The sequence below is a fragment of the Vreelandella nigrificans genome, assembly GCF_002374315.1.
GTDB classification, from domain to species: Bacteria; Pseudomonadota; Gammaproteobacteria; order Pseudomonadales; family Halomonadaceae; genus Vreelandella; species Vreelandella nigrificans.
On record NZ_NWUX01000001.1, the window covers coordinates 401,897 to 459,102 of the forward strand.

The following is a 57,206-nucleotide window of genomic DNA, read 5'->3' on the forward strand; positions in this document are numbered from 1 at the left end:
GCTTCTGTAGGGAATGCGCCTAATTTGCGCTCGTAAGGCCGCTGCCAATCGCTATCCATTACATCAGCCTGAGTATGAGGAGCGTTAACCAGCGGATTGTTATCCAGTGGCCATTCACCGCGTTCAACAGCGGCGATCTCCTCACGAATCGCTATCATCGCATCACAGAAGCGATCAATTTCGTACAGTGACTCAGATTCGGTAGGCTCAATCATCAGTGTTCCTGGTACAGGGAACGACATAGTGGGGGCGTGAAAACCGTAATCCATTAAACGCTTGGCGATGTCTTCTTCGCTAATGCCCGAGGTGCTCTTGAGCGGACGAATATCGATAATGCACTCGTGTGCCACGGTACCGTTCTGGCCACGATAGAGAATCGGGTATGCCGCTTCCAGCCGCTTAGCAATATAGTTAGCGTTTAGAATGGCAAGCTCAGTGGCTTCCCTGAGGCCACGAGCGCCCATCATCTTAATATAGGCCCAAGAGATCGGTAGTATCGAGGCACTCCCAAATGCCGCTGCAGAAACCGCGCCGCTTTCTGGGTTTACGCCATTAATAGGTGTCATTACATGGTTGGGCACATAGGGTGCTAAGTGTGCTTTTACACCAATAGGGCCCATGCCTGGGCCGCCGCCTCCATGGGGAATGCAGAACGTTTTGTGCAGATTGAGGTGCGATACATCGCCACCAAAATCGCCGGGCCGGGTAAGGCCTACCTGGGCGTTCATATTAGCACCGTCAACGTATACTTGGCCGCCGTGCTGGTGTACAACCTCACACACTTTACGCACGTGAGATTCAAATACCCCGTGGGTGGATGGATAAGTAATCATCACTGCTGAGAGGCGGTTGCTATACTGCTCTGCTTTGCTGGTTAGGTCTGTTAGATCAATGTTGCCGTTTTGATCGCACTCGACCACGACGACTTCCATGCTTAACATGGCCGCAGAGGCGGGATTAGTACCGTGGGCGGAGCTGGGAATCAAGCACACATCGCGATGGGCTTCACCCTGGGCGGCTTGGTAGCGGCGAATAGCTAGCAGGCCTGCATACTCACCCTGTGCGCCAGAGTTAGGCTGCATAGAGATATGGTCGTAACCGGTGACTTCCACTAGGAATGCGGCAAGCTCATCAATCATCTGATGGTAGCCCGCCACTTGTTCGCGGGGAGCGAAGGGGTGTAAGTGCGCAAACGCAGGCCAGGATATGGGAATCATCTCGCTGGTAGCGTTAAGCTTCATAGTGCATGAGCCTAGTGGAATCATCGCGTGAGCAAGCGATAGATCTTTATTCTCTAGGCGCTTTAAATAGCGCAGCATTTCGGTTTCGCTGCGATAACGCTTAAAAGTTGGATGCTCTAGGAAATTGTTTTCTCGTTGATACGCTGATGGGATGCCGCTGATACGCTCGGAAAGTACTTTCTCATCTAGCACTGCAACGGAAAGCCCGTGCTCGTCGCCGAGCAGTACGTCAAATAGCGCTGCGACATCGTGAGCGGTGGTGGTCTCATCTAAACTAATGCCTACATCACCATTAGCGAAGTAGTGTAGGTTGATGTCGTGGGTCATGGCCCTGCCATGAATTTTGCCTGCATCTACCTGGGTCAAGCGCAGTGTATCGAACCAGCTAGTATGCGCGAGGTTAATACCAGCTTGTTTTAGACCTTCTGCGAGCAGAGTGGTTAAGCGGTGTACACGCCCGGCGATTTTACGTAGCCCTTCGGCGCCATGATAGGTGGCATAGAAGCCGGCAATATTGGCCAGCAGCGCCTGGGCGGTACAAATGTTGGACGTCGCTTTTTCGCGGCGAATATGCTGCTCGCGGGTTTGCATTGCCATACGTAGAGCGGTGTTGCCCCGGCTATCTTTAGATACACCGATGATACGGCCAGGAATCGAGCGCTTAAGCTTATCTGAGGTAGCAAAGAAAGCGGCATGGGGGCCGCCAAAGCCCATGGGGACGCCAAAACGCTGCGAACTGCCTACAACAATATCTACACCCATCGCGCCCGGCTCTTTCAATAGCACAAGACTTAGCAGGTCGGTGGCGACACAGGTCATAATGCCGCGGGCTTGGGCAGCTTCCAGCATTGGCTTGAGGTCGCTGATTTCACCGCTAGCAGAGGGGTACTGCACCAGCGCTCCGAAAACATCGTGCTCTGCAAGCGAGGTGGCCGGGCCACTGATTAAATCAAAACCAAAGAATTCTGCGCGTGTTTTAACGACATCTAGTGTTTGTGGGAATATGTCATCGGCGACAAAAAAGGTGTTGGACTTACTTTTTTTATTGCCGCGTTTACAGAGCGCCATTGCTTCGGCAGCAGCAGTGGCTTCGTCCAGTAGCGAAGCATTGGCAAGCTCCATGCCGGTTAAGTCCATAACGACTTGCTGGAAATTAAGTAGCCCTTCCAGTCGGCCTTGGGAAATTTCTGGCTGGTAAGGAGTGTAAGCCGTGTACCAACCTGGGTTTTCAAGCACGTTGCGCTGAATCACCGCAGGCATATGTGTACCGTAATAGCCTTGGCCAATATAGCTTTTTGCCACGCGATTTTGACGCGCTAGCTGGCTTAGATACTCTAGTGCTTCTGCTTCACTGCGTGGGTCATCTAAGTCCAGTTCACGACCAAGGCGAATATCACTTGGCACGGTTTGCTCGATAAGGTCTTCCATGCGCTGCAGATTAAGCGCTTTTAACATGGTGGCGACATCAGCGGGGCTGGGCCCGTTATGACGTTTGATAAAAGCATCGTGGTCGGCCAGTTCGGCCAAGCGGCGTGTTTCAAATGACATGGGAGAGTTCCGAGCGTTATGAGAAAACCGTGCAGGGGCATTAAAAAAGCGCCAGCCGTTAATGGCTGGCGCTTTAGGCTAATTAATCGTCTGAATTGAGTGTCGCTTGATAAGCATCGGCGTCTAAAAGTCCGTCTAGAGCTTGATCAGCCAGGCGTACTTTCATCATCCAACCGCCTTCGTAGGGCGCTTCGTTAACGGTTTCAGGCGCATCTTCAAGAGCATCGTTAATTTCGATGACTTCGCCATTGACCGGTGAGTACAGGTCCGAGGCAGCCTTAACTGACTCAATAACGCCGAACTCTTTACCTTTGCTAAGTTCTTGCCCTACTTCTGGCAGTTCAACAAATACAACATCGCCCAGTGCTTCTTGTGCGTGATCAGTGATGCCAATAGTTACTGTTCCATCCTGGTGATCAAGTACCCATTCGTGGCTTTTTGCGTAACGAAGGTTAGCAGGAAGATTGCTCATGATGATTCCCTATACAAAACGGTTGTTCGGACAAAAGCATACTAGCGCTTGTCCTTCGCCTTGGCGACTGTCGACCTAGCTAGCGCTGGGTGAATTATCTCTATGGTACCGTGTTTCTGATCGGAAACAAATTTCTTAAACGCCTCAAAATAATGAGGCGAAACGTCGTATTTCATGGCAGCTTGACGAGAACGATACTTCATAAAAGAGTTACTTTCTCTGCTCAAAGGCGACAACACCATAGATACTACCTAGGGAAATGGTGTAAAACATGCAAATCATGCGCCTTGCTTAGCATAAGCAGCGCTGTGCAAGCGCTTGGTCACCTAGACAAATAAATTGCGAGGGCAGTACGCCTATTTCGCACCCATAATAATTGAGCAAACACACAGGGTAAGGAGAAACGCGTGGAAACATTAACTAGCCTCCTAGGGGCAATTAACGGCGTAGTTTGGGGCCCGTTAATGCTCATTTTGCTGCTCGGCGTGGGTATCTATCTTCAAATTGGCTTGAAACTAATGCCGATTCGCAAGCTAGGCACGGGTTTCAAGCTAATGTGGCAAGGGCGTGATGCTAAGCCCAAAGCAGCCCCCGGCGAAAAAGCACCTGAAAAAGCCAGCGATAGCGGCGAAATTTCCCCTTTCAATGCATTGATGACAGCACTGTCTGCGACTATCGGGACCGGCAATATTGCTGGTGTTGCCACAGCAATTGCATTGGGTGGCCCCGGTGCAGTTTTTTGGATGTGGATTACAGCCTTAGTAGGTATGGCTACCAAGTTTGCTGAAGCGGTATTGGCGGTGCGTTACCGTGAAACTGATAGCACCGGCTACCATGTTGGTGGGCCGATGTTCTATATCAAAAACGGCCTGGGTAAAAAGTGGCTTTGGCTGGGGGGGATGTTCTCATTTTTTGGTGCTATTGCAGCGTTTGGTATCGGTAATACTGTGCAGTCTAACTCCGTAGCTGATGCCATGGATGCTACTTTCGGTGTGCCTCACTGGCTCACTGGGGTGATTATCATGGTGCTTGCTGGCGCGGTTATTCTAGGTGGCATTAAGCGCATTGCTAAAGTTGCCGGTAAGCTAGTACCGATTATGGGGATTGCTTATGTGATTGCAGGCCTGCTGGTGTTGATGGTTAATGCAAGCCAGATCGGTGAAGCGTTTGGACTGATTTTCTACTATGCCTTTAACCCTATTGCAGCAGCGGGTGGCTTTGCGGGTGCTGCAGTAATGGCAGCGATTCGCTTTGGTGTGGCACGGGGGATTTTCTCTAACGAAGCAGGCCTGGGTAGTGCGCCTATTGCCCACGCCGCGGCACGAACAAAAAACCCTGTTCGCCAAGGCTTAATTGCCATGTTGGGCACATTTATTGATACGATTATTGTTTGTACCATCACAGCTTTGGTAATTTTGACTTCAACCGTGTGGATTGACGGCGAAGCAGGGGCATCGCTAACCGCGCTTTCATTTGATGCAGCGTTGCCAGGTTTTGGTAATCAGATTGTTGCGGTTGCTCTGGCCGTTTTTGCATTTACTACTATCCTTGGCTGGTCGTTCTACGGTGAAAAATGCTGCCAGTTCCTGTTTGGTACGCGTTCAATTATGCTGTATCGCATACTTTTCGTATTAGCGATTCCGCTGGGCGCTATTGCGCAACTGGGCTTTATCTGGCTCATGGCTGATACTTTCAACGCGATGATGGCTATTCCTAACTTAATTGCACTGGCCCTGTTGTCTCCGGTGGTATTTAAGCTCACCAAGGACTACTTCGCGGGCAAAGAAGTGCTGCCTGGTGAAGCCCTGGACCATGATAAATAGGCTGAAGTAGGTCTTGCGGATGTAACGAGTAGCTATGATGTGATTAATAGCTATAGAGCCGGGAAGCCAATGCATTGGCTTCCCGTTTCTTTTTTCGACAAAGGAAACCTTATGTCAAACCTAAACCATACGCCGCTGCATGCATTGCACATCAGGCTCGGAGCCAAAATGGTGCCCTTTGCTGGCTATGACATGCCGGTACAGTATCCCATGGGTGTTAAGAAAGAGCATGAGCACACTCGTCAGCAGTGTGGCTTGTTTGATGTTTCTCATATGGGGCAGATACTGGTTACTGGCACTGATGCTGCTAGTGCGCTTGAGTCACTTATACCTGCTGACTTAGTTGGCCTTAAGCAAGGCGAGCAGCGCTATGGGCTTTTTACGAGCAATGATGGCGGTATTATCGACGATTTGATGGTGGTAAATGCAGGTGACCACTTTTATTTGGTTGTGAACGCGGCCTGTAAGGATCAGGATCTGGCTCATTTGCGTACAAATTTAGGGACTACCCATAAAATTGAGGTGCTAGACCGGGGATTACTGGCCCTACAAGGTCCCATGGCCCGTGATGTAATGCAGCGTCTGTGCCCAAAAGCTTGTGAGCTGACTTTCATGCAGCATGGTCGCTTTACCATGGCTGGGCAGGAAGTATGGATCAGTCGTAGCGGTTATACCGGTGAAGATGGCTTTGAGATTTCCGTAGCCCGTGATTCTTGTGAAGCTCTGGCTGAACAGCTGCTTGCTGAACCTGAAGTTGAAGCAGTTGGTCTGGGAGCCCGTGACTCACTGCGTTTAGAAGCGGGACTGTGCCTTTATGGGCATGATATGGATCTAGACACGACGCCGGTAGAGGCGGGGCTGATTTGGGCCATAGCAAAACCGAGAAGGCATGGTGGCGAGCGTTCTGCAGGCTTTCTTGGCGCTGACTTGATTCTGCACCAAGTAGATGCAAGAGATCACCAGCGTAAGCGGGTTGGTTTAGTGGCGGAAGGACGAGCGCCGGTACGAGAAGGCACTGTGTTGTTAGACAAAGCAGGTAGTGAGATTGGCAAAGTGACCTCGGGGGGCTTTGGGCCAAGTGTAGGCAAGCCCGTAGCACTAGGTTATATAAAGCGGGAGTGGGAGGCACCTGAGACAGTGGTATATGCATTGGTACGTGGTAAACAGCTACCAATGGTAGTTACGTCGACGCCATTCATTAAGCCAGGCTATTATCGAGGCTAAAGAGAGAATTTAGCTGATCTTGTTATGCAAAAAGCCCCTGAACATAGGGGCTTTTTTGTGCCACTCAGTAAACAGTATGCCGAATGCCGTTAACGAAGCACCTGGCGCGGGTCGATTGGTTTGCCGCCCTGACGTAGGTCAAACAGCAAGTCATAGCGCTGCGTCGAGCTGCTTTGGCCAACGTTACACAGTGGCTCACCGGTGCTTACCTGCTGTCCAACACGGACTAAAATGCGTTCGCACATCGCATACACTGTTTGCAGGTTGTCTGCATGGTGGACAATCACGACTTCCCCTAGCTGGCGCATACTGTCGGCAAAGCGTACTTCGCCGGGTGCTACTGATTTGGCTTGGGCACCTGCTTGCGTTGCTAGCAGCATCGGCTGTAGCGTGCCACGGCTATCTGCACCAAAGCGACGTACTATTCGGTAATCCTCTAAGGGCCAGGGCCAACGGCGTGCAGAGGCAGGTAAGCTGGCGCTTGGTGTCGGCGTGGGAGAAGCCGCCGGACGGCTGCCGCTGCTTGTGGTGGCTGCACTTGCACTACGTGTTGGGCCGCTGCTAAGAGGTACACTGACGATTTGACCAACCCTTAATGCCGTTGGTGAGGTGCCTGGGTTGGCGCTTTGAATGCGTCCTGAGGTTGTGCCAAAGTGGCGTGCGATACTTGAATATGTATCACCCGCTCTGATCTGGTAGCGGTAAGGGCCACCTGAAGGAGCGCGCTCTTGCTGAGTGGGTATAAGTAATCGTTGCCCAGCATTTAAGCGTTGAGCATTAATATTTGGGTTAAAACGCTCCAGACGCTCCAAAGGGACATTCGCACGGGCGGCAAGTTGCCCCAGTGTGTCGCCACGCTGTACTTCAATCCATTCACCGCTAATTTGACTAGCACTGCTGGTGGCCGGGGCAGGCTCCGTCGAGGTGCTGGAACTGGCGCAGCCCACCAGCCAACCGGTGAGTAAGCAAGCTACAGCCCAGTTGGCTAGTCGTGATCGGTTTGATTGCCTAGCAAGGTGTCTTTTTCCTGCCAGAGTGAATTGATCCATGCGTGAAAGCGTTCCTTGTGCTGCGGTTCTTGGTGATAATTGGCATTGAACATCCATTCGGGGACTGCAACCTGCCTTGCCTCAAGGGTAATCGGGGCTTCTTTACCACATAGAAAGCCCCAAAAAGTTGGTGATGGATTTTCGTAACTGATCGTCACATCTAGGATACCATCCAACTGGTCGCCTAGTAGACTAATCACCTGGGCAATGCCGCCCGCTTTTGGCCTTAGTAAGTGTCGGAAAGGGCTATTTTGCGCGTTACGTTTAGCAACGGTAAAGCGTGTTCCCTCGATAAAATTGAATATTGTAATGGGGGCGCGTCGCGCTTGCCGACAAATTCGTTCTGTAGATTCTCGGTCGATAGTGGCAAGTTTAGGGTTTTGAGCGATTTGCTCGCGGCTAAAGCGACGCATAAAAGGAAATTCTAGCGCCCAGAACGCCAGCCCTACAATCGGAATCCAGATCAACTGGTGTTTTAAGAAAAAGCGCGGCATAGGAATGCGCCGATGCAGGGCCATAAAAAGAATAAAAATATCGGTCCAGCTCCGATGGTTTGAGATTACTAGCCACCACTGATTTGGACTAAGGGTCTCTGGTGTACGAATTGTCAGATTGGGCTTTAGCCAACGCCGCATCCACCAAAGGTTAAGACCAATCCAGTTCTGCGCTATCGCACATAGCCCGTCAAGCAACCGTTGTTTACGGTGACGGCCAGGCGTGACTATTTTAGCAAACGTTAATATGATGAGCGGTACACCCCAAAAAAGCGTACATATTGTCAGTAGAAAAACGCTGACGATTCCCTTAATAATAGGCATACCACCATTCCTCGATACAAATTGCTTATTCGATGTGCATGTAAAATGACACCTGTAAACTGAATGCTAAAGGATCAGGAGCATGCTGCCCAGTTTAACGGCTCTTTAATGTGCCTATGAAACGTGTACGAATCAGTTTGTTAGGTTGGGGTGACGAATGATTGTGGGGCATGCAGCCTTGGTGCTTTAACGCTTTCAATAAGTACATCCCGTAGGGCATGCGCGGCAACCGATAGCTCTTGCTGGGTGAGTATGCCCACCCGGCACACAATGTTTGGGTCCGTCAATGGAACGCAGTGGGCGCCTAACTCCTGCATCTGGCGAATGCACATCGAGGGTACGGCACTAACACCCAAGCCAGCGGCTACCATACTACCTACCGTAGATAGCTGGTGACTTTCAAATGCGACGGGCACATCAATGTGTCGCTTGCCCAGTTCCTGCTCTAATAAACGCCGAACCATTGAAGGACGCTGAAGAGTAATAAAGTCGTGCTGCAACAGCGTGGCCCAAGAATGAGTAGTAACCTGTGCCGTGGCTGAAGGGGGAACCACCGCCACGAATTGGTCTTCAAATAGCGGTGTGAAGGATAAGCTGCCTGTTCCTTCCGGTGAAAACACAATGCCTATCTCGACCTGTCGGGAGCGGACCATATCAGTGACTTCTTCATTAATCACATCATGAACAGTGACGTTGATTTTAGGGTATTGCTGGCGAAACTTGACCAGTGCACTGGGCAATAAATTGCAGGCAAAAGAAGGCATGGCGGCAACGCTCAGGCGGCCAAGCTGGAGTGTAAAGCGCTGACGCAGGCGCTCCTCGGTATTGTCCCATTGCGCTAGCAGGTGTTTTGCCAGGGGGAGCAGTGACTCACCTTCAGGAGTAAGACGGACACTGCGGGTGCTGCGTATTAGCAGTTTGCCGCCCAGTGAATCTTCAAGGCCCTTGATAGCGAGGCTCAATGCTGGCTGGGAAAGGTGTAAGCGTTCGCAGGCATGGGTAAAGCTCAGGGTTTGGGCTACTGTGAGGAAAGCCCGCAGCTGTTTAATCGTCATATTAGCCTATTTATTAATTTTTGAAATAAATTGATAAGAAAAACAAACTTAACAAATATATCATCTAGTACAACACTGGCACTATCGCGCAAGCAACATCGTCAAGATGTGTTCAACACACCACCGATAATAATGTGAGGCATAACAATGGCAGGATTTGATAAGCGTGTGGCTTCCTATGAGGAAGCAATGGAAGGTATCAAAGATGGTATGACCATTATTGCGGGCGGTTTTGGTCTCTGTGGCATACCAGAAAACCTTATCGCAGAAATCAAACGCCGGGGCGCTAAAGATCTTACTGTCGTTTCTAACAACTGTGGTGTTGATGGTTTCGGGTTGGGGGTGCTGCTTGAGGACCGTCAGATCAGCAAAATCATCGCCTCCTATGTAGGTGAAAATGCGCTGTTTGAGCAGCAAATGCTCAATGAAGAAATTGATGTTGTTTTGACTCCCCAAGGTACCCTGGCTGAGAAAATGCGCGCAGGTGGCGCTGGTATCCCAGCTTTTTACACCGCTACCGGTTACGGCACACCAATTGGAGAAGGTAAAGAGGTGCGTGAATTCAATGGCCGCCATTACATTCTTGAAGAGGCCATTACAGGGGACTTTGCAATTGTAAAAGGTTGGAAGGCGGACCGTTACGGCAATGTTATGTATCGTCATACGGCACAGAACTTTAATCCGATGGCCGCGACTGCTGGCAAAATTACCGTGGTGGAAGTTGAAGAAATTGTAGAACCGGGCGAGCTTGAGCCAAGCCAGATCCATACTCCAGGCATTTACGTGGATCGTATTATTCAGGGCTCTTTTGAGAAGCGTATCGAGAAACGGACGGTACGCAGCTAATCGCGGCGTGATTTTACGCTGTTGTCTCAACTCAGTTACTCACTGGTTATTTACTACGAGGTATACACCATGGCTTTAACACGTGAACAGATGGCGCAGCGCGTCGCTCGTGAGCTTGAAGATGGCTTCTACGTTAATCTAGGCATTGGTATTCCTACCCTGGTTGCCAATTATGTGCCTGATGGCATAGACGTCATGCTGCAATCAGAAAATGGTTTGCTGGGCATGGGCCGCTTCCCTACGGAGGAAGAAGTCGACCCGGATATGATCAATGCTGGCAAGCAAACGGTAACGGCTCGGCCCGGTGCTGCAATTTTTTCCTCAGCGGAGTCTTTTGCCATGATCCGCGGCGGTCATGTGGATCTAACGGTGCTAGGGGCTTTTGAGGTCGATCAGGAGGGTAATATTGCCTCGTGGATGGTGCCTGGGAAATTGATCAAAGGCATGGGCGGCGCTATGGATTTAGTCGCAGGCGCCGAAAACATCATTTGTACAATGACCCACGCATCCAAGCATGGAGAGTCTAAACTGCTAGAAAAGTGCACGCTTCCGTTGACTGGGGCAGGCTGCATCAATCGAGTACTAACGGATCTCGCTTATCTTGAAATTAAAGATGGAGCTTTCATCCTAAAAGAGCGAGCGCCAGGTGTCAGCGTTGAGGAAATTATTGAGAAAACCGCTGGCAAGCTTGTTGTACCCGACCACGTGCCTGAGATGACTTTTGACGTGTGACGCTGATTTGCACTTCTGATTTCCGCTATTTGGTCAACAAGGCGCGGGCATTATTTGGGTTGCCCGCGCCTTGCTACTTACGCCATTTCGCAGCGCGTATGATAGGGCAGTAACATTTCAGCAATACGTTCGTGATCATCATCCAGGCGCTTTTGTGTCAATGCTAATCCTCCTAAGCAGAGCCTATGTTCGTCGCCATTGCTAAAAGCAATTTTTTGCGACATTGAAGGATAAAACCGATGGTGTAGCAATGATGAGACGGGGAAAACGCCGTTTTGCTGGCTCTCTATTGAAGGCATGCCAGAGGTGGTAAGTTGAGTGTCGAGTGTTTCAAGTGGGCTTCCTAAGGCTGCGCAGTCAAAGCCTGCATGGTGTAGGCGAGGGCCCATTACAGATAACCATGCTGCAAGTGGATGAGCTGCTTGAAGCTGTTGGTACAGTGCCCAAGAAGGCATAGGCCAGGGTCGGCCACGACAAAGCAGATTATGCCCTTTGCAATCCTCTGGGTGGCTTTTGGAAACTAGTCCAGATAGCGCCTCCCTGGGAAGTTTTGAGAGTGTGCCCAGTTGCAGTTCTGCCAGCACCAGCCAGCTACCGTGATCACTTGGTGCGAGTAAGTAAATAAGCAATCCTTTATCCGCCATGGCGTAATGACCAGCAGACCGGTAACCCATGTGTGCGAGTTTGACCCCCAATGCATTAGCTGAGAAAGGCCCATGGTTTAGTGTTACCAGTGTCAGGTACTCCGCTGGCGCATTCAACGGCCATAGCCTGAGTGCTCCCAAGTCGGGATGGGTATGCATGTAGTCAAGCCACAGCTGTTGTATAAACTCCTCACGCTGCATGGGGTGTCCTCGCCGCCAATAATTAGCCCGTAGCTTTTTAATTAGCTCGTGGCTTTTTTATAAACACTTAGTATAGGCAAGCAGAGGTGAGATGGATTCAACGGGAGTTAACGGCATTTTTAACGCCAATGCGAGGCGTTAAAGCCATAAGGTTTTATGGCAATAGCTAAGAGGCTAGCAGCTGTTTGCTGCGCACAAACTGGTCGAACTCGGTAAAGCCACCAATATGCTGCTGATCAACAAATATTTGTGGAACTGTGCGTATAGGCTTACCAGCTGTTTTAGCAATATCCTCTTTAGTAACGCCTTCTGAGGGCATGTCAACGTAGCGATAGCCTTCAATTTTTCCTGTATTTTCTAAATGCTCAGCTAATTGCTTGGCACGTACGCAAAAGGGGCAAGACATACGACCGAAAATAACCACAAACATAGGTAGCACTCCTAAGGCTAAGGGTTTTCATAAAATAAATTGCTGCTATTGTCGCGTAGCGAAGCGTGTTTGGCCAATAGTGCTGGGCTACGCTCCTGATTGAGGCACATTATTGGCACCCATCTTTCCAAGGAGAGCTGATGCAAAGCTTAGCCCCCAGAGAGTATCAATACTTAACGGTATTGGCACAGGCGTATCGTGATACGCATTTACAGACTATGAAAACAGCCAGCCATTATAACCCCAGGCTTGGAGTAGATGCCCTTTGCTTTGAACATACAGACCTGTCAGTTAACTCTGCAGCACTCATGGTGGGCGCCTTAATCACACCCTGCGAATTATGGCTAGTAGCCGTGCCGGAACCGTCCCAGCTGAGCTCTTCGTTACCGGAGACGCTATTGCTTGACTTGCCTTCCGGACGATACCCACTAACGTTAGAGCGGCTACCTAACGATTATGAAATTTATAAACGAGTCATACTGAATGATTTAAGCGATTTAGAAAGCATGCAGGAAGCAGCTAGGTTGGCGCAGCAAATGATGTCTCGCTTGATGGCAGAAGAGTAAGGTGTTGCGAGCATGGTGATTAATGTATGTGGTGATATCTAAAAAACGACTATTTAAGACGTAAACTTGCACATAAGGACCTATGAATGAGCTCCCAAATAGCTATAAACCCACGTGTTGTTGTAGTCACCGGTACCACCACTGGCATTGGTGCTGCCGTTGTTAAACACTTTTGCGAGCTTGGCCACCAGGTTCTCGCGGTAGACTTTAATCCCAAGGGGGAGCAGGTCGCCGATGAGGCTGGTGCAGCATTTTACCAAGCTGATCTTACTGACCCCGAAGCATGCCGTGGTGCCATTGCGGATGCGGTACAGCGCTTTGGTGGAGTTGATATTTTGGTCAACAATGCTGGCATTCAGCATGTTGCTTCGATTGAAACGTTTCCTGAAGAGAAATGGCGTCAAATTATTGACTTGATGCTAACGGCACCTTTCCTTCTCACTCAAGCGGCATGGCCTTTCATGCGTGAAAAAGGGTGGGGAAGAATTATTAATATTGCTTCGATTCATGCCCATGTTGCTTCGCCGGGTAAAGCGGCGTACGTGAGTGCCAAACACGGCATGATGGGATTGACTAAAACGGCTGCATTGGAAGGGGGCGAACAAGGAATAACCGCTAATGCTATTTGCCCGGCCTATGTGAAAACCCCGTTGGTGGACAACCAAATTGCCGATCAGGCCAAGCTGCATGGAATGGGCGAGCAAGAAGTAATTGAAAAGATCATGTTAAAAAATGCAGCTGTTAAGCGCCTAATTGAGCCTATAGAGGTAGCACAAATGGTGGCGTACTTAGCGTCAGATGCTGCGGGAGCGGTGACTGGCTCAAGTTGGAATATTGATCTCGGCTGGACAGCTCACTAAGGCTGCTACTGCCCCTGTTTATCTTATGGCGATGCTTGTCGTTAACGTTGATATACAGGGGCGGCTTGCTGATCATCCATTACTGGTATTAGACGCTATTAGCGGCGTACAGGACGTTTCTGTAATTTGCGCTGCAGGGTGCGTCGGTGCATGCCTAGCGCTCGAGCGGTGGCCGAGATATTGCCATCATGCTCTTGTAGTACCTTTTGAATGTGCTCCCAGGTAATACGGTTGATCGAGGGGGGGTTATCGGCAAGCTCGATGTTAGGGTCGGCTTCCTGGTTCTCAAAGGCGTGAATAACATCGTCGGCATCGGCGGGCTTACATAAATAGTTCACTGCGCCTAATTTAATCGCTTCTACCGCAGTGGCGATACTTGAGTAGCCCGTGAGCACGACAATGCGACAGTGGGGTACTGCACTTAGTAGCTCGGGTAGTAGCTTAAGTCCCGAGCTGTGCTCCAGTTTTAAGTCTAACGTTGCCATAGTTGGCACAAATTGTGCGGCTACCGCCAGAGCTTGATCGGCATCGTGGGCAACCATCACTTCGAAGCCGCGCCGGGTAAGCGCTCGGCTTAATACGTGACAAAACATTTCATCATCATCGATGATTAGAAGGCGTTGCTCTTGCATCTGAATGATGTCCTCGATGTTGCAGCGGCTGCCAAGCCGCTATTACCTATCTGGGGCGAAGCAGCGTGGAAGCGTGACTTCCGTTAATGTGCCACCTTCAGGGTGATTGTACAGGCTAACACCACCGCCAAAGCGGTTAATCGTGGCGTGGGTTAAAAACAAGCCTATGCCCATGCCTTTGCTTTTCGTAGAAACAAAGGTATCACCAAGCTGGTCAGCGATAGACATGGCGATGCCAGGGCCATGGTCGCGTATATCAATAATGACACTTTCATCTTGCCAGTCTAGTCGAATGGCTATTTGCTCTGGATTAGCGTCAGCAGCATTGTTCAGTAAGTTGGTGAGCGCTTGGTCAAGGGTTGCGTCTACTGCAAGCCATGGTCGGCCGCGTCGTTCGGCAACGTCAAAGTAGTGGCTAACGTCAGGCCGGATGACTAGCCAGCGCTGAACTACGCCTGCTAGCCACACTTCAGCGTCAAGTACTTCAGGTTCGGCCATACGTCGCCGGTCAGCATTAGTCACTAAATGTTGCAAGCGCGATTTACAAACATCGACTTGTTGGCGAAGCAACGTAATATCTTGATGAAGGGGAGAGTCATCTGTCGCTTCATCTTGCATCTCTTTAAGTAGCACCGCCATTGTTGAAAGAGGAGTGCCTAGCTCGTGAGCGGTGCCTGCGGCTTGAGTAGCTACGGCCAGTACCTGTTCGTTGCGCAGTGCGGCTTCTCGAGTGAGTGAGAGTGCTTTATCCCGATTGCGCAACGCATGAGCCATTTTGTAAATGAAAAAAGTGACTAGTCCTGCGGACAAGCCGAAATTGAGCCACATGCCAAGCACGTGCAGGCTCAGAGGGCCATCGCTGTTAATGTGCCCTAACTGCGGAATAGGATGGTAGAAAAACATCAAAAAGGAGTAACCGGCCATGGAGCAGATAGCTACAATCCAAGCGTGACGCCATGGGAGAGTGGCAGCGGCGATGGTCACGGGCACTAAGTAGTAAGTAATAAAAGGGTTGGTAGAGCCACCGGAAAAATAAAACAGTAGTGTTAAGCCAGCAACATCAGCCAGCAAGTGCGAAAGGTACTCTAAATGACTAACTGCCCTTGGTCTCCCCAATCGCCACCAAGTGGCAATGTTGAGTATGCCCATCGCAATCACGACGCCAACGACAGCCGTAACGGGTAGGTTAAACGCCAAAAACTCTATGCCTACAATAATGGCTAGTAAAAAACCAGTCCATGTGATGCCACGGACAATAGTTAATCTAACCAAGTTGCGATTTGGCGTTGATAGCGGAAGTGGTAGAGCAGTAGGCATAGCGAGCTTATTTACCTGATATTTTAACACTGTGAATGACAAACTTAATAAACAGTGTCATCACGTAAGTCAGCCAGCCTGCCGTTGCTAACAAGTTGAATAGCAGCATTTTAGGTGGCAGCCAGGCACTGCCCAACAATGCTTCAAGCATAATGTGGAAGAACATTGCTAGGAGTAGCGGTAGGGCAAGCGTGTGAATCCACATGTCGGTGCGCCGCTTGCGAATATGGTAGCGCCGCAGTAAATGGCGCATCGGGCGATGCGCCCAGCTAAATAGCACCATCGCGCCGACCACAAACAGCATTGCCAGGGTAGGTTCGGTGCTGCCCTTATACATTGAAATAGAGATCGACCAGGCAAGCCCAAGCCACATTAAGCCTTCAATACTGGCGATAATGTCTGCATAGCGTCGCACATTTTGCATAAACAACTACATCCTTGATCCTACAAAGTGTCGCCATAATACGATACTTGGTCGTGGCTGTGGGGGAGAGTGGTAGATTTATATGCTGCTGTATTGGGTATACTGTGCGTTCTTACTTTTTTGTCCGATGTAACTAAAACCAGACCAGTACAGGATTTGCCGTGGACGCTATTACGATAACCCGCCCCGATGATTGGCACCTCCATTTGCGTGATGATAAAGCGCTTAACGCCGTGGTTGGGCATACTGCTGCGCAGATGGGACGGGCGATTATTATGCCAAACCTGAAACCGCCCATTACCACCACAGAGCAGGCGATTGCTTACCGCGAGCGAATTTTGGCCGCGCTGCCAAGCGGTAGTACGTTTGAGCCGTTAATGACGCTGTATTTAACAGATACCACTTCCCCTGAGGAAATTGTAAAAGCGGCAGAAAGCGGTATCGTAAAAGCCGTTAAGCTCTATCCAGCGGGTGCAACAACCAACTCGGCCTCTGGCGTCACCGATATCGCTCACTGTGATGGAGTCATTGCTACGATGGCCAAGGTGGGGATGCCGCTACTGGTACATGGTGAAGTCACGGACAGTGATATTGATATCTTTGATCGTGAAGCTGAATTTATTGAGCGGGTGATGAAACCGCTGTTAGCAAGCCACCCCGATCTTAAAGTGGTGTTTGAGCATATTACGACACAGCAGGCAGCTGAGTTCGTTGCAGCGGCATCGGATAACATTGCAGCAACCATAACGGCCCACCACTTGCTGTTTAATCGCAATAAAATGCTGGTGGGTGGTATCCGCCCTCATTACTACTGCTTGCCAATTTTAAAACGTGAACAGCATCGTCAGGCCTTATTGAGAGCAGCCACTAGTGGCAGCCCAAAATTTTTCCTGGGTACGGATAGCGCGCCTCATGCGCAAGGTGATAAAGAGTCAAGCTGTGGTTGTGCAGGTGCGTATACAGCCCCTGTTGCGATTGAGCTATATGCAATGGCATTCGAAGAGATGCAGGCGCTGGATAAGCTTGAAGCGTTTGCCAGCTTAAATGGCCCGCGCTTCTACGGACTGTCGCCGAATACGGACTCCGTCACTCTGGAGCGTCGTGAATGGCGCCTGCCAGAGAGCTACCCTTACACTGAGGGGCAGGACATTATTCCGTTGCTGGCAGGTGAAATCTTGCCTTGGGCGCTTAAAGCCTAGCGCTAAGCGATGCTGCCTACTGCTGGGTAAATGCTCAGGCTTACCATGCCGGTATGAGGTAAAACGGAGCCATCTGGCTCCGTTTTACGTTAGGGTGACACTTATGCGTTGCCAAGGGCCATTAGCATCTGGTCAACCATGCGGGATGAGTGATCTGCCGCAATCTCTAAAAATTGCTCAAAAGAGAGGTGGTTGTCGCCACTGCCTGGAATATCAGAAAGAGCGCGGATAACGACAAAAGGGCACCCATAAAGGTGGCAAGTTTGCGCAATAGCGGCCGCTTCCATCTCTACTGCTAGCATTGCTGGAAAATTCTCACGAGTGGTGGCTACCCGCTCAGGGTCAGACATGAACGCATCCCCCGTAGCAATTAACCCTTCACGCACATTGACCTCGCCCAGTGCAGCTATAGCACTGCGAGCCACCTCGCGTAGCTGCTTATCCGCTTGGTAAGCAGCCGGCATGCCTGGAACCTGGCCCAGCTCGTAGCCGAACACGACGGCATCTACATCGTGATGGCGAACTTCATCGGATATGACTATGTCCCCGATGTTAAGGTCGCTGGCGAAGCCTCCGGCGGAACCGGTGTTGATGATGGCATCAGGTTGGTGGCGTTCTAGCAGTATTGCGGTACCTACCGCCGCGTTAACCTTCCCAATACCTGACTGCAAGACCACAACTTCTATGCCGTGGCGTGTGCCAGTATAAAAAACAAATCCGGCGTGCTCGTAGCGCTCGGCATGTTCTAGCTGGCCTGCAAGGATACGAACCTCTTGTGCCATGGCACCGATAATTCCAATCCGTCGCACGATAAAGTACTCCTTTGTTACCCGCTCGCTTCCAGCGTTGAATGATAGGGGGGACCTTTAATCTTGGTCGTGGCGCTCGGCTGCTTCTAAGGTGTTTTCAAGCAGAGTAGCCACTGTCATCGGGCCTACGCCACCAGGTACTGGCGTGATGAAGCTGGCACGCTCAGCTGCTGCTGCAAAATCGACGTCTCCCACTAGAGAGCCATCCGCCATGCGGTTGATGCCTACATCAATAACGACAGCACCCGGTTTGATCCAGTCGCCTTTGACGATGCCGGGTTTGCCTACTGCGACTACGACCAGGTCGGCGCGGCTTACGTGCTCCTGGAGGTTTTGAGTAAAGCGGTGGCAAACGGTCGTGGTGCAGCCTGCCAGCATTAGCTCCAGTGCCATGGGGCGTCCTACGATATTGGAAGCGCCCACGACAGTGGCATCGAGGCCTCGTACAGAAACTTCGCTTTGTGCCAGCATTGTCATAATGCCTTTTGGCGTACATGGGCGAAGTGAAGGCATGCGTTGCGCTAAACGGCCAATGTTATAGGGGTGAAAGCCATCTACATCTTTATCTGGACGGATGCGTTCAAGGATTGGCCTAGCGTCTAAGTGCTGTGGAAGAGGTAGCTGAAGCAATATACCATCTACGGCGGGGTCATCATTCAGTTGGTCTACCAGTGCTTCGAGCGACTGCTGGTCAATATCCGCAGGTAAGGCATGCTGAAAAGAAAGAATGCCAGCCTGTTCACAGGCGCGGTGCTTGTTATTGACATAGACATGAGAGGCGGGGTCTTCTCCAACCACTACAACGGCTAGTCCGGGGGCTCTAGCGCCAGCTTGCAGGCGTGCACTGACCTTTGCAGCAACAGCGTGACGGACATTAGCGGCGATGGCTTTGCCATCGATGAGTTGGGCGGTCATGTAATGAGATCCCTATGAAGGTTGAAAAGCAAAGCAGACTGCTAGGCGCGTGTAGAGGCGCGCATTCTTAAAGGGCCAATTTTCGCACGCTAGGGCAGCAAGGCAAAGCATCTATCGAATCAATCACTTTAGGTGTTGACTTTAAAATCAGAAGTAGTAATATATGCCTCGCTTGAGACGGGATATGCAGCAGCGTCTAAGGTAAGAAATCGGGATGTAGCGCAGTCTGGTAGCGCGCCTGCTTTGGGAGCAGGATGTCGGGGGTTCGAATCCCTCCATCCCGACCACATACCTAGCGCGGAAGGTGGTAGCTTGCTTTTCCAGGCTTTGGTTGTGGTCAAGTGCCCATCGGTATTCAGCTTTTCAGAATGCTTCATGTGCGCCCATAGCTCAACCGGATAGAGCAACGGCCTTCTAAGCCGTAGGTTGCGGGTTCGAGTCCTGCTGGGCGTGCCATTAATAGTCTTGGAAGAGCTATTCAAAGCCAAGTTTATTGTGGTGTTCTTTAGCAGTAATCAAGAAGTAAATATCTACGTACTTTATCAATGGTGGGTGTAGCTCAGTGGTAGAGCCCCGGATTGTGGCTCCGGTGGTCGTGGGTTCGATCCCCATCATCCACCCCATTGATAGTAAAGTGCTCATAGATAATAGCAGTTAGTATATCCGAAAGTTTTCCCAGTTTTAGGTTGTGGTGGGTGTAGCTCAGTGGTAGAGCCCCGGATTGTGGCTCCGGTGGTCGTGGGTTCGATCCCCATCATCCACCCCATTGATAGTAAAGTGCTCATAGATAATAGCAGTTAGTATATCCGAAAGTTTTCCCAGTTTTAGGTTGTGGTGGGTGTAGCTCAGTGGTAGAGCCCCGGATTGTGGCTCCGGTGGTCGTGGGTTCGATCCCCATCATCCACCCCATTACCTAGCGTTCAGTTGTTAGTACGCTACCGCGCTTTACTTCTATATTATTTTCCCCAGATATCAGCTTTCTATTTTAACTAGCAATAAGCAATTAAGCCGCTTATGCTGGTTTTTTGCTGTTCTTGTAAAATATTTTTGTGCTTTTTTCTCTCCTTTCTTCTTTTCCTCCCACTCAACCCTGTGTCGCTTGATATGCCGCAAAGGGGTTCAGCTATCTGTTAAGCCGCAGAATGCAGCCATTTTTTCAGACACTATACTGGGAATAGTTGAGTTGTCCGTTTTTTAATAGTTTGCGACAGATATTGCTGTTCTGGTTTTGTAAAATAGTTTTTTCAACTATGTGAAACTGGTTTGTTTAGTGATATTTTTCAATCAGTTAATTTGGTTTGCTGGTAGCAGCTATTTTTCTAACGTTCGAGGGAGTGCGGCAGAATGGCGCGTCAAACGGTAGTGTTGGGAGCAGGTATGGTAGGTGTCAGCATTGCATGGCATTTACAGCGTCGTGGTCATCAGGTGGCGTTAGTAGATCGCCGTGAGCCTGGTCGTGAAACTTCCTTCGGCAATGCGGGTATTATTCAGCGAGAAGCGGTAAAGCCTTATCCATTCCCGCGGGATATGAAAACCATTCTGAGTGTGCTGCCAAACAACCGAGTGGATATTCGCTACCGCCCTGCGGGTATGCTTAATGCAGCATCACCTTTATTGAGTTATTGGCAGAACTCTTCTTCACGGCGATATGAAAAAATTATTCCTGAATACGCCTCACTTATTCAGCTCTGCCTTGAAGCCCATGAACCTATGATTGAAGCTGCTGGCGCTGATCATCTGGTACGCCGTGAAGGGTGGCTGGAAATTTATCGTACCCCAAGCAAGCTTGCCAAGCGTGTAGAGGAAGCCAAAGAGGCGCTTGAACTTTATGGTGTCCAGTTTGCGGTGCTGGATCGTGCGGCCCTTATAGAAAAAGAACCCGATTTAGGTAGTGATATTATCGGTGCCATTCACTGGCTAGATCCATGGACGGTCGCTGATCCTGGTGGTCTTGTGGCTGCATATGCTGAATCTTTTTGTCAGCAAGGTGGGCGTGTTCTACAAGCTGATATCAAAGGTTTTCATCAGCACGGGGGGAGGTGGAAAGTTGAAACGGCAACTGAAACACTAGATGTGGATGAAGTTGTAGTGGCGCTTGGGCCTTGGGCAGGCGAGTGGATGAAGAAGTTGGGTTACCAGTTCCCGGCGTTTGTGAAGCGTGGCTATCATATGCATTACACGACTCAGCCTAATGCCAAACTTCGCTATTGGCTGATGGATGCTGAGGTGGGCTATTTGTTGGCGCCCATGAATGCAGGTGTACGGCTTACTACGGGGGCAGAGCTTGATCGTCTTGAGTCACCAGCCCATGAGCAGCAACTGAGCGCAGCTGAAAAAGTGGCTCGCACGATTTTCCCTCTTGATAAGCGCCTCGATGCCTCAGCTTGGAAAGGTGCTCGTCCATGTTTGCCGGATATGAAGCCTGTGATAGGCCCTGCGCCGCGCCACTCTGGCTTGTGGTTGGCGTTTGGGCATGGGCACCAGGGTTTTACGCTTGGGCCGGCCACGGGGCGTTTGCTAGCCGATATGATGGAAGGCAAGCCAACGGCTATCAACATGTCGCCATTTCGTGCAGATCGTTTCTGATTTTCTTTGTGCTTTTATCGTGGTAGGCAACTACTGTCAGTGCTTACCATACTGTAAGGTCGGCTATCTAAACAAAAGTGGGCTAGGGGTTAGGTATAAAGGCACTGGGTTTGCTACGCTTGGGGCATATTTAATGGAACGTGAGGTGAAACGATGGATGTTGCCGCAAGTAATGCAGTAAGCACCGCACTGTATATGAATCAAGCGCAAACAGCTGAGCAAGCTCAAATGCAGCTATTCAAACAGGCGCTTGAAGTACAAGCTCAGCAGGTTGCTGAGGTGCTTGCCTCAGCTGACACTGGCGCCCAGCCGGATCTCGCGCAAGAAGGTAGTAAGGGTACCCAGGTAAACACGTACGCATAATTGTACCTAAGTGATTTAAGACGCCGGTTATCCGGCGTTTTTTTATGTTTTCCTGTTGCCCTCAAATTATTGGAGTTACCGCATGGTATGCCGCCATAGCCTAGTTGCGTTACCATATGCTCACTTCGGCGCCGTTATTGAGAGCGCTTTCCCAGATTGAATATTGCACCATCTTCTAGAGAACCCAATGTCTGACGCTAACATAGCGCGCGAAGCTGAGCTGCGCCGCACTTTCGCTATCATTTCGCACCCTGATGCGGGTAAAACAACTATCACCGAGAAGCTGCTGCTGTTTGGGAATGCTATTCAGCTGGCAGGCTCGGTGAAGAGTAAGCGCAACGACCGGCATGCCACATCTGACTGGATGAAGATGGAGCAAGAGCGGGGAATCTCGGTAACTACCTCTGTCATGCAGTTCCCTTACGGTGGGCGCATTGTAAACCTGCTGGATACACCAGGGCATGAGGACTTCTCAGAAGATACTTACCGTACGCTGACGGCGGTAGACTCGGCACTGATGGTGATTGATGGCGCAAAAGGGGTTGAGGATCGCACGATTAAGCTGATGGAAGTTTGTCGTCTGCGTACAACGCCTATCTTGACGTTTATCAACAAAATGGACCGAGATATTCGTGACCCGATTGAAGTCATGGATGAAGTCGAGACGGTGCTGAATATACAGTGCGCGCCAATGACTTGGCCGATCGGCATGGGGCGCCATTTTAAAGGGGTGTATCACCTCTATAATGATGTTGTACACCTCTATACCCAGGGGCAGGGTAGCCGCATACCTGATGATAAGCGTATTGAAGGGCTGGATAACCCAGAAGTAGATGCTGTGCTGGGTGAAGAGCAAGCCGAAGAGCTTCGCATGGAGGTTGAGCTGGTACGTGGGGCGTCACATGAGTTTGATCTTGAAGCCTACCGACGTGGCGAATTATCGCCCGTGTACTTTGGTACTGCTATGGGCAACTTTGGTGTGCGCGAAATGCTTGATGGCTTTGTTGAGCATGCCCCGGCCCCACAGCCCCGCGACACTGATACTCGTCAAGTAACTGCCCATGATGAGCGGTTCACCGGGTTTGTATTTAAAATTCAGGCCAACATGGACCCGAATCACCGAGACCGTATTGCCTTTTTACGGGTGTGTTCGGGTAAATATGAGAAAAACATGAAAATGCGCCATGTGCGTATCGGTAAAGACGTGAAAATAGCCGATGCGCTGACCTTTATGGCGTCGGACCGCTCACAAGTAGAGGAAGCCTGGCCAGGCGATATTATTGGTCTGCATAACCATGGCACCATTCAAATTGGTGACACCTTTACGGTGGGTGAAGATATGCGCTTCACTGGTATTCCTCACTTTGCACCTGAGCTATTCAAGCGTGTGCGTTTAAAAGATCCGCTGAAAATGAAGGCGCTGCAAAAGGGCCTTCAGCAGCTCTCTGAAGAGGGTGCTACCCAGGTATTTATGCCGGTCGACAACAACGATTTGATTCTGGGAGCTGTGGGTACGCTTCAGTTTGATGTAGTAGCCCATCGACTGAAAGAGGAGTACAAGGTTGACTGCTTGTATGAGGGCGTCAATGTGCAAACAGCGCGTTGGGTATATTGTGAAGATGCCAAGATGCTGGAAGAGTTTAAGCGTAAGGCCAGTACTAATTTGGCGATCGATGGTGGCGGCTACCTAACGTATATTGCACCAACCCGCGTTAACCTGCAGATGACTCAAGAGCGTTGGCCCGATATCCGCTTCCAGCCTACTCGCGAGCATTAAGCAGGCTGCCTATGTTGATTGATGCTCATTGCCACCTTGATGTTGCGGCATTTGATGCTGATCGCAGTGAGGTTATTCATGCTGCCAAGGCGGTGGGTGTTAATCATTTTGTGGTTGCGGCAACTACGCGGGCTCGCTGGCCAGGCTTGCTGGCGCTGGGGGAGCGTACGGATGTAAGCCTGTGCATAGGCTTGCATCCCTATTTTATTGCCGAGCACCAGCAGCAGGATCTCGCTGCCTTGGAACAGCAATTAGCGGACAATAAGCGTTTCATAGCGATAGGTGAATGCGGTATCGACGGGCGCTTCAAGGATACTCTAGATGAGCAGTGGCACTATTTTGAAGCCCAGCTGAAGTTGGCTAAACAGTATGAACTGCCTATTGTCGTGCACTGCGTTAAAGCAAACGATACAGTGAGCAAGCGGCTACGCCAGCTGGCACTGCCTAGAGGGGGGTTAATTCATGCCTTCTCTGGATCTTACGCACAGGCTGACAAGTTTTTGCAGCTGGGTTATACGCTAGGCCTGGGGGGAAGCGTTACCTTTGAGCGTGCCCAGCGGCTGCGTGGCGTTGTTGCGCGATTACCCAACGACAGCTTTGTGTTGGAAACAGATAGTCCCGATATGCCCCTCTGTGGGTACCAGGGGCAGCGTAACGAGCCTTGTCGAGTAGCGGAAGTTTGCGAGGTCGTTGCCTCTTTGCGTAACCAAACTGTCGAAGAAGTAGCGGCATTGAGTAGTGCTAATGCCGCTCGACTGTTTAATCTGTTTTAGCAATAACCTGCCCGTTACGCGTTCAAGTTAACGGCCAACTGCTCGGGATCTAAGCGCTCAAGTGCGTAGGGTAGTGAGCAAAGAGTTGCGGGTTGATCATGCCAAAAAGCTGCAGATACTCCTTCCACCACTTTAGTACTTACTACCGCAAGCAGCTCTACGTTCTGCTCTTCATTGAAAGCACAGCTTACTACTTCTCCTACCGACTTGCCGTCGGCATCTACTAAGGTGTCCCCTATGTCAGGTGGCGTGGCTGTGGTGACAAAAATACGTGCCAGACGCTTTTTTACCTGGCCACGGAAGTGAGCGCGAGCGACGACCTCCTGGCCGGTATAGCAGCCTTTCTTGAAGCTGATCCCGCCTAGCGCTTCCCAATTAAGCATTTGCGGTAAGAAGTGATCCTGTTGTGCGATAGTGATCCATGCTATGCCGCTACGAATATCCTCCAGATGCCATGCATTGCGTGCCTGGTCATTATCGTCCAGTTCATCATAGGGTGAGCTATTGTCAACACTGAATAGCCAGCGCGCTTTGCCCGGTTGACGAAGTACGGTCACGCTGTGACTTTGGTACTGAGTGCTGGGATGCTCTGGTAGTATCACGCCTGTTGTCTCAGCCAGTGATTGGGCCTCTGCGCTGGCGCCAATAAAGGTAAGTGACGACTGAACTACCAATTCTGTACGATAGAACGCAGCAAATTTCTTTAAGTGGTTGGCTAGCATATCTATCAGCGAAGCGCTCATTATTAAGCGAAAATGCTCTTCACCTAAGCGTAGCAATTGGGCGTTAGCTAATACTCTCCCTTTCGGGGTGCAAAAACAGGTTAGTGGTGCAAAATGTCCATTAGCTAAACTGACCTGGGTGCTGGTCTGGCCTTGCAGGAACTTCTCTGCGTCCGCACCCATCACATCTAGCGCGCCAAGATGTGTAAGCCGTACGTTACGATTTAGTTGGGTCTGCAAAGTGGCGGCCGCCATAAAAAAACTCCTGAGTGCAGGTGAATGCTACTATCTGGCCTTGGCTAGCTATGGCCGTGCCTTCTCGGCAATAGCTGAGTATAGAGTGCTAATATATGTAGAGCGTCGATGCTTTGACAAATGACTGAGCTTTGACAAACAACTGAGTTTTGGCACACGTATTAGCTAGGTGAGGGCGCTGCACGCCAATTGCAAGGTAGTTAAGGCATGCTATCCTAGTTGTCCACCCTATTTTGGGTGTATTGGTATTGCATAGGATTGAGGTGGTTTCTGACCTGTTAACATCATCTAAAAGGGCTGCAGATGGCTTTTCAAGCATTAACATTTCAAGGTGTGACTAACGCCGAGCAGGTAAATAAAATCACTACGGCATTAATGATGCTAGATGGTGTTGATAGTGTGGAAGTTGGGCGCTATGGCGCGGAGGTAGAAGGGCGTGCCAAACGTGAGGTTCTTATAAAAGCCGTTGAGAAGCTTAACCTAGGGGTAAAGGTAACATAATGCATAAGCCCATCACTATTATCAGTCAGCGCAACCATGTTTTTCGTCAACGAGTTGAGATCGATGATTTAGACGCGCTGTATGCAGATGTGCCACCAATAGTGGGTGGCGAAGGCAGTGCACCGGACCCACATGATTACTTCGATATCGCGTTGGGCACTTGTAAGGCGATTACTGTGCAGATGTACGCGCAACGTAAAGAGTGGCCTCTAGAGGGGGTTACCGTAAAGGTTCAGCGTGATGATAGCCAGGAAAAAAAGGGCGTCTATAAGTTAACTGTTACGCTAATACTGCACGGTATTGACGATCCAGAGCAGCGTGCCAAGCTTGAAGCGATTAGCCACCGCTGCCCTATTCAGCGATTAATGACCCAGGCCACAGTGGAAATTGAGACGCACATCGAATAGCGCTGCATACTGGGGTACTCCCACCCTAATAAAAGGAGAGAAGATGAGCAAGGAGTTCAGGCTGCAGTCAAAATTTAAGCCTGCCGGTGACCAGCCAACGGCAATACGCAGCTTAATCAGTGGGCTGGAGTCGGGGCTTGCCCATCAGACTCTGCTGGGGGTGACTGGCTCGGGCAAAACATTCACGGTGGCTAACGTAGTGCAGCAGCTACAGCGGCCGACTATCGTGATGGCGCCTAATAAGACTCTTGCTGCTCAGCTTTATGGAGAGTTTAAGTCATTTTTTCCAGACAATGCAGTTGAGTACTTTGTCTCTTACTATGACTACTATCAGCCGGAAGCATATGTGCCTTCCTCTGATACATTTATCGAGAAAGATGCATCGATTAACGACCATATCGAACAAATGCGACTTTCTGCCACTAAGGCACTGCTAGAGAGGCGAGATGCATTAATTGTTGTCTCAGTTTCGGCTATTTATGGCCTGGGTGACCCAGAGCAATATTTAAAAATGCGTCTGCATTTTAGTCGGGGTGAGCTGATTGATCAGCGCGCTTTTTTGCGCCGCCTAGCAGAGCTGCAATACACCCGCAATGATATGGACTTTCGGCGGGGCACCTATCGGGTACGTGGTGATGTTATTGATATTTTTCCCGCAGACTCTGACGAAGAGGCTGTACGCGTTGAACTATTCGATAATGAAATAGATTCGATTCGCCTATTTGACCCGCTCACCGGTGATGTACGTGGCCAGGTACCGCGCATGACTATCTATCCAAAATCCCACTATGTCACCCCGCGTGAGACGATTTTAGGTGCCATTGACGCCATCAAAGAGGAGCTTAAAGGGCGTTTGGAGTGGCTACGTAAACACGACCGCTTAGTAGAAGCTCAGCGCTTGGAGCAACGCACCCTATACGATATTGAAATGATGCTAGAGCTGGGCTACTGCAACGGCATTGAAAACTACTCGCGTTACTTATCCGGCCGCGCACCAGGCGAGCCACCGCCGACTTTCTTCGATTATTTACCAGATGATGCGCTGCTCTTTATTGATGAGTCTCACGTCAGCGTTCCCCAAGTGGGGGGGATGTATAAAGGCGACCGCTCTCGTAAAGAGACGCTAGTCGAGTACGGATTCCGCCTCCCTTCGGCGCTGGATAACCGGCCAATGAAGTTTGAGGAGTGGGAAGCGATAAGCCCGCAGACAATTTTTGTCTCAGCTACGCCAGGGCCTTATGAGGCGGAGCACACGAGCCAGATTGTGGAGCAGGTGGTTAGACCGACAGGACTTTTAGATCCAGAAATAGAAGTACGCCCAGCCAGCACGCAAGTAGATGATCTGCTTTCTGAAATTGGCTTGCGTACTGCTATGGGCGAGCGAGTGCTGGTGACTACGTTGACCAAACGTATGTCCGAAGATCTCACCGAATATCTTGATGAGCATGGTATCCGTGTGCGTTATTTGCATTCCGATATTGATACGGTGGAGCGTGTTGAGATTATTCGTGATTTGCGGCTTGGTAAATTCGATGTACTCGTAGGTATCAACCTGCTTCGCGAAGGATTGGATCTGCCTGAAGTGTCACTAGTGGCGATTCTTGATGCAGATAAAGAGGGTTTTTTGCGCTCAGAACGTTCTCTGATTCAAACGATTGGGCGTGCTGCCCGTAATGCTAACGGTAAAGCGATCTTATACGGTGACAGAGTTACCGATTCAATGCGGAAAGCCATCGATGAGACCGAGCGTCGCCGTGCAAAACAGACTGCCCATAACGAAGAGCATGGTATTACGCCGACTACTGTGACGCGCTCAGTGGCAGATATTCTTGAGGCCTCGCAAGCACCGGGTAAGAAGAGTAGCCGTCGTCGTGGCAATGAGCGGAAAGTGGCGGAAAGTGCCGCTGAGTATGATGTGGCTACCATGTCTTCAAAAGACTTATTAGGGGCGATTAGCAAGCTTGAAGATGCGATGTTTGAAGCTGCACAAAACCTTGAGTTTGAAGAAGCCGCCAGGCTACGTGATCAACTCCACCGGATGAAGGAGCAGCAGCTGGCGCTGGGGTAATGAAGGTACGGACTCGCAAGCAAACTGGTTCTGAGCGCAGTTAGTCCATCAGCGAGCTGGCAGAATCGCTAGAGTTTTGCCTGTGCGATCATGAATAGCATACGTATGATGTACTGTATTGGGTGGTGTTGACGACAGTGACCCATCCGGGATTTCAATTAGCCATGCTGCTGGGTATGTCTCGCGTAGCCTTCTTGGGTTCAGGCGGGCGGTTGAGCCAGCCGCGTGCTTGAGATCTCCGAGTTGGGTATCTCGGCTTAAAAGCGCGCCACCAATCTCGTGAAGTCTTCGCATGTTGTCCAGGGTTAGGTGTGCATCTGTCAGAGCTAATCCATCAACATTGATTTCAGCATTGCTTGGTACATAAACAGTCCAGCGATCTATATCGACAAAACCGTCGGTGTAGGATTTTCCCGTGCTGGCTCGGAGCACTGTACCTGCGGGTAATATGATTTCGTCTACAGTAGTGTCCAGGGCAAGAGTGCAAGCGCTGAAAGTAGAAATTTCACCATCGGCGTTGAGGGTGAACTCAATCGGCTGGGTTGCGTCACAGTACCATCCGGCCTGAAGACTGATTCCTTGCCCAATCACGCGTAGGTTGGTCGGGGTGAAGCCGACTATCCTGCTATCATTTATTGCGCTACTTATGTCGCGCTCGACTCGTAGGGCTTGTATCCCTGAGATAAGCACAGGTTCGGGAAAAGAGGCGGCCTTAAACGAATCTTTCAGATTGGCGAGAGCAAGCTGTAGCTGCGTGCCTGCGGGCATATCAATGTGCCCAAGTTGTTGCGGCGCACCCAGCGCTAAATGATAATTTGCGCTCGATACACGCAGCTCCTTTGTCAGTTGAAGATAGACGTCGGCTGTTTTGAATAATGTAAAAAAGGCTATGGCCGTGACCAGCAGGTAGACCAAACGCTTGTGGCGGTTATTCTCGCTTCTGCGAAGAAAAACCAATCTCAGCGTCCAAATCAACCAGATGAGTGTTGTGGAAAAAAGGGCGGCGACAGTTAGCAAAAAGCTGACTGATGGCAGGCCAATTGGAATCATCAGAAATACCTTTTAGTCTGTTGTTTTCTGCTGGTAACGCTACAGTTTAGGCTATGTTTGTGATCAGGTAGAGCCATAATTTATACCGTTATCATGAAGGTTCTCCTAAGCTCAGACCAAAGCGCTAGAGTTTATCACTCACAACTGACGTAGAGCGGCTGCCGCTCAAGGGGCAATACGGTATACTTCCTCGACACTTGGATGGTCACTTATTAGTCAAACGTATCATAAACGACTAAGGCCATAGAAAAGACGATAACCGAGGAGCTGTTTGACCATGACCGTGATCCGCCAGGACGACGTGATACAAAGCGTTGCCGATGCTCTGCAGTACATCTCTTACTATCATCCGAAAGACTTCATTGATGCCATGGCGGCCGCTTACGAGCGCGAGGAAAACCCTGCAGCCAAAGACGCCATTGCACAAATTCTGATTAACTCGCGTATGTGTGCCACTGGGCACCGGCCTATTTGTCAAGATACTGGTATTGTGACGGTGTTCGTTCATGTCGGTATGAATGTCACATGGGACGCTGAGCTGAGCCTCGATGACATGATTAACGAAGGCGTGCGTCGTGCATATCAGTTGCCGGATAACGTACTGCGCGCTTCTGTGCTTGCTGATCCTGACGGTAAGCGAGCAAATACCAAAGACAACACGCCAGCGATTATTCACCACTCGATTGTGCCTGGCGATAAGGTCGATATTCACGTGGCCGCCAAGGGCGGTGGCAGTGAGGCAAAATCTAAGTTTGCAATGCTGAATCCATCCGATAGCGTCGTGGACTGGGTGATGGAGCAGTTGCCTAAAATGGGCGCAGGCTGGTGTCCGCCCGGTATGCTGGGAATTGGTATCGGTGGTACCGCCGAAAAGGCGATGATGATTGCCAAAGAAGCACTACTTGATCCTATTGATATTCAAGATTTGCAGGTGCGTGGTCCTAGTAACCGCGCTGAAGAGCTGCGCCTGGAACTGTTCGATAAAGTGAATAAAAGCGGTATCGGTGCTCAAGGCTTAGGTGGCTTAACCACGGTGCTGGATATTAAGGTGAAAGACTATCCAACCCATGCGGCCAATAAGCCTGTGGCGATTATTCCCAACTGCGCTGCCACGCGTCATGCGCATTTCACGCTTGATGGTAGCGGCCCAGTGGCACTTCCTGCTCCCAAACTTGAAGACTGGCCAGAGATTACCCGAGAGGCTGGGGACAACGTTAAACGCGTAAATTTGGATACTGTAACGCCAGAAGAGGTTCAGACTTGGCAGCCGGGCGACACCCTTCTGTTAAACGGCAAGTTATTAACCGGCCGGGATGCAGCGCACAAGCGCATGGTAGATATGATCGCCAAAGGCGAGCCACTGCCAGTCGATATGCGCGGTCGATTTATCTACTATGTAGGGCCTGTAGACCCTGTTGGTGATGAAGTTGTTGGCCCTGCTGGCCCAACGACCGCGACGCGAATGGACAAATTTACGCGTACAATGCTGGAAGAGACTGGCTTGCTTGGGATGGTGGGTAAAGCTGAGCGCGGCCAGACAGCCATTGATGCAATTCGTGACAACCAAGCTGTTTATCTTATGGCTGTCGGTGGTTCGGCGTATCTAGTGGCGCAAGCAATCAAGAAGTCTCGAGTTGTTGGCTTTGAGGACTTGGGCATGGAGGCTATCTATGAGTTTGAAGTTGAAGATATGCCGGTAACCGTTGCGGTGGATAGTTTGGGGACGTCTGTCCATCAAACAGGTCCAGCCAAGTGGAAAGAGATTATTGCCCAGTCGGTATAAACATGGGATTGCGAATTAGGCAATAATAGATAAAGAAGCCCCGTCTCATACGGGGCTTTTGTGCATAGGCGGTAAACGAAACAAAGAAGGGATCCCTAGCGTATGGCGAGGAATAGTCAATGACCTCATGGTTATTAGGGACAGGCATAATGTTGATACATGTGCTCGGCATTGTGTCAGCAATAATGGCACTAATGTCCAGCCGTACTTCTCAAGGGGCGGTTGCATGGATCATTTCGTTGCTTACATTTCCTTATGTGGCTTTGCCAGCTTACTGGTTTTTCGGGCGTCCACGGTTTTACGGCTACGTGTCGGCACGGGGCGCCCGCGATAATGTATTGAGGCGTGTATTAGCGCGTTATCGTAATAATGTTAAGCCCCATGTTGCTCTGCCAAAAAATGCGGACATACAGGCAGTGGAACAGCTGGCAATGATGCCTTTAACCAAAGGTAATAGTGCAGAGCTTTTGATTGATGGAAAGGCTACTTTCGAAAGCCTCTTTGCCGGCATAGATAATGCGCAACACTATTTACTGCTGCAGTTTTTTATCGTTCGTGATGATGAGTTGGGGCGGCGTTTGCAGCGCCATTTAATTCGAGCGGCGCAGCGGGGCGTGCGCGTTTACTTTCTTTATGATGAAGTGGGTAGCCGAAATCTCAGCCAGGGATATTTCAAGGACCTGACAAAAGAAGGCGTTGAAGCTAAAGCTTTTCGCTCTTCTCGTGGCTTTAAGCATCGTTTCCAACTGAATTTCCGTAACCATCGAAAAATCATGGTAACCGATGGCAAAAAGGGCTGGATTGGTGGTTTTAACGTTGGAGTAGAGTACCTGGGGAAGGATCCTCGTCATGGTGCATGGCGTGATACCCACTTAGCTCTTCAAGGACCAAGTGTGTTAGGCCTGCAAGAGGCTTTTTGGGAAGATTGGCACTGGGCAACGAATGAGGTAATAACACTTAATTGGCATGCGGAAATACATCCCCAGGAAGATCATCAGGTAGTTATTGTTCCTTCGGGGCCTGCCGATAAGCAGGATACGGCCAGCCTGTTAATTCAGCAGTTAATTCATAGCGCTAATGAGAGGTTGTGGGTTACTAGCCCCTATTTTGTACCGGACCAAGGTGTGCAAGATGCGCTTCGCCTAGCAGCTATGCGCGGACTTGACGTGCGAGTAATGATCCCAGAGCGGCCAGATCACTTGCTGGTGTTTTTGTCCGCATTTTCATTTTTACCTGATATGTTGAGAGCAGGAGTAAAAATATACCGTTATCTTCCTGGTTTCCTACACCAAAAGGTCATTTTAATCGACAATGAGGCAGCAACCGTCGGTACAATAAACTTGGATAATCGCTCATTTCGACTTAATTTCGAAATAACTGCTTTCATTCCCAGTCCATCCTTTGCAGCTCAAGTGAGCGCTATGCTGGAAGAAGATTTTGCGCATTGCCGACGCGTTACGATGGATGAAATAAACCAACGACCTATGTGGAAAAAGGTCATATCACGGGCTGCTTACTTGACCGCACCAATCCAGTAATCAAAAAAGCACCGTAAACAGCTTAGAATGGTTGGGCACAAGGAGTTTTGGGTGAACTTAGAAACAAAATGGTTAGAAGACTTTGTCGCATTGGCTAATACACGTAGCTTTTCTGCATCAGCTAAGCAAAGGCACGTAACACAACCTGCATTTAGCCGCCGGATCAGAGCGCTGGAGCAGGCTATTGGTGTAACGCTGGTCGACCGAACAACCACACCCATTGGCCTAACCTCTGAAGGCCAGCTGTTTTTGATTACTGCTCGCAACTTGGTCGAACAACTAAATGAGTCGCTAGGCCATCTACGCGGTTTGTCGATTGCTAACGAAGCATTGGATATTGTAGCTGCCCACTCGTTAGCGCTCAGTTTTTACCCACCGTGGATATCACGGCTGCAAAAAGGGCTAGGGGAGCTGCCAACACGCTTAGTTGCCATGAATGTAGGAGAGGCTATTCATGTGTTGCGCGAGGGGAATTGTGATCTAATGCTGGCCTATTATGATCCCTTTGCAACTATGCAGTTGGATGCGGAAATTTTCCCTTCGTTTTCTATCGGTAAGGTGAAAATGTTGCCCGTGACGTTGCCTGATGAGAATGGTAAGCCGCTTTTCTCTCTGCAGCGTGATAACTCTATTCCTTATTTAGCCTATACCCAGGGGGCTTTTTTAGGCCGTAGCGTGCGAATGCTACTTAAGAATGACCCGCTCCGCATGAAACTACGCACTGTCTATGAAACTGCTATGGCGGAAGGTTTGAAGGGGATGGTCCTGCAGGGGATTGGTGTGGCTTGGATCCCTGATTTCTGTATCCGGGAAGAATTAAAAAGTGGTCGACTAGTACGAGCTGCTGACGAAAACTGGGATATTCCTCTTGAAATCCGTCTCTATCGATGCTCGCTCGTACACAAACCTGGTGTAGAACGACTGTGGCGGCAAATGATGAAACTGCCACGAGATTTCTTACAGGCTTAACACACAGCGCGATGATACTAGAAGCCACTAAGATCAGCGGGTAAGCCTAAAAAGTTCTGGATAATAAAGAAATGGTCTTCAAATAAGCTCTCAGGCTCTAAATCGGCTAGTGCCACCCAGCGTGCATGGTCTCCTCCTTTAACCGGTTTAATACGAGGGAGTTGCTGGTCTGGGCGTAAAGCGAAATAAAACGCCTCAGCAAGCGTTCGCCCCCGCCAGCTGCGATGCGGCTCGTCGAACAAGCGCTGGCCACGTAGTGATCCTTTTAAAACAGGCTCCGGCACTTTCAACCGTAACCGTTCCCGCAATTCTCTCAAACAGGCGTCCAGCAAACGCTCATGAGGGTTAATAAACCCTCCCGGTAGTGCAAATAAACCCTTACCGGGAGCGGCCGTCCGCCTTACCAATAAAACGTGCCCGGATTGAACCACTACTGCACTAACAGTGACGAAAATAGGTGGGTAGGGCGCCTGGGCCCAAGCGTTGCGATATTGGTCTAAAAGTTGTTGCTCTTCTAACAGTTGATGGTAGGTATCACCTCGGCAAAAATTGGCTACTCGTTTAACCACACCCGGCGGTAAGTCGTGATAAGCCCCAGTACTAAGGTAGTCATCAGCTGAGCCTGATGAGCGAAACAGGCGCTCACGTATCTGGCTTGCCGAAATGCCTTCTACTAGCGGTACGCTGACAGACTCCCACTGTGGGAAGAGCGATAAGTAGTAGCTGGATTGGCCACGGCTTGCGCCGATTAAACCAATACGAGGTAGCCGAGCGTTAGCGGGTGTGGCCAAATCGCGGACTTTGCGCTGAACATCTCTAACCCATACGTCATCGTTGTAGAGTGCGTCCAGTAATGGGGTTATTTCAAGCCGCTGGTTGTCGCTGTCATCAAATACTGAGCGAATCATTGATTGACGCTCGTCAAAATGCCATGGGTTCCTCAATGAGCGTGCCTGCCAAGCTGAGCCCACCAAAACGATAACCTGCCGGGCTTGCTTTAGTGCCTCATTAATGATGGCGATATGGCCCAAATGAGGAGGCTGAAAGCGGCCTATAAATACTAAACAGTCAAAGTCGTAGGCTGGAGCAGATCGAACAGCATCCGAGGTCATCGTACTTCCTTGATTGTCAGCAGAAATGAAAGCCATTATGGAGTGAGTGGTAAAGGGGTGCAATGTGATCATACCTGCGTCCGAGGCTATGGTTAGGTATGCTTACCCATGAAACATTGGCATTCATCATTTAAGAGAGCACTACATAATGGTTTTTAAGGGAATGGATATGGTTAAACGCACGCTCATTTTTTGGTGGAACGTGGTGCAAGATGCAATTTCTTTGTGGCTTGAACGCAACGCGTTTAGCTATGCAGGCTCGCTTGCGTTTTACACGCTGTTTTCACTGGCTCCGACCATTATTATTGCGGTCACAGTTATTGGGGTCGTGCTGGGGGAGGATGCAGCTCAAGGTCAGATAGTTGCCCAACTGGAAGGCGCCTTAGGTGTTGAAGCGGCTTCTGCTATAGAGCAAGCCGTAGCACAGTCGCGGATTGAAGAGTCCGGCTTGCTACCCACTTTTCTGGGGTTTGCAGCACTAATAGTAGGTGCCACTACAGTCTTTGCACAGATGCAATTTTCGCTTAATACCATCTGGGGAGTTACTGCAAAACCAACGTCAAATAGCATCCTTATTTTTATCAAAAACCGCCTGTTATCGCTTACGGTGGTGCTCTCGATCGGCTTTATTCTACTTGTTTCGCTAGTGCTAGGAGTGGTACTAAGAGGAGTGCTACAAGCCGCTGATTATCTCGTGCCTTATGCCAGCCTCTTTACCACAACACTTGAGTCTTTGGTCTCATTAGCAGTGGTTACACTACTTTTCGCAACAATTTTCAAGGTGTTACCGGATGTCGTGCTGCGTTGGCAAGATGTATTCATAGGCGCACTGGTGACTGCTACTCTATTTACCATAGGGCGTAGCGTCATTGCGGTGTACTTGGCTTACACCGCCACAGCATCAACTTATGGCGCTGCAGGCTCTGTGGTCATGATTTTACTATGGGTGTATTACAGTTCGTTAATTTTGCTATTTGGCGCTGCCTTTACACGCTCGCTATTATTGCGTCGAGGTCGTCCATTAATTCCTCGCAATAGCGCAATACTTGTAAAGCATGAACTAATTCCAAAAACAAAAGAGGTCTAACGATGAAGAACAGCTGCGTGCGTGCTTACGTGACAGGTAAAGTGCAGGGTGTCTGGTATCGCCGTAGTACTCAGGAGCAGGCTCTTAAGCAAGGTATTACTGGCTATGCTAAGAACCTGCCCGATGGGCGTGTAGAAGTGCTAATGTTCGGGCCGTCAGAGACGGTCAGTGCACTGTCAGAGTGGCTATGGAAAGGGCCCGATGGCGCTAGGGTGACTCACGTCACTTTTGAAGTGCTGGACGGACACCATGCTCCAGACCATTTTTCCACGTATTAAGTTAACCAATTCGAATTAACTGATGCTTATGCCCCTTTGCCACGTTTTAATATTGTCAGCGGTTAGTGCCACAATATTTTGCCGAGCTTCAGGGGTTATCCAAGCATTATGGGGAGTAACAATCAGATTTAATGGTTCCCCGTTTGCGAGTGCGTCTAAAAGCGGGTGCCCACCTTTGGGCGGTTCCGTAGGTAATACATCGACCGCCAGCCCGCTAATCTGATCATTACGGAGCGCATCTAGTGCAGCCTCTTCATCGATAATACTGCCCCGTGCACAATTGATCAGCAGCAGTGATGATTTAGCCTTTGCCAACCGCTCCTGGTTGATTAGGTGTTTTGTCGCCTCATTGAGCGGGCAGTGTAGGCTGATAATATCGGCACTAGGTAATAGCTCGTCGAGGGAAGGGCGCTTGTCATTGGCTTCGTTTCCTGGTCGTGCAGCAAAGATAGCTCGCATGCCAAAAGCCTCTGCTAATCGTGCAACTTCCAAACCTAGTTCACCTTGGCCCACCATCACAAGGTTTTTGCCCGATAATTGAAGAGTGGGGTGTGCTTGTAAACAAAAAAAGTCACTGTTCTGCCATTGGCCAGCGGCAATGTCGGCCTGATAGCGTGGTAGGCGATTCGCTAAAGCCAGCATCAACATTAAAGTATGTTGCGAAACACTGGGAGTGCCGTATGCAGTGACATTCTTGACCACAATGTTGTGTTTTTTCGCTGCAGCTAAATCAATGTTATTTAGCCCTGTCGCCATTACGCAGATGAGTCGTAACTTGGTCAATTGCTCCAGTGTTTTGGCATCAATTTTTACTTTGTTAACGATGGCGATGTCTGCATTTTTAAGCCGCTCAAGCGCTTGTTCTGGCGTGCTTTGCTCATAAGTTTCTAGATGAGTAACGACGTTACGAATTGCGGCTAAATCAATATCGGGCCCTAGGCTTTGGGCATCCAGCATGACCGCATTGGGCATTTTATTTTCTCCATTCATTACCGATAGCCGCTTGGCCTTGCTCGGTAGGGGGCACAAAAGGGTATAATGTGTCGCTCTATCAACCGCAGTCTTGGAATTTACCCCGGCAGGCCACATATTCACAGCCTGGTAGCGTCTAGATTTGCCACTAATCTGTCAGAGCTTGGTCCGTCTGCGAGAACTTGGTCTGTCAGCATTTGGTTTGTCAGAGGCTTAGCCTGTTAGGACCTAGAGAACCAGTCTGTTAGAACCTAGCCTGTCGGAGTTGAGTTTTTCAGGAGTTGTCAACATGCCTATCTATGAGTACGAGTGCAAGGCCTGCGGCCACCGCATGGAAAAATTACAGAAAATCAGCTCGGACCCCCTAAAGGAGTGTCCAGCTTGTCAGCGTGAAGGACTAGAGCGGCTAGTCTCTGCTGCAGGCTTCCGCTTAGCGGGCGGAGGCTGGTACGAAACGGATTTTAAAACAGGTAGCAAGAAGAACTTGGCTGCCGATGGTCAAGCTGCTTCAAACGCTTCTGGGGCGAAAAGTGAACCCAGCAGCGCACCAGCGAAAAAAGGCGCCGCGGCATAGCCGCGGTTGTCTAGGTCGGGGACCGCCCGCAACTATTTCATAGCACGTAACAGAACAGGATTAGACATGCGCAGCCATTATTGCGGCCAGCTTAACGAAACTTTGGTGGATCAAACGGTCACCGTATGTGGTTGGGTGCACCGTCGCCGTGATCACGGTGGGGTCATTTTTCTCGACATGCGCGATCGCGATGGCATTGCTCAGTTCGTCGTAGACCCTGATACTGCCGAGGCGTTTGCCAATGCCGACCGTGCTCGTAGTGAGTATGTCCTGCGCATTACCGGGCGTGTTCGGCTACGCCCTGATGGAACACAAAACCCCAATATGCCCACCGGTATGATTGAGGTATTAGCCAAAGAAGTTGAAGTGCTCAATACTGCTGCTACACCGCCTTTCCAGTTGGATGAGCATGGCAAGGTAGGCGAAGAGGTTCGCTTAAAGCATCGTTACATCGACCTTCGCCGCCCAGATATGATTGAAAAGCTGCGGTTGCGTTCGCGTATTTCGCATAATGTTCGGGCATATCTTGAAAATCAGGGCTTTCTTGATATTGAAACCCCGGTGTTAACACGCGCCACGCCAGAGGGTGCACGCGATTACCTGGTACCTAGCCGTACCCATGCGGGTAGCTTCTTTGCGCTACCGCAGTCGCCCCAGCTGTTTAAGCAGCTCTTGATGGTGGCAGGCTTCGATCGTTACTATCAGATTGCTAAATGCTTCCGCGACGAAGATTTGCGTGCTGATCGTCAGCCTGAGTTTACTCAGATTGATATCGAGGCCTCTTTCGTTGAAGAGAATGACATCATGAGCATCACTGAGGCCATGATTCGTCAACTGTTTAAGGAAGTTTTAAGCGTCGAGCTACCTGAGTTTCCTCGTATGACATGGCAAGAAGCGATGGATCGCTTCGGCTCTGATAAGCCCGACCTGCGTATCCCTCTTGAGTTGACTGATGTTGATGACTTGATGCAACAAGTCGACTTTAAGGTGTTCTCAGGCCCAGCGAGCGCTGAAGATGGGCGTGTAGCAGCACTGAAAGTCACCGGTGGTGCGAAGCTTTCCCGTAAAGAAATCGATGAATACACCAAGTTTGTCGGTATTTACGGTGCAAAAGGCCTAGCCTGGATTAAGGTGAACGAGCGTGCCAAAGGCCTTGAAGGGCTACAGTCTCCAATCGTTAAGTTCATGGAAAATGTTGTCGAAGAACTTCTCGATCGTGTGGGTGCAGAGGATGGCGATATCATCTTCTTTGGGGCTGACAAGGCGCGTATTGTTAATGAGGCTATCGGTGCATTGCGCGTAAAACTGGGTGCTGATCTTGAGCTTTATACTCAGGAATGGGCACCGCTGTGGGTAGTTGATTTCCCGATGTTTGAAGCTGACGATAACGGCCGTTTGAGTCCGCTTCACCATCCCTTCACAGCACCCTCATGCTCGCCAGAGGAGCTGAAAGCGGATCCTGCAAAAGCACTGTCACGTGCTTATGATATGGTTCTCAATGGAACTGAATTAGGTGGTGGCTCAATTCGTATTCACGACCAGGCCATGCAAAGTACCGTGTTTGAAATTCTGGGTATCGGCAAGGCAGAAGCCCAAGAGAAATTCGGTTTCTTGTTGGATGCTCTGCAGTATGGTGCTCCGCCCCATGGCGGCTTAGCTTTCGGTTTAGACCGTTTGGTGATGCTGATGGCCGGCGCTAAGACAATTCGTGAAGTGATTGCCTTCCCGAAAACACAAAGTGCAGGGTGCTTAATGACAGATGCTCCTGGTGAAGTTAGCCTTGACCAGTTAAAAGAGTTAAGCATTCGTTTGCGTCAAAAAGCTAAAGCAGACACTGCCGAATAGCGTTCAGCTACGCTAATGCTCATCCGACACCGACGCCCTGCGTCGGTGTTTTTGTTAGCGATGTTTTATGATCAGCAAAGTCGAGCGAATGAAATGAATGGAATCGAGGCCGCCTCCACTATCAGGATTTTAGGTATTGATCCTGGTTCGCGTATCACTGGCTATGGGGTGATTGACCTTATTGGCGTTACACCCCATTACGTTGCGAGTGGCTGTATTCGCACTGCAGAAGGTGCCTTGGAACAACGCTTGGCTCAAATTTATGCAGGTGTGGCTGAGGTCATTGGTTTGCATCGGCCCAGTGCAGTGGCCGTTGAGCGGGTTTTTATGGCTAAAAATGCTGACTCAGCGCTAAAGCTGGGCCAGGCGCGCGGTGCGGTGCTGGTTTGTATTGCCAATCACGGTCTTGGTATTGGCGAGTATGCTGCCCGCCAAATCAAGCAGGCAGTTACGGGGCAGGGGGGAGCCGATAAAAGCCAAGTGCAGCACATGGTAACGGCCATACTCAAGCTTTCGGCTACGCCACAGGCAGATGCTGCGGATGCATTAGCCATTGCGCTCACCCATGCATATGCCGGAAGCGCTTTGACAGGCTCTACTTCAGTAAGAGGCCGTAGCAGCCGCTCTACAGGACGTTGGCGGTTATAACGACTACTGGTCATCTGTACAGAGTGGCTTTATAGTGAGTTTCTGTTTTTTTGAATGTTGCGAGTAACAGTATGATAGGACGTCTAAGCGGTTCTCTATTGGAAAAGCAACCTCCATGGATTGTGATCGATGCTCATGGTGTGGGCTATGAGTTAGAGACTTCAATGAATACTCTGGTGGCTTTGCCAGCTGTGGGTGAAAGCGTTTCACTTTATACACATCTTACTATCCGCGATGATGCCCATCTTCTCTATGGATTTGCCCGTGAGCATGAACGTGCTCTGTTTCGTGCCCTCATTAAGGTAAATGGTGTTGGTCCTAAGCTAGCGTTAGCTATCCTTTCGGGGATGGACGAAGATGCCTTTATGCGCTGTGTTAGGGACGATGACAGTAAAGCACTGACTAAATTACCGGGGGTCGGTAAAAAAACTGCCGAGCGTTTGATTATTGAAATGCGAGACCGCTTCCCTGAGTGGGAAAATGGCAGTCATGCGCCGCTCGCACTAGAAACCACAAGCGGCAACCCGCCCCCTCGCGATAGCCTTGCGGATGCTGAGGCAGCGTTAGTTAGCTTAGGCTATAAGCTTACGGAGGCTTCCAAAATGTTGGCTGATATCGATCCTAATCAGTCAACAGAGGTGCTGATCAAAGCTGCGTTAACGAAACGAATGAATGGATAATTATTCTTGCTCACGCACGGATAATGGGTGCTGCATGCGGTTATGCCAGCCATCACTAAAAGAGCTTCTATGTTAGAACACGATCGATTAATCGCTGCTGAACCAGAGCTTGGAGAGGTGCGGATTGATCATGCTATTCGCCCTAAGCGCCTCCAGGATTACATTGGCCAACCGCGGGTGCGAGAGCAGTTAGAGATATTTATTGGTGCAGCTAGGCTCCGCGAAGAAAGCCTAGATCATACGCTGGTTTTTGGCCCTCCTGGGTTGGGTAAAACAACACTGGCAAACATTATCGCCGCGGAAATGGGAGTGGGGCTTAAATCAACCTCAGGGCCGGTACTTGAGCGGGCAGGTGATTTAGCCGCCATGCTGACCAATCTTGAGCCAGGTGATGTGCTTTTTATTGATGAGATCCACCGTTTGTCTCCGGTTGTAGAGGAAGTGCTTTACCCTGCGATGGAGGACTTTCAATTAGATATTATGATCGGTGAGGGGCCTGCTGCTCGTTCCATCAAGTTGGACTTGCCGCCTTTTACGCTGGTGGGTGCAACTACTCGAGCGGGTTTACTAACGTCGCCACTACGCGATCGCTTTGGTATTGTTCAGCGACTTGAGTTTTATAACCTAGAAGAACTCACTGAAATCGTATCTCGTTCAGCACGACTGCTTAAGGTCGAGACTAGTCGCGAAGGTGCGGTAGAGGTTGCTCGACGGTCAAGAGGCACTCCACGCATTGCTAATAGATTACTGCGCCGTGTGCGGGATTACGCAGATATAAAAGGCAATGGTGTGGTAGATGCCAGTTTGGCTGATGCTGCGCTCAATATGCTTAATGTCGACCATCACGGGCTTGATCATATGGATCGACGCTTATTGTTAGCCATGATTGATAAATTTGATGGTGGCCCTGTAGGCGTCGACTCGTTATCAGCAGCCATTGGTGAAGAGCGCGATACCATTGAGGACGTCATAGAGCCCTATCTTATTCAGCAAGGCCTCATGATGCGTACTCCACGGGGACGGATGGTAACACGCCAAGCTTGGTTACATTTTGATAGGACTCCCCATGAAGACTCGGTCAATGTAGAGGGAGAACGACGCCCATGAGTCATGGCTTTAGCATGCCTATTCGCGTTTACATGGAGGATACTGACGCTGGTGGGATTGTCTACTACGTTAACTATTTGAAGTTTATGGAACGAGCCCGAAGCGAATGGCTAAGAGAATTAGGGCTAAATCAGCAAACGCTGCTAGACGAAGGGATACAGCTAGTGGTATACCGCTTGGCCTGTCACTATACCAAGCCAGCACGCCTGGATGATCAGCTAACAGTAAGTGCACTAGTCGAGAATGTTGGGCGATGCCGCATGACGTTTGAACAGCAAGTTTGGCGTAATGAGGAACTCTTATGCTCAGCAACAGTCGAGATAGCCTGTTTAAGTGCAAAGACCTTGAGGCCAAAAAAATGGCCAGACTCTCTTAGTCTGTTAGGCGGCGCATAAAAGATTTAAAGTGCCAAACCGTGATGTCCACGCTTGGTTTCTGGCGGTAGTTACCGCATCTATCACCACTAAGTCGGCTACACCGACGCTAATTGATTGAAGAGGGCAACTGTGAACGATAACACCATGTCCATCCCCCACTTAATAATGAGTGCCAGCACCGTTGTGCAGCTGGTAATGCTACTGCTGGTAGTGGGGTCAATCCTCTCGTGGGTGGTGATCTTTCAGCGCAGCATTGCACTGCGCAGGGCGAAGCAGGAGTACAACCAATTCGAAGAGTCTTTTTGGTCGGGTGTCGACTTAAATGAACTTTATCGAGAAATTCCTGCCGATGATCCTCGTCATGGGGCTGAGCATGTTTTTCAGGCAGGCTTTCGTGAGTTTAACCGGCTCATGCCCAAAACCCGTAACGCCGACTCTGTATTAGACGGTGTTCAGCGCAGTATGCGGGTTGCGTGGTCTCGTGAAGAAGATCGCCTGACTCAGCACCTAGTCTTCTTAGCCACCGTCGCTTCAGCAAGCCCTTATATAGGCTTGTTTGGTACGGTGTGGGGCATTATGGGTTCTTTTCAAGCGCTTTCCATGACTCAGCAGGCTACTCTGGCCACTGTCGCTCCTTGGATTGCAGAAGCGTTGATTGCAACAGCCATGGGGCTCTTTGCTGCGATTCCTGCGGTAATCTTCTACAACCGCCTGTCAAACGAGGCGGCTCGTTTACTGGGTAAATATGAAGACTTCGCCGAAGAATTCCACGCTATCTTGCACCGTAATTTGCAAGGCCGCGACGGCAAGCCTAACGCCAGTTAAGGGAGTCTGCCATGCAAGGTCCGTTTAACCGTAGCGGCAAGAGCAAGCCGATGGGGGAGATTAACGTCGTCCCTTTTATCGACGTCATGTTGGTCTTGCTGGTGATCTTTATGATTACTGCGCCCATGCTAACCCAGGGAGTGCAAGTCGACTTGCCTCAGGTCACATCAGAACCCATTGAAAGCCCTGAAGATAGCGACCCGATAATCATCTCTGTTGACCGTGATGGTGGTTATTTCATTACCCTTGGAGAGGACTCAACAGAAGTTTCCCTGGAGCAAATGTCTGAGCGTGTTATCGCAATTTTACAGCGCCGCCCGGGCACGCCTGTCATGGTGAGGGGCGATCGCAACGTACCCTATGGCCAAATTGTTGTCCTCATGAGCACGTTACAGCGTTCGGGTGTCGCTAATGTGGGGCTGCTTTCTGAGCCGCCACAAGATAGCTAAGGATAACGCGCAGATGGCTACCGATTCACCCCGCGACCCACAAGACGTTGGCTATACACTGCCAGCGATTTTGGCAGTTGCAGTGCACGCGTTAGTTGTGGTGCTTAGCCTGATAAGTTTGCCAACCTCTACTGCTGAACCTGATTCTTCATCTATTGTTCAAGCGACGTTAGTTGGCACAGAGACATTCACAGATCAGGCGCAGCAGGTCACTGAACAACAAGCGGCAATGAATAGGGCTGCAGAGCCAGAGGTTGCTGACCCAACACCGGAACCAGAGCCTCCCGCTACTGATACTTCCCAGCAGGAAGCCCAGCAACAAGCTGCTGAGGAGGCAGCCCAGCGAGAGGCTCAGCAAGAAGAAGAGCAGCGTGCTCTAGAGGAGGCGCAGGCTCGGGCGGAGGAAGAGGCCCAGCGGCGGGCAGAAGAAGCACAGCGTTTAGCTGAGGAGCAGGCGGCTGAGTCGCAAGCTCGTGAGGAGGAAGCGCAGCGGCAGCGTGAAGCTGAAGAACAACGTGCCCGTGAGGAAGCAGAAGCCCAGCGCCAGCGTGAAGCCGAAGAGCAGCGTGCTCGTGAAGAAGCAGAAGCGCAGCGGCAACGTGAAGCCGAAGAGCAACGTGCCCGTGAAGAAGCAGAAGCCCAGCGCCAACGTGAAGCTGAAGAACAACGTGCCCGTGAAGCAGAAGCTCAGCGCCAGCGTGAAGCCGAGGCCCAGCGTGCTCGTGAAGCTGAAGAGCGCCGTGCAGCGGAAGCTGCCGAAGCTGCTATGCAGCGTCAACTTGCAGGAGAAGCGGAAGCCGCTGCGAACGCTCAGCAGGCACAGCAAGCTGCTAATAGCTTTATCAATATTGTCCGGCGTGCGGTAGAGCAGGCCTGGATAATACCACCAGGTGCAAGTAATGCGATGAGTGCTACGATTCAAGTAAGGCTAGGGCCGTCAGGTGAATTGTTGGCAACTTCTATTGTTACTTCAAGTGGCGATAGCACTTTTGATCGGTCTGCTATGCAGGCTGTGGAACAAGCTGCACCCTTTGGCGAGTTGCGTGATCTACCCGCCGAACAGCAGCGTAACTTACGTCAATTTAATCTGCGATTTACCCCGGGGGATGTTCGCTGATGCAAACCTTGAACAAAGTATGGCTGTTTTGCGTATTGCTGTTTGTCAGCAGTGTGGCAAGCGCAAACCTGACGATTGAAATAACGCGAGGGAGTGATCAAGCCCTCCCAATAGGTGTTGTGCCTTTCGCTGGCGGTGACAGCATGCCAGAAGATATTGCGCAAATAATCCACGATAACCTCGAGCGTAGCGGGTACTTTGCACCGCTTGAGCGTAGCGCTATGTTTGATCGCCCAAGCCAGGCTGGTGATGTGGAATTTGGGACTTGGCGTTCACTAGATGTACGTTACTTAGTAGTAGGACGTGCCCAGCAGACAGATAGTGGCTACCAGCTTCAATTTGACCTCATGGATATTAGCGGCCAGCGCCGCATGATCGGTGAAACAGTGACTGCCAACGCAAATGACTTGCGTGGCGCGGCACACTACATTAGTGATCAGATCTTTGAGGCTATCACTGATATCCGAGGTGCTTTCTCAACACGTATTGCCTATGTAACGGCTCAGGGGGTGGGTGACAATATGCAGTTTGGCCTCTACGTGGCCGATGCTGATGGTCGTAATAGCCAGCAAGTCCTCACTTCTGATCAGCCAGTAATGTCCCCAGCATGGTCCCCTGATGGGCGTAAGCTAGCTTATGTTTCTTTTGAAACAGAGAGGCCTGCTATCTATATTCAGGATGTTGCAACAGGGCAGCGGGTACAGGCAACGTCGTTTGATGGTATTAATGGGGCACCAACTTGGTCACCCGATGGTCGCCGCATTGCTATGTCGCTTTCCAAAGATGGGCAGCCGGAAATTTATATTCTCGACGTTGCCAATCGCTCGGTAGAGCGCATTACACAAAGTAATAGTATTGATACTGAACCAGCTTGGTCTCCTGATGGCCGTAGTATTATTTTCACCTCTGATCGTAGTGGCGGCCCGCAAATTTACCGCCACATATTGGGCAGTGGAGAAGCAAATCGCGTTACATTTACGGGGAATTACAATGCTCGCGCACGTTTCTCCCCAGACGGTGAGCAGATCTTTTTAATTCACCGGTCAAGCCGTGGCTATCAAGTTGCACGTCAGGACCTCGATGGCGGTCGCTTAGTCGTACTAAGTGAGTCGACAAGAGATGAATCTCCTAGTGTTGCTCCGAACGGTACCATGGTAATCTTCGCTACCCAACAGGGTGGCAATGGGGTTTTGAGTGCAGTGTCGGCAGATGGCCGTTCTTCATTCAGACTACCCGCAGCACAGGGTGATATCCGCGATCCCGCGTGGTCACCTTTCCTAAATTGATGAAGAAATGCATTAGTTTTCTGTTTTCAGGCAAGGAGTCTGATTATGCAACTTAAACCGTTGGCTCGCTCATTGGCAGTGGCGTTATCTATCGTAGTTATCGCTGGCTGTTCCAGCACCGGCGGAACCCAGGATGGTGACTCGTACGGCGGCCAAGATGGCAGCGGCGTGGGATCTACCACGGGTGTTGGCACTGGTGGCCAATATGGCTCCACGTCAGGTGCTGGTGCAGGTGCTGGTCAGCAAGCTGATTCACGCATTCCTGAAGTGCGTACCATCCACTTTGACTTCGATCGCGATACTATTAAAAGCGAATATGAGTCGGTTGTAATGGCCCATGCACGCTACCTGCGTGCTAACCCCAATGCTCGCGTTGTACTGCATGGCCACACCGATGAGCGTGGCACGCGTGAATACAACATGGCACTGGGTGAGCGTCGTGCAGGAGCTGTTCAGCGCTTCCTAAATGTTCAAGGTGTTTCACCGTCGCAAATGAGCGTTGTAAGCTATGGCGAAGAACGCCCTGCGGTAAGAGGCCAAACTGAAAGCGCGTACTCGCAAAATCGTCGCGTTGTATTCAACTATTGATGGCGTTGGCGTGCTCACGGCACGCCAATAGCATATCTACGGAGTCATCATGAATCACAGTCTCAAACGCTATTTTGAGAGGCTGTGCGGTGCGGGAGCCATTGTGCTCCCGCTGTCCGTATTGCCCTTGAGTGCTGTTGCCCAGCAGCCGCTTGTTCAAGATCTTTCGGCGGGTTCTTCCAGCGGCTTTTATCAACAGACGCAACGTCTGGAAGCTTCTGGTGGAAACTTGGTGATTTTCAACCAGGTTCAAGAGCACCAGCAGGAGATTCAACAACTTCGTGGCCAGATTGAAGAGTTGCGCCACCAGTTGGAGCAGTTACGCCGCCAGACTCAGCAGCAGTATTTAGATATAGAAGACCGCTTAATGAGCAGTGGTCAAAGCCAGATTGAGCAGTCTACACCGCAAGTAGAACCAGAGGCGGCGGAGCAAGTGGTTAATGCCCCTTCTGCGCGCAACGTGAGTGAAGATGCGCAGGCAGACTATCAGGCCGCATTTGCTCATGTTCAGGCGCGCCGTTTTGGGGAGGCTATTGCTGCATTTGAAGCATTTGTTGCCGACCACCCTGAAAGCAGCCTGACCGCCAATGGCCATTATTGGCTAGGTGAGCTTTATGCTGCAGAGGGTGAGCTGAGTGCAGCAGATGATGCATTCAGTCGTGTAATTGATCAGTACAGCAGTAGTAGCAAAGTAGCAGATGCGCTCTATAAGCTGGGGCTTGTTAAGGCTCGCAAAGGCGAGGCAGAACGTAGTCGCGAGCTGCTTGAGCAAGTTCGTGATGATTACCCCCAGAGCAGCGCAGCTGGGCTTGCAAACGATTTTTTACGTCAATCAGCCGGATAATACCGTTTTAATTAACGCTTCAAGGAAACCTCATGAGCTGCAAAATCGACTATCAACCAACGGCCAATCTTTTAGAAAATCGCGTCGTGTTGGTAACCGGTGCGGGGGATGGTATAGGCCGTGCTGCGGCGCTGAGCTACGCCCGGCATGGGGCGACCGTTATTCTATTGGGGCGCACCATTTCAAAGCTTGAAAGCGTTTATGATGAGATTGAGGCAGCTGGAGGACCACAGCCTGCCATCTTTCCGCTCAACTTTGAGGGAGCAACTCTCAAAGACTTTCATGATATGGCCGAAACGCTAGACAGAGAGTTTGGTCGCTTAGACGGACTGCTGCATAACGCTGGTTTGTTGGGCAGAATTACGCCTTTCGAACAGTACAACCCAGAGTTGTGGGAGCAGGTTATGCAGGTCAATATCAATGGGCCTATCTGGATGACCCAGGCTTTGCTACCTCTGCTTCAGCAATCTAAAGATGCATCGGTTATTTTTACGTCGTCAAGCGTTGGTCGTAAAGGTCGTGCATATTGGGGGGCATACTCAGTTTCTAAATTTGCGACTGAAGGCTTTGCAGAGGTCTTGGCTGATGAGCTGGAGAATCAGGCTAATATTCGCATTAATACATTAAATCCAGGAGCAACGCGTACGCAAATGCGGCGTTCAGCATTCCCTGGTGAAGATGCCTCCACGCTGCGTACCCCCGAAGAGATTATGCCAACTTATCTGTGGTTGATGGGGCCAGACAGCGCCGGGGTAAGTGGGCAACGGATTGACGCCCAGCCGCCTCGCGTTTAACGTCGTACTAGAGGCGGCGTGTCACCTTGGATGCTCTAAACGTTTAGCGCTCAACTGAGCGGTGAAATGCGTTTAGAGCATCGACCAGATCTTCACAGGTCTCAAACCAAATATCAGCTGGCCACTGTTGGTAGTTATCTTCCTCGCTTATATAGCCATAGCCAACCGCTACAGCCGTCATGCCCGCTGCTTTTGCTGCTTCCATATCACGTACATGATCACCTACATACCAGCAGGCTTGTGGGGGTACTCCAAGTCTGTGCGCAGCTTCCCAAAGTGGCTCAGGCGCTGGTTTCTTGACGCTAAGGTCATCGGCGCAGAGTAATGCCCCCGGGTTTAGTGCTAACGCTTTAAGTAAAGGCAAGGTGTAGCGGCGGGGTTTATTGGTCACAATGCCCCACAGGCGTGCATCCGAGTGCCAACGGGCTAGCCAGTGATCTAAGGGGGAGAATACTTGGCTGTGTACAGCTACTGCTTGTTCGTAGGTATCAAGCAGGTATTGTCTAGCGGTATCATGTGCTTGCGTTCCATGCTCTAGGCCAATGGCAAGCGTAACCAGTGCGCTACCGCCGTTCGATACTTGTCCGCGAATTTGCTCAAACGGTAGAGGTTCAAGGCCATGATGTTGCCTTAAAGCATTTGTTGCGTGAGCTAAATCTGGGGCGGTATCTACCAGTGTGCCATCTAGATCAAATAGTACGGCCTCAGGCACTATCTCAGGCACTATCGTTGAGAGTGTCTCTGGCATTATTGGCTCACCTTGCGGCAGTACATCATGTAGTTAACCGATACATCATGGGCGACTAGGCGATAGCGTCGAGTCAGTGGGTTATAGGTAAGCCCTGTCTGTTCACGTACTTCAAGTCCTGATTCGCGCGCCCAACAGGCCATCTCTGATGGGCGAATAAATTTTGCGTAGTCATGTGTGCCACGGGGTAATAGCTTTAGCACATACTCTGCGCCTAGAATCGCAAATGCATAGGATTTTGGGGTGCGGTTTAGGGTAGAAAAAAACACATAACCACCAGGGCGTACCAGTGTACTGCAGGCCCGTATCACCGAGGATGGGTCAGGTACGTGCTCTAACATTTCCATGCAAGTAACTACATCAAACTCACCAGGCAGCTCAGCTGCCAACGCCTCAACACTAATGTTGCGATAATCGACCTCGACACCACTCGCTTCAGCGTGTAACCGGGCAACACCTAAAGGGGCTTCGCCAAGGTCAATGCCGGTTACTATAGCTCCTCGGTGCGCCATCGATTCACTTAATATGCCGCCTCCGCAGCCGACATCAAGCACTCGCTTTCCTGCAAGGCCTGAGCGGGCATCGATAAAGTCTAGGCGGAGTGGGTTAATTTCATGCAGCGGTTTAAATTCGCTTTGTGGATCCCACCAGCGGCTGGCGAGTGCTTCAAATTTAGCAACTTCCGCTGCATCGACGTTGCCTTGGTAGCGGTGAGCAGTGCTATCCTGAGGTGTCGCTTGCATGTTTTAACTCCATAGGCTGAAAACATTTGGCTGAAAATTATTAGGCAGGATGTTGTCGTCTTCGCCGGTGGTTACGTCAAGAGGCAAGGTGGCATCCGGCCAAACGTTCAGTATTATGTCATTCTAACCACTCCTGGAGCGGAACGCATGAAAAGGAACTCAGCATGACTCATAACGCCCTATTTTCCCTGCTAATACTTTATCGGGGAGCTTGATAGATGCGTGTGTTACTCCATGGGAGCGAATTAAGTGCGGCCACAGCCGCAGCAGCATTGGCCTGGGTTGGCCATCAAGTTCATTGGCTACTTCATGAAGATGCTCAGTGGCATGTTTTATCAAAAGAAGACTGGTTGCGCCGTGAGCCAGACTTAATGACGCATATTGAACAGGCACTGGCTAATGGCACGCTAAAGATCATCGGAGCGCTTGAACAGGCTCAGGTCGCTCCAGATGTGGTGTGGCTATCACTGTCACCTGGTCAACGCGCAGCGGCAAATAGGTTACTTAAACACCCGATGTTTGAATCACATCGTGGTGCTGTGCTCATCAATAACTCTACATTTCCTGTGGGTGAAACGGAGCGCCTTCATGCTGTCATGGGATCTCAGCATAGTCGTGTTGCGTTACCTGATACCCTTGAAGAGGGGCGGGCCTGGGCATCATTTACACGTCCTGCGCGTTGGCTGCTAGGCTGTGATGACGCCATGGGTGAGCAAGTTACGAGAGAGTTATTAAGGGCCTTTAACCGACGCAGTGAGGTGTTTCAGCGCATGCCGTGCCGTGCTGCTGAACTTACTAAACTTGCCATTAATGGCATGTTGGCAACGCGCATAAGCTATATGAATGAAATAGCCGGTCTTGCAGATACGTTGGGCGTAGATGTCGAGCATGTGCGCCAAGGTATGGGGGCAGATACCCGTATCGGATTCGAATATTTATATCCGGGTTGTGGTTTCGGTGGACCTAATTTTTCTCGTGATTTAATGCGGTTAGCCGATGTCCAGTCGGCAAGCGGTCGTTACTCAGCGTTGCTTGAGCAGGTAATGGATATTAATGAACAGAAGAAAGAGACGCTATTTAGGAAATTGTGGTCGTTTTTTGAAGGCGATTTAGCAGGTAAAACCATTGCGATTTGGGGAGCAGCGTTTAAGCCAGGTACCGCACGTATCGACCATGCGCCTGTACTCACGTTACTCGAAGCTCTTTGGGCCCAAGGTGCCAATGTAAGACTACATGACCCCGCGGCTATTCCTGCTTTGCGCGCAGCGGTCGGTGATCGTGACGATTTGGTTACTTTTGAAGGTGACCCTTACCAAGCTTGTGAGGGAGCTGACGCATTAATGCTGGTAACCGAGTGGAAATCCTACTGGAACCCTGATTGGCATCGCTTGTTCTCTCTGCTGAGCGCTAAACTGGTATTAGATGGGCGAAACATTTTCGACCCAGCCTTTGTGGCGAGCTGTGGTTTACGCTATAGAGGGATCGGGCGTCGTGCCGATCCGACGACTCTCTGAGGAATAACCATGTCCAATAGCACTTCGTCCCAGCGCATTGTTCCTGACGTGGATCAAAGCATAGCCACACAACACTTGCGTCATCGCAAGGGGCCAAGGCTGTGGCCATTGTGGTTGGTAATGCTAGTGATCATCGCGGCACTTGGAGCGGCTACTGCCGGGCTCTGGTATGAACGTGAGCGTCTGCTGGATGAACTTCATCGCGTAAGTGGTGAAGTCTCTAATATTCACGCCAGGCTCGACTCAGGTGACACGGATGCGCAGGATGCGATAACCTTTGTACAGGCTCAGGTGGCGACGTTATTTCAAGAGCAAGAGCAATTGGCAATGGCGATTACGAATACTCGTGAAGAGCTTTATAGTCTCTTAACGGCTAATGAGGAGCTTGTTTCAAACGATGCTGTGATGACGCTTTCTCAGTCAATAGAGCAGCTTCGTGATCAAGCCGGCTCGCGCGATAGACAATTAGCAGCTATCCGAACATCATTGGATGCTTTGGAGCAAGTGGGCACTTCAGGTCGACAAAACTTGGTCGAAGAAATCTCTGACCTAGCGCAAAATACAACACAGCGAATAGTAGCGCTTGAAAACCAACTGGAAAGTGAGAGTAATGAATTAGAAACGCAATTTGCCCGTTGGCGTGCGGAAGTTGATCAACGGTTAAGTGAAGTTACCGTGAATTTAGATGAACTAAACTCAGTGGATATTACGGTAGTAAGCCAAGAGTCGTTGGATGAAATTGAGCAGCAATGGATGCAACGTATCAACACTCTGGAGAGCGATATACGCCAAGTTCGTCAAGCACAGCTAGCGTTTAGCGCGCAAATGGAAATGCTCCGGTAAGCAATATTCGGCCGCCTTTTAAAATATTATGAAGCCACCGAATCACGGATTTGGTTAGGGACAGACTGTATGGGAAAGCAACGCCGGTGGCCATTAGCCACTAGGGTAGCCTGTTTTATGGTGCTGCCATTATTCACGTTGAGCCCTACTTCCTGGGCATTAAATGCAGCGATCAGTGGTGTCAGTAGTCAAGTAGAAACTAATATCGATGCTTACTTACAAAGTATCGACGAAGAACAGTACACGGATGTACGACTAGAAGGTGTAATAAGGCAGCGGACCCGCGAGGCGATGCGTGTATATGGATATTATGAGCCTGATATCACAGTTGAACTTGATAAAACGCCTGTCGTAGTGCGAATCGAGCCAGGCCCTCAAGTTAAAATTGAAGTCCTGTCGATAAATATTGAAGGGGACGCACAAAATGATCGCCCATTTCAGGTTGCACTGGAAAACTTTCCTTTGCGGGAAGGGGATCCATTGCAGCATGCGCCTTGGGATCGGCTGCGTAATCAATTTTCCAGCTTAGCTATTGAGCGAGGGTACTTCGACTCGGGGTTTACTGATCGCCGGATGGAAGTAAGGCCTTACCTTGAGAGTGCTCGCCTTTATATGGACTTCAGCAGTGGGCCGCGCTATCAATTTGGTAACACGTCAATCCGAGGGAGTCACATTGACCCCGAGCGCCTTCGCCACATGCAAACCTATGAAGCGGGCGATCCCTACCTTGCTGAGTCCATTGCCCGATACAACCAACGTTTAGCAGAGACCGGCTGGTTTAGCTCGGTGACTGTTCGTCCTCGGTTGGAAACAGCCCAGGAGCTTACCATTACTCCACCTAGTGGAGGAGCCCCTTGGTGGAGCGAAGCGACTGCGTCTCAACCTCAGCGTCCGCTCCTTTCTGGTGCAGCTCTTGCCAGTGCACTAAGCCTTCATCGACGCGATGAAGATGATACTCGCTTGCCTATCGATGTTAGCGTTGAGCCAGCTGACCGCCACCAATTCGAGGTGGGTATTGGGTATGCGACGGATGTCGGACCTCGGTTACGCTTTGGTTGGCAGCAACCCTGGATAAATCGCTTCGGACATAGCTTAAATCACGATCTTTATATTTCGGCGCCTGAACAGCGCTTCAGCGGTGTTTACAATATTCCACTAGAAGATCCTATTCGCGATAACTATCGCCTTCAGTATGGGGTGCGTAACCGAGATGACAGCGATACTCGATCTCTAGAAGGCACAGTGGAAATTGCACGCCGTTGGGAGTTTGAGAATCGCTGGGTGCAAACGCTTTATTTTCGTACCACCTATGAAGACTTTACCCAGGGTGGCGTTTCAGATGAAGTCTGGCTCTTCTATCCAGGTATCCAGTGGTCACGAACTCGTACTCAGCCGCAGCGTTTCCCACTTTGGGGGGATCGCCAGCAGCTTTCCATTGAGTATTCAGATACCGCATGGAAATCTGATGCCCAATTTGCCCGGCTAACCGGTGATACTGAATGGATTCGTACCATTGGCAACGACAATCGCTTTTTGGCCAGGCTGAGTATTGGCGCCATTGAAACCCATGATTTTGATAAGTTACCGCCCTCATTACGCTTCTTCGCCGGTGGTGATCGTAGCGTTCGGGGCTACTCCTATGAAAGCTTATCGCCAAGAAATGAAGAAGGGCGCCTGCGGGGCGGTCAGCAAATGCTGACTTCAACACTCGAATACCAACGGCGTGTGAAGGACAATTGGTGGGCTGCAACCTTTGTGGATAGTGGAGATGCATTTGATAACTGGGGGCCAGAAGATCTCAAAACCGGTGCAGGTGTTGGGGTGAGGTGGGTGTCGCCGGTAGGTCCCATTCGCGTTGATGTTGCCCATCCCTTCGATAACGATGATGACTGGCGTTTGCATTTTTCCATTGGCCCGGAATTCTAGGAGAGCATTTTGGCTAAGGTTGATTCAGCAGAACCCGCAAAGCGTCAGTTGCTCTCGCCTAAACGGCGTCTGTGGTTAGTGGTGTGGAGCTTCATACGGTTACTTATCGTAGTGCCTCTATGGTTGTTTGGCCTAGTCGCACTACTACTGGGTGTGGCGCTATCGCCCTGGGGTACAGGAGTATTGTTCTCACAAGGCGAGCAACGGGGCTATTTCACTTTTGAGCACCAGGAGGGAGCACTACTTGATCGATTTACCCTGCAGGGCTTTCGGCTAGAGCTTGGTGATACCCGCATCCATATTGATGATTTTGAGTTAGCTTGGGCGGATGACTGCTTGCTCTCTGGTCGTCTCTGTTTAGAAACCTTGCGACTTGAGGGCGCGGATATTCGATTGGGTAGTGGGGCAGATGTAGAAGAAGCTGATGACGATTCAGGCGGTCTCTCTCGTATCCAGCTGCCGTTTCCTATTGAGTTGCGTTCTATTGAGGTGAGAAACGCATATGTGAAACTGGCAGATGGTACACGCATCTCATGGGATGCCTTTACTACCTCTGCCGTGGCGGAAAAAAGCCTAGTTCGCATTGCCTCAACTGAGCTTATCAGGCCAACACTGTACCTACCGCCGTCGACTGGTGATCAGCTCACCCAGGGTGTTGAGACACCGCTGGAGGCTGCAGGTATTGATGGTGCTATCGCTGTTTTACAGCCCATAGCTGATGATATTTCCGCTGTTGCTCAGCCTGAAGCCTTAGCTACTAATGAGCGTATAGAGCTGCCGGAAATCACTCTACCTATCGATGTCCAAGTTGAAGCCCTAACCGTGTCTGATTTCAACTTGGAAGGGGTGTTTGCTTACCATGTTGAACGCTTAACATTAGAAGCTGAAACACAGGGGAATCGCATAACGGTCAAGACCCTGGAAGTGTTAACAACCGACGCCCAAGCAACGCTTGTCGCTACGACTGCGTTAGAAGGGGATTATCCGCTGGAGGCACGTTTAACCGCAGAACTTTTCTTACCAGAGCTTTTCCCAGAGCTGGAGGGAGAAGAGGTCGTGCTTGAACTATCAGGTGATCTTGCAGAGCTGTACGCTAATTTAGCAGTAACCGGGGTGGTGAACGCAAACTTAACTGCTCAAGCCGACGTACTGTCGTCGACCGTACCCTTTGCAGCTCGGTTACAAAGCGATAGCTTACAGTGGCCGCTAACCTTTCCTGATGGTGAAGAGCAAGAGGTCTATTCTCTTGAGGCGCTAGATCTTTCTGTTACAGGAAGCTTGGAGGCTTATCAGTTATCGCTGGATGTTACTGCACATGGGCCGCAAGTGCCTTCAACGCAGATCAATGTTAACGGTGATGGGGATCTTACTTCGTTCCGATGGGAGCAGCTGGCGTTACGCATTGACGAAAGTGTACTGCGTAGCCAAGGGCAAATTAATTGGGCTACACCAATACACATTGATACGCGTATCCAGCTTGAACAGTTTGATCCTTCGCACTTTGTCGACGACCTTAATGGGCGCCTTAACGGAGACATTGCCTTAAGTGTGCGCCAGCTAGATGAACTTTGGGAAGTGAGTGTGCCCAGCCTGGCTATCGAGGGTGAGCTACAGGAATACCCCCTCACTTTACAGGCAGCCTTAGAGGCAAATAGTAATCTTGAAGTCGATATTCAGGAGTTTCTGTTTACACAAGGACAAAACCGACTAACTGCTCTTGGGCAGGTTAGTCAGGAGGCGATGTCCCTTGAGGCTGAAATAGCACTGCGTGAGTTACAAGCACTACATCCCGAACTAGCAGGCACATTGACCGGCAATGTACAAGCGAGCGGCAGCTTTACTCAACCTGCACTTATTGCCCGCTTATCTGGAAGTAACCTGCGCTTTGCTGATAACCAAATTGAGCAGTTGTCGCTCGACGCAAGCGTGCAAGGACTGGACGACCCAAGGTTGGAAGTAGATCTCGGTTTACAGCAGGTCAATGCAGGAGGGCAGCTACTTTCAAGCGTGGCGTTGGAGTTGGATGGCCGTCTTTCTCAGCATACGCTCTCGATAGACGTGCAAGGTGGTTCAAACAGTGTGCTTACCCGGGCACAGCTTGCCTTAAATGGCCGTTTTGATCAGCAGAGTCAGCTGTATCAAGGGAGCTTAACTCCACTGGAAATTGATTCCGAGGCAGGTGATATCAGGTTAGTAGCACCGTTGGATCTTAGTTATAACTTAGATAGTGGGCAAGCACAGCTATCTCCGTTTTGTATCCACCGGGAGCAAGGAGGACTTGTATGTTCCGAGGAACCTCTTGAAGCCTCTGCCCAGCAGGGGCGTGCGGTGCTAAGTGTCCGTGAAGTGCCTATGGAAATGCTTGAGCCTTTCCTTCCCGAAGAGTGGAGTTTTGAAGGTGATACTACTGCCGATGTGGTTGCTTCTTGGCGCCAAGGTGGTACGCAGTGGCAGGCTGAGGTGCAACTGCTCAGTGAGCTCGCCATTACTGCCGTCAATGACTACGGGCAGCCTGTCCAACTGCCGATTATTAATCTAAATGCCCAGATAGACGCCAATCAAGCGCGGGCTGATGCCAATATAGCGCTATCGCTCTCTGAGGCAGGGGATCTCTCACTCAACCTTTCGGTAAACGATCCATTGGGACAAGGTGCGCTCGCAGGTGAGCTACGTGCAAATAACCTGTCTCTTGAGCCATATCGCCCCATGGCAGTTGGCATGGACCGTTTGGAGGGCTTGCTAAATGGTAGTGTGCAAATTAGTGGTACGACCAGCCAGCCTGACCTACAGGGGGAGCTTGCATTACGCAATATTCGTGTCCACGGCCTGGATATTCCTGTTGATATTCAAGATGGTGCTCTGGTTGTCTCTTTTGATGGTGAGCAAGGGGACATAGACGGCTTTTTAGCCGCAGAACGAGGGCGTCTGAATATCTCAGGTGATGCTTATTGGCCGGCTGGTAACGATTGGCGAATTGGTGTTGATCTTAATGCTACGCAAGAGCCGTTATTGATTGTATTACCACAATTTGGGCGCCTGGAGGCAGCACCAGATATACGCATTCGTATTACGCCTGAGCTGCTTCAAGTGCGTGGCAATGTCGATTTGCCGTGGGCTCGATTAACGCTTGGAGATTTACCCGCCTCCGCAATTTCGCCAAGTGCAGATGAAATTATTATTACCGAGCGCGATGATCGAGAAGCTGAGCGTTTGGCTCAGCAGCGCGCTATGAGTGGTGATCCTAGCGCCGCC

At 50.4% G+C, this 57,206-nt stretch carries 54 protein-coding genes and 5 tRNA genes (2 of these 59 running past the window's edge); 41 read left to right on the forward strand and 18 right to left on the reverse strand.

Going from position 1 to position 57,206, the window contains the following annotated elements; translation table 11 throughout:
• Together gcvP and gcvH are read right to left on the reverse strand one after the other, a co-directional pair.
• A protein-coding gene (gcvP, locus tag CPA45_RS01915) for an aminomethyl-transferring glycine dehydrogenase (RefSeq protein ID WP_096649804.1) crosses the window boundary here: on the reverse strand, positions 1-2,789 show its 5' portion. 106 nt of this gene lie to the left of the window's left edge; 2,789 of the gene's 2,895 nt are visible here — the first part of the coding sequence; it begins with the start codon at positions 2,787-2,789; the stop codon falls past the left edge of the window.
• A gap of 82 nt (positions 2,790-2,871) precedes the next feature.
• The gene (gcvH, locus tag CPA45_RS01920; RefSeq protein WP_096649806.1) at positions 2,872-3,261 is read right to left on the reverse strand and encodes a glycine cleavage system protein GcvH; all 390 of its coding nucleotides are present in this window, start codon (positions 3,259-3,261) and stop codon (positions 2,872-2,874) included.
• A 407-nt stretch (positions 3,262-3,668) separates the two neighbouring features.
• Between gcvH and CPA45_RS01930 the strand changes: the two genes are divergently transcribed.
• Entirely contained in the window at positions 3,669-5,084 is a 1,416-nt protein-coding gene (locus tag CPA45_RS01930) for an alanine/glycine:cation symporter family protein (RefSeq protein WP_096649810.1), read from the forward strand.
• 111 nt (positions 5,085-5,195) lie between these two features.
• Positions 5,196-6,308, forward strand: a complete 1,113-nt coding sequence (gene gcvT, locus CPA45_RS01935) for a glycine cleavage system aminomethyltransferase GcvT (RefSeq protein WP_096649812.1) — start codon at positions 5,196-5,198, stop codon at positions 6,306-6,308.
• A gap of 89 nt (positions 6,309-6,397) precedes the next feature.
• On the opposite strand, the gene CPA45_RS01940 is transcribed toward gcvT, so the two are convergent.
• From CPA45_RS01940 to CPA45_RS01950, 3 genes are all read right to left on the reverse strand, one after another.
• Positions 6,398-7,177: a LysM peptidoglycan-binding domain-containing protein gene (locus tag CPA45_RS01940; protein WP_244287514.1), complete on the reverse strand. Its 780-nt coding sequence runs from the start codon at positions 7,175-7,177 to the stop codon at positions 6,398-6,400.
• A gap of 116 nt (positions 7,178-7,293) precedes the next feature.
• Positions 7,294-8,175: an acyltransferase gene (locus CPA45_RS01945; protein WP_096649816.1), complete on the reverse strand. Its 882-nt coding sequence runs from the start codon at positions 8,173-8,175 to the stop codon at positions 7,294-7,296.
• Positions 8,176-8,315: 140 nt separating this feature from the next.
• Positions 8,316-9,230 carry a LysR family transcriptional regulator gene (locus tag CPA45_RS01950; RefSeq protein WP_096649818.1) on the reverse strand — a complete coding sequence of 305 codons (915 nt, stop codon included), beginning with the start codon at positions 9,228-9,230 and terminating at the stop codon, positions 8,316-8,318.
• A gap of 147 nt (positions 9,231-9,377) precedes the next feature.
• Between CPA45_RS01950 and CPA45_RS01955 the strand changes: the two genes are divergently transcribed.
• A complete protein-coding gene (locus CPA45_RS01955; protein ID WP_096649820.1) occupies positions 9,378-10,076 on the forward strand; it encodes a CoA transferase subunit A in 699 nt (232 codons plus the stop codon).
• A 69-nt stretch (positions 10,077-10,145) separates the two neighbouring features.
• Complete coding sequence (locus CPA45_RS01960) at positions 10,146-10,808, forward strand: CoA transferase subunit B (RefSeq protein ID WP_096649822.1); 663 nt, start codon at positions 10,146-10,148, stop codon at positions 10,806-10,808.
• A 77-nt stretch (positions 10,809-10,885) separates the two neighbouring features.
• Here the strand turns inward: CPA45_RS01960 and CPA45_RS01965 are convergent, their stop codons facing one another.
• Positions 10,886-11,653 (reverse strand): VOC family protein, encoded by a 768-nt coding sequence (locus tag CPA45_RS01965; RefSeq protein WP_096649824.1) that lies wholly within the window; start codon positions 11,651-11,653, stop codon positions 10,886-10,888.
• A 166-nt stretch (positions 11,654-11,819) separates the two neighbouring features.
• Positions 11,820-12,083, reverse strand: a complete 264-nt coding sequence (locus tag CPA45_RS01970; RefSeq protein WP_096649826.1) for a GrxA family glutaredoxin — start codon at positions 12,081-12,083, stop codon at positions 11,820-11,822.
• 140 nt (positions 12,084-12,223) lie between these two features.
• Here CPA45_RS01970 and hybE point away from each other — a divergent pair, with 140 nt between their 5' ends.
• Positions 12,224-12,649: a [NiFe]-hydrogenase assembly chaperone HybE gene (hybE, locus tag CPA45_RS01975; RefSeq protein WP_096649828.1), complete on the forward strand. Its 426-nt coding sequence runs from the start codon at positions 12,224-12,226 to the stop codon at positions 12,647-12,649.
• An 86-nt stretch (positions 12,650-12,735) separates the two neighbouring features.
• On the forward strand, positions 12,736-13,509 hold the full coding sequence (locus CPA45_RS01980) for a 3-hydroxybutyrate dehydrogenase (RefSeq protein ID WP_096649830.1): 774 nt from the start codon (positions 12,736-12,738) through the stop codon (positions 13,507-13,509).
• Positions 13,510-13,607: 98 nt separating this feature from the next.
• On the opposite strand, the gene CPA45_RS01985 is transcribed toward CPA45_RS01980, so the two are convergent.
• The 3 genes from CPA45_RS01985 to CPA45_RS01995 are packed head-to-tail and all read right to left on the reverse strand — an operon-like array spanning position 13,608 to position 15,882.
• A complete protein-coding gene (locus CPA45_RS01985) occupies positions 13,608-14,147 on the reverse strand; it encodes a response regulator transcription factor (protein WP_096649832.1) in 540 nt (179 codons plus the stop codon).
• A 36-nt stretch (positions 14,148-14,183) separates the two neighbouring features.
• On the reverse strand, positions 14,184-15,458 hold the full coding sequence (locus CPA45_RS01990; RefSeq protein ID WP_096649834.1) for an ATP-binding protein: 1,275 nt from the start codon (positions 15,456-15,458) through the stop codon (positions 14,184-14,186).
• A 7-nt stretch (positions 15,459-15,465) separates the two neighbouring features.
• Positions 15,466-15,882: a hypothetical protein gene (locus tag CPA45_RS01995; protein ID WP_096649836.1), complete on the reverse strand. Its 417-nt coding sequence runs from the start codon at positions 15,880-15,882 to the stop codon at positions 15,466-15,468.
• A gap of 161 nt (positions 15,883-16,043) precedes the next feature.
• On the opposite strand from CPA45_RS01995, the gene pyrC reads away from it, so the two are divergent.
• Positions 16,044-17,081 (forward strand): dihydroorotase, encoded by a 1,038-nt coding sequence (gene pyrC, locus CPA45_RS02000; RefSeq protein ID WP_096649838.1) that lies wholly within the window; start codon positions 16,044-16,046, stop codon positions 17,079-17,081.
• Positions 17,082-17,182: 101 nt separating this feature from the next.
• Here pyrC and mtnN read toward each other — a convergent pair whose 3' ends face one another.
• Both mtnN and folD read right to left on the reverse strand, forming a co-directional pair.
• Positions 17,183-17,890 carry a 5'-methylthioadenosine/S-adenosylhomocysteine nucleosidase gene (mtnN, locus tag CPA45_RS02005; RefSeq protein WP_096649839.1) on the reverse strand — a complete coding sequence of 236 codons (708 nt, stop codon included), beginning with the start codon at positions 17,888-17,890 and terminating at the stop codon, positions 17,183-17,185.
• 57 nt (positions 17,891-17,947) lie between these two features.
• Positions 17,948-18,805, reverse strand: a complete 858-nt coding sequence (gene folD, locus CPA45_RS02010) for a bifunctional methylenetetrahydrofolate dehydrogenase/methenyltetrahydrofolate cyclohydrolase FolD (RefSeq protein ID WP_096649841.1) — start codon at positions 18,803-18,805, stop codon at positions 17,948-17,950.
• A 210-nt stretch (positions 18,806-19,015) separates the two neighbouring features.
• Between folD and CPA45_RS02015 the strand changes: the two genes are divergently transcribed.
• From CPA45_RS02015 to CPA45_RS02055, 9 genes are all read left to right on the forward strand, one after another.
• A tRNA-Pro gene (locus CPA45_RS02015) sits at positions 19,016-19,092 on the forward strand.
• Between the two features lie 92 nt (positions 19,093-19,184).
• A tRNA-Arg gene (locus CPA45_RS02020) sits at positions 19,185-19,261 on the forward strand.
• 92 nt (positions 19,262-19,353) lie between these two features.
• Positions 19,354-19,428 (forward strand) — tRNA-His (locus CPA45_RS02025).
• 68 nt (positions 19,429-19,496) lie between these two features.
• A tRNA-His gene (locus CPA45_RS02030) sits at positions 19,497-19,571 on the forward strand.
• Positions 19,572-19,639: 68 nt separating this feature from the next.
• Positions 19,640-19,714, forward strand: a tRNA-His gene (locus CPA45_RS02035).
• Positions 19,715-20,149: 435 nt separating this feature from the next.
• Positions 20,150-21,391 carry an NAD(P)/FAD-dependent oxidoreductase gene (locus CPA45_RS02040; RefSeq protein ID WP_096649843.1) on the forward strand — a complete coding sequence of 414 codons (1,242 nt, stop codon included), beginning with the start codon at positions 20,150-20,152 and terminating at the stop codon, positions 21,389-21,391.
• Between the two features lie 153 nt (positions 21,392-21,544).
• A complete protein-coding gene (locus tag CPA45_RS02045; RefSeq protein ID WP_096649845.1) occupies positions 21,545-21,754 on the forward strand; it encodes a putative motility protein in 210 nt (69 codons plus the stop codon).
• Positions 21,755-21,941: 187 nt separating this feature from the next.
• Entirely contained in the window at positions 21,942-23,531 is a 1,590-nt protein-coding gene (locus tag CPA45_RS02050) for a peptide chain release factor 3 (RefSeq protein ID WP_078087531.1), read from the forward strand.
• Positions 23,532-23,542: 11 nt separating this feature from the next.
• Positions 23,543-24,304, forward strand: coding sequence for a TatD family hydrolase (locus CPA45_RS02055; RefSeq protein WP_096649847.1), 762 nt, complete (start codon positions 23,543-23,545; stop codon positions 24,302-24,304).
• Positions 24,305-24,318: 14 nt separating this feature from the next.
• On the opposite strand, the gene ygfZ is transcribed toward CPA45_RS02055, so the two are convergent.
• Complete coding sequence (ygfZ, locus tag CPA45_RS02060) at positions 24,319-25,281, reverse strand: CAF17-like 4Fe-4S cluster assembly/insertion protein YgfZ (protein ID WP_096649849.1); 963 nt, start codon at positions 25,279-25,281, stop codon at positions 24,319-24,321.
• A gap of 303 nt (positions 25,282-25,584) precedes the next feature.
• Between ygfZ and CPA45_RS02065 the strand changes: the two genes are divergently transcribed.
• Genes CPA45_RS02065 through uvrB form a run of 3 tightly spaced genes read left to right on the forward strand, consistent with a single transcriptional unit; the run spans position 25,585 to position 28,257 of the window.
• Positions 25,585-25,782, forward strand: coding sequence for a hypothetical protein (locus CPA45_RS02065; RefSeq protein WP_096649851.1), 198 nt, complete (start codon positions 25,585-25,587; stop codon positions 25,780-25,782).
• Positions 25,782-26,189, forward strand: coding sequence for an OsmC family protein (locus CPA45_RS02070; RefSeq protein WP_096649853.1), 408 nt, complete (start codon positions 25,782-25,784; stop codon positions 26,187-26,189). The genes CPA45_RS02065 and CPA45_RS02070 overlap by 1 nt, the downstream gene beginning before the upstream one ends.
• 43 nt (positions 26,190-26,232) lie before the next feature.
• The gene (gene uvrB / locus CPA45_RS02075; protein ID WP_096649855.1) at positions 26,233-28,257 is read left to right on the forward strand and encodes an excinuclease ABC subunit UvrB; all 2,025 of its coding nucleotides are present in this window, start codon (positions 26,233-26,235) and stop codon (positions 28,255-28,257) included.
• A gap of 48 nt (positions 28,258-28,305) precedes the next feature.
• Here uvrB and CPA45_RS02080 read toward each other — a convergent pair whose 3' ends face one another.
• Complete coding sequence (locus CPA45_RS02080) at positions 28,306-29,307, reverse strand: hypothetical protein (protein ID WP_096649857.1); 1,002 nt, start codon at positions 29,305-29,307, stop codon at positions 28,306-28,308.
• Positions 29,308-29,584: 277 nt separating this feature from the next.
• On the opposite strand from CPA45_RS02080, the gene CPA45_RS02085 reads away from it, so the two are divergent.
• From CPA45_RS02085 to CPA45_RS02095, 3 genes are all read left to right on the forward strand, one after another.
• Complete coding sequence (locus tag CPA45_RS02085; RefSeq protein WP_096649859.1) at positions 29,585-31,090, forward strand: fumarate hydratase; 1,506 nt, start codon at positions 29,585-29,587, stop codon at positions 31,088-31,090.
• A 119-nt stretch (positions 31,091-31,209) separates the two neighbouring features.
• Positions 31,210-32,628 (forward strand): cardiolipin synthase, encoded by a 1,419-nt coding sequence (cls, locus tag CPA45_RS02090; RefSeq protein ID WP_096649861.1) that lies wholly within the window; start codon positions 31,210-31,212, stop codon positions 32,626-32,628.
• Positions 32,629-32,679: 51 nt separating this feature from the next.
• A complete protein-coding gene (locus CPA45_RS02095) occupies positions 32,680-33,597 on the forward strand; it encodes a LysR substrate-binding domain-containing protein (RefSeq protein ID WP_096649863.1) in 918 nt (305 codons plus the stop codon).
• Between the two features lie 17 nt (positions 33,598-33,614).
• On the opposite strand, the gene CPA45_RS02100 is transcribed toward CPA45_RS02095, so the two are convergent.
• Entirely contained in the window at positions 33,615-34,709 is a 1,095-nt protein-coding gene (locus tag CPA45_RS02100) for a bifunctional nicotinamide-nucleotide adenylyltransferase/Nudix hydroxylase (protein ID WP_096649865.1), read from the reverse strand.
• A gap of 169 nt (positions 34,710-34,878) precedes the next feature.
• Here CPA45_RS02100 and CPA45_RS02105 point away from each other — a divergent pair, with 169 nt between their 5' ends.
• The gene (locus CPA45_RS02105) at positions 34,879-35,796 is read left to right on the forward strand and encodes a YihY/virulence factor BrkB family protein (RefSeq protein WP_096650209.1); all 918 of its coding nucleotides are present in this window, start codon (positions 34,879-34,881) and stop codon (positions 35,794-35,796) included.
• Between the two features lie 2 nt (positions 35,797-35,798).
• Positions 35,799-36,074, forward strand: coding sequence for an acylphosphatase (locus tag CPA45_RS02110; protein ID WP_096649867.1), 276 nt, complete (start codon positions 35,799-35,801; stop codon positions 36,072-36,074).
• A 15-nt stretch (positions 36,075-36,089) separates the two neighbouring features.
• Here CPA45_RS02110 and CPA45_RS02115 read toward each other — a convergent pair whose 3' ends face one another.
• A complete protein-coding gene (locus CPA45_RS02115; protein ID WP_096649869.1) occupies positions 36,090-37,046 on the reverse strand; it encodes a D-2-hydroxyacid dehydrogenase in 957 nt (318 codons plus the stop codon).
• A 289-nt stretch (positions 37,047-37,335) separates the two neighbouring features.
• On the opposite strand from CPA45_RS02115, the gene CPA45_RS02120 reads away from it, so the two are divergent.
• The 13 genes from CPA45_RS02120 to CPA45_RS02180 all read left to right on the forward strand — a co-directional run bounded on the left by CPA45_RS02120 (position 37,336) and on the right by CPA45_RS02180 (position 48,180).
• On the forward strand, positions 37,336-37,620 hold the full coding sequence (locus CPA45_RS02120) for an FmdB family zinc ribbon protein (protein WP_096649871.1): 285 nt from the start codon (positions 37,336-37,338) through the stop codon (positions 37,618-37,620).
• 66 nt (positions 37,621-37,686) lie between these two features.
• Complete coding sequence (gene aspS, locus CPA45_RS02125; protein WP_096649873.1) at positions 37,687-39,465, forward strand: aspartate--tRNA ligase; 1,779 nt, start codon at positions 37,687-37,689, stop codon at positions 39,463-39,465.
• Positions 39,466-39,558: 93 nt separating this feature from the next.
• Entirely contained in the window at positions 39,559-40,113 is a 555-nt protein-coding gene (ruvC, locus tag CPA45_RS02130; protein WP_096650210.1) for a crossover junction endodeoxyribonuclease RuvC, read from the forward strand.
• A gap of 71 nt (positions 40,114-40,184) precedes the next feature.
• Complete coding sequence (gene ruvA / locus CPA45_RS02135; protein ID WP_078087547.1) at positions 40,185-40,793, forward strand: Holliday junction branch migration protein RuvA; 609 nt, start codon at positions 40,185-40,187, stop codon at positions 40,791-40,793.
• 69 nt (positions 40,794-40,862) lie between these two features.
• Positions 40,863-41,900 (forward strand): Holliday junction branch migration DNA helicase RuvB, encoded by a 1,038-nt coding sequence (gene ruvB, locus CPA45_RS02140; protein WP_096649875.1) that lies wholly within the window; start codon positions 40,863-40,865, stop codon positions 41,898-41,900.
• Positions 41,897-42,295: a tol-pal system-associated acyl-CoA thioesterase gene (gene ybgC / locus CPA45_RS02145; protein WP_096649877.1), complete on the forward strand. Its 399-nt coding sequence runs from the start codon at positions 41,897-41,899 to the stop codon at positions 42,293-42,295. Before ruvB ends, ybgC begins: the two co-directional genes overlap by 4 nt.
• 111 nt (positions 42,296-42,406) lie before the next feature.
• Positions 42,407-43,102, forward strand: coding sequence for a protein TolQ (gene tolQ / locus CPA45_RS02150; protein ID WP_096649880.1), 696 nt, complete (start codon positions 42,407-42,409; stop codon positions 43,100-43,102).
• Between the two features lie 11 nt (positions 43,103-43,113).
• A complete protein-coding gene (tolR, locus tag CPA45_RS02155) occupies positions 43,114-43,551 on the forward strand; it encodes a protein TolR (RefSeq protein WP_096649882.1) in 438 nt (145 codons plus the stop codon).
• Positions 43,552-43,564: 13 nt separating this feature from the next.
• Positions 43,565-44,668, forward strand: coding sequence for a cell envelope integrity protein TolA (gene tolA, locus CPA45_RS02160; protein WP_096649884.1), 1,104 nt, complete (start codon positions 43,565-43,567; stop codon positions 44,666-44,668).
• On the forward strand, positions 44,668-45,954 hold the full coding sequence (tolB, locus tag CPA45_RS02165) for a Tol-Pal system beta propeller repeat protein TolB (protein ID WP_096649886.1): 1,287 nt from the start codon (positions 44,668-44,670) through the stop codon (positions 45,952-45,954). The genes tolA and tolB overlap by 1 nt, the downstream gene beginning before the upstream one ends.
• 45 nt (positions 45,955-45,999) lie before the next feature.
• Positions 46,000-46,542: a peptidoglycan-associated lipoprotein Pal gene (pal, locus tag CPA45_RS02170; RefSeq protein WP_078087554.1), complete on the forward strand. Its 543-nt coding sequence runs from the start codon at positions 46,000-46,002 to the stop codon at positions 46,540-46,542.
• Between the two features lie 49 nt (positions 46,543-46,591).
• Entirely contained in the window at positions 46,592-47,386 is a 795-nt protein-coding gene (gene ybgF / locus CPA45_RS02175) for a tol-pal system protein YbgF (RefSeq protein WP_096649888.1), read from the forward strand.
• 32 nt (positions 47,387-47,418) lie between these two features.
• Positions 47,419-48,180, forward strand: coding sequence for a YciK family oxidoreductase (locus CPA45_RS02180; protein ID WP_096649890.1), 762 nt, complete (start codon positions 47,419-47,421; stop codon positions 48,178-48,180).
• Between the two features lie 43 nt (positions 48,181-48,223).
• Here the strand turns inward: CPA45_RS02180 and CPA45_RS02185 are convergent, their stop codons facing one another.
• Both CPA45_RS02185 and ubiG read right to left on the reverse strand, forming a co-directional pair.
• Entirely contained in the window at positions 48,224-48,928 is a 705-nt protein-coding gene (locus CPA45_RS02185; RefSeq protein ID WP_096649892.1) for an HAD family hydrolase, read from the reverse strand.
• Positions 48,928-49,671, reverse strand: coding sequence for a bifunctional 2-polyprenyl-6-hydroxyphenol methylase/3-demethylubiquinol 3-O-methyltransferase UbiG (ubiG, locus tag CPA45_RS02190; RefSeq protein ID WP_096649894.1), 744 nt, complete (start codon positions 49,669-49,671; stop codon positions 48,928-48,930). Before ubiG ends, CPA45_RS02185 begins: the two co-directional genes overlap by 1 nt.
• Positions 49,672-49,889: 218 nt before the next feature.
• On the opposite strand from ubiG, the gene CPA45_RS02195 reads away from it, so the two are divergent.
• The 4 genes from CPA45_RS02195 to tamB form a co-directional block, all read left to right on the forward strand.
• Positions 49,890-51,185 carry a nucleotide sugar dehydrogenase gene (locus CPA45_RS02195; RefSeq protein ID WP_096649896.1) on the forward strand — a complete coding sequence of 432 codons (1,296 nt, stop codon included), beginning with the start codon at positions 49,890-49,892 and terminating at the stop codon, positions 51,183-51,185.
• A gap of 9 nt (positions 51,186-51,194) precedes the next feature.
• Positions 51,195-52,028, forward strand: a complete 834-nt coding sequence (locus CPA45_RS02200; protein WP_096649898.1) for a coiled-coil domain-containing protein — start codon at positions 51,195-51,197, stop codon at positions 52,026-52,028.
• Between the two features lie 69 nt (positions 52,029-52,097).
• Positions 52,098-53,954, forward strand: coding sequence for an autotransporter assembly complex protein TamA (gene tamA, locus CPA45_RS02205; RefSeq protein ID WP_096649900.1), 1,857 nt, complete (start codon positions 52,098-52,100; stop codon positions 53,952-53,954).
• A gap of 9 nt (positions 53,955-53,963) precedes the next feature.
• On the forward strand, positions 53,964-57,206 hold the 5' portion of the coding sequence (tamB, locus tag CPA45_RS02210) for an autotransporter assembly complex protein TamB (RefSeq protein ID WP_096649902.1). Its footprint extends 765 nt past the window's final position; 3,243 of the gene's 4,008 nt are visible here — the first part of the coding sequence; the start codon lies at positions 53,964-53,966; its stop codon lies off the right edge, out of view.

Coding starts and splice junctions, on each gene's coding strand:
- gcvH (WP_096649806.1), bottom strand. CDS start 3,261: ATGAGCAATCTTCCTGCTAACCTTCGTTACGCAAAAAGCCACGAATGG.
- gcvT (WP_096649812.1), top strand. CDS start 5,196: ATGTCAAACCTAAACCATACGCCGCTGCATGCATTGCACATCAGGCTC.
- CPA45_RS01945 (WP_096649816.1), bottom strand. CDS start 8,175: ATGCCTATTATTAAGGGAATCGTCAGCGTTTTTCTACTGACAATATGT.
- CPA45_RS01950 (WP_096649818.1), bottom strand. CDS start 9,230: ATGACGATTAAACAGCTGCGGGCTTTCCTCACAGTAGCCCAAACCCTG.
- CPA45_RS01955 (WP_096649820.1), top strand. CDS start 9,378: ATGGCAGGATTTGATAAGCGTGTGGCTTCCTATGAGGAAGCAATGGAA.
- CPA45_RS01960 (WP_096649822.1), top strand. CDS start 10,146: ATGGCTTTAACACGTGAACAGATGGCGCAGCGCGTCGCTCGTGAGCTT.
- CPA45_RS01965 (WP_096649824.1), bottom strand. CDS start 11,653: ATGCAGCGTGAGGAGTTTATACAACAGCTGTGGCTTGACTACATGCAT.
- CPA45_RS01970 (WP_096649826.1), bottom strand. CDS start 12,083: ATGTTTGTGGTTATTTTCGGTCGTATGTCTTGCCCCTTTTGCGTACGT.
- hybE (WP_096649828.1), top strand. CDS start 12,224: ATGCAAAGCTTAGCCCCCAGAGAGTATCAATACTTAACGGTATTGGCA.
- CPA45_RS01980 (WP_096649830.1), top strand. CDS start 12,736: ATGAGCTCCCAAATAGCTATAAACCCACGTGTTGTTGTAGTCACCGGT.
- CPA45_RS01990 (WP_096649834.1), bottom strand. CDS start 15,458: ATGCCTACTGCTCTACCACTTCCGCTATCAACGCCAAATCGCAACTTG.
- CPA45_RS01995 (WP_096649836.1), bottom strand. CDS start 15,882: ATGCAAAATGTGCGACGCTATGCAGACATTATCGCCAGTATTGAAGGC.
- folD (WP_096649841.1), bottom strand. CDS start 18,805: ATGACCGCCCAACTCATCGATGGCAAAGCCATCGCCGCTAATGTCCGT.
- CPA45_RS02040 (WP_096649843.1), top strand. CDS start 20,150: ATGGCGCGTCAAACGGTAGTGTTGGGAGCAGGTATGGTAGGTGTCAGC.
- CPA45_RS02045 (WP_096649845.1), top strand. CDS start 21,545: ATGGATGTTGCCGCAAGTAATGCAGTAAGCACCGCACTGTATATGAAT.
- CPA45_RS02050 (WP_078087531.1), top strand. CDS start 21,942: ATGTCTGACGCTAACATAGCGCGCGAAGCTGAGCTGCGCCGCACTTTC.
- CPA45_RS02055 (WP_096649847.1), top strand. CDS start 23,543: ATGTTGATTGATGCTCATTGCCACCTTGATGTTGCGGCATTTGATGCT.
- ygfZ (WP_096649849.1), bottom strand. CDS start 25,281: ATGGCGGCCGCCACTTTGCAGACCCAACTAAATCGTAACGTACGGCTT.
- CPA45_RS02065 (WP_096649851.1), top strand. CDS start 25,585: ATGGCTTTTCAAGCATTAACATTTCAAGGTGTGACTAACGCCGAGCAG.
- CPA45_RS02070 (WP_096649853.1), top strand. CDS start 25,782: ATGCATAAGCCCATCACTATTATCAGTCAGCGCAACCATGTTTTTCGT.
- uvrB (WP_096649855.1), top strand. CDS start 26,233: ATGAGCAAGGAGTTCAGGCTGCAGTCAAAATTTAAGCCTGCCGGTGAC.
- CPA45_RS02080 (WP_096649857.1), bottom strand. CDS start 29,307: ATGATTCCAATTGGCCTGCCATCAGTCAGCTTTTTGCTAACTGTCGCC.
- CPA45_RS02085 (WP_096649859.1), top strand. CDS start 29,585: ATGACCGTGATCCGCCAGGACGACGTGATACAAAGCGTTGCCGATGCT.
- cls (WP_096649861.1), top strand. CDS start 31,210: ATGACCTCATGGTTATTAGGGACAGGCATAATGTTGATACATGTGCTC.
- CPA45_RS02100 (WP_096649865.1), bottom strand. CDS start 34,709: ATGACCTCGGATGCTGTTCGATCTGCTCCAGCCTACGACTTTGACTGT.
- CPA45_RS02105 (WP_096650209.1), top strand. CDS start 34,879: ATGGTTAAACGCACGCTCATTTTTTGGTGGAACGTGGTGCAAGATGCA.
- CPA45_RS02110 (WP_096649867.1), top strand. CDS start 35,799: ATGAAGAACAGCTGCGTGCGTGCTTACGTGACAGGTAAAGTGCAGGGT.
- CPA45_RS02115 (WP_096649869.1), bottom strand. CDS start 37,046: ATGCCCAATGCGGTCATGCTGGATGCCCAAAGCCTAGGGCCCGATATT.
- CPA45_RS02120 (WP_096649871.1), top strand. CDS start 37,336: ATGCCTATCTATGAGTACGAGTGCAAGGCCTGCGGCCACCGCATGGAA.
- aspS (WP_096649873.1), top strand. CDS start 37,687: ATGCGCAGCCATTATTGCGGCCAGCTTAACGAAACTTTGGTGGATCAA.
- ruvC (WP_096650210.1), top strand. CDS start 39,559: ATGAATGGAATCGAGGCCGCCTCCACTATCAGGATTTTAGGTATTGAT.
- ruvA (WP_078087547.1), top strand. CDS start 40,185: ATGATAGGACGTCTAAGCGGTTCTCTATTGGAAAAGCAACCTCCATGG.
- ruvB (WP_096649875.1), top strand. CDS start 40,863: ATGTTAGAACACGATCGATTAATCGCTGCTGAACCAGAGCTTGGAGAG.
- ybgC (WP_096649877.1), top strand. CDS start 41,897: ATGAGTCATGGCTTTAGCATGCCTATTCGCGTTTACATGGAGGATACT.
- tolR (WP_096649882.1), top strand. CDS start 43,114: ATGCAAGGTCCGTTTAACCGTAGCGGCAAGAGCAAGCCGATGGGGGAG.
- tolA (WP_096649884.1), top strand. CDS start 43,565: ATGGCTACCGATTCACCCCGCGACCCACAAGACGTTGGCTATACACTG.
- tolB (WP_096649886.1), top strand. CDS start 44,668: ATGCAAACCTTGAACAAAGTATGGCTGTTTTGCGTATTGCTGTTTGTC.
- pal (WP_078087554.1), top strand. CDS start 46,000: ATGCAACTTAAACCGTTGGCTCGCTCATTGGCAGTGGCGTTATCTATC.
- ybgF (WP_096649888.1), top strand. CDS start 46,592: ATGAATCACAGTCTCAAACGCTATTTTGAGAGGCTGTGCGGTGCGGGA.
- CPA45_RS02180 (WP_096649890.1), top strand. CDS start 47,419: ATGAGCTGCAAAATCGACTATCAACCAACGGCCAATCTTTTAGAAAAT.
- CPA45_RS02185 (WP_096649892.1), bottom strand. CDS start 48,928: ATGCCAGAGACACTCTCAACGATAGTGCCTGAGATAGTGCCTGAGGCC.
- ubiG (WP_096649894.1), bottom strand. CDS start 49,671: ATGCAAGCGACACCTCAGGATAGCACTGCTCACCGCTACCAAGGCAAC.
- CPA45_RS02195 (WP_096649896.1), top strand. CDS start 49,890: ATGCGTGTGTTACTCCATGGGAGCGAATTAAGTGCGGCCACAGCCGCA.
- CPA45_RS02200 (WP_096649898.1), top strand. CDS start 51,195: ATGTCCAATAGCACTTCGTCCCAGCGCATTGTTCCTGACGTGGATCAA.
- tamA (WP_096649900.1), top strand. CDS start 52,098: ATGGGAAAGCAACGCCGGTGGCCATTAGCCACTAGGGTAGCCTGTTTT.